This is a genomic window from Microbacterium sp. 1.5R (assembly GCF_007667425.1).
In the GTDB taxonomy this organism is placed as follows: domain Bacteria; phylum Actinomycetota; class Actinomycetes; order Actinomycetales; family Microbacteriaceae; genus Microbacterium.
Genome location: NZ_VDRC01000002.1, coordinates 1 through 56,652 on the forward strand (window position 1 = coordinate 1; position 56,652 = coordinate 56,652).

A 56,652-nucleotide genomic window follows, 5' to 3' on the forward strand; every position below is an offset into this window, starting at 1 on the left:
GTCGGCGGTGTCGGGTCTGGGTGTGTCGGTGGACGGGTCGGGGTCGACGGACTCGGATGGGTCCATCGCGTCGTATGACTGGAACTGGGGAGACGGCAGCGGCCACGGCTCCGGGGCCACGGCGACGCACACCTATGGCGCGGCGGGCACCTACACCGTGACCCTCACCGTCACCGACGACCGCGGCGGCAGCAACTCCACGACGCGGAACGTCACGGTGACGGCCCCGACGCCACCCGACCCGACCCAGCCGCAGCCGATCGCCGCGGACGAGTTCGACCGCACCGCGGCGAACGGCTGGGGCTCGGCGGCCACGGGCGGCGCGTGGAGCTACTCCACCACCTCCCTCTCCGGGTACTCCGTCGACGGGGCTGCGGCCAAGATCGCCGTCGGGGCAGGGTCGACCCGTGCGGCCTACCTCGCATCGGTGAGCTCGACCTCGGCCGACCTCACGGCGACCACGTCGCTGTCGGCATTGCCGGTGGCCGGCTCGGTCTACAACTCCTTCATCGCACGGCGGGTGGGTGCGGAGGATTACCGTGCCCGTGTGGTCGTGGCGGCGAACGGGTCGGTGCAGCTGCAGTTGCAGCGCACGTCGACGACGCTCGCGGCGGTGAACGTCGCCGGGCTCACGCTCGCGGCCGGTGAGGAGCTGCAGGTGCGGGTGCAGGCGTTCGGTGCGAACCCGACCACGATCCGCGCGAAGGTGTGGAAGACGGGCGCGGCGGAGCCGACCGACTGGCAGGTCACGACGACCGATGCCACGGCCGCCCTGCAGACCGCCGGACACGTCGGAGTCGCCGCCTACCTCGGCAGCGGCACCACCAACGTCCCCTACACGGTCACGTTCGGCAGCATCAAGGTCGTCGCCATCCCGTAGGCCGCACGCCGCCGAGTGCGGCGAGGCGGTGGATCACAGCATCCGATCCGCAGGGAACGTCAGCGACGCTCCCTGCGGATCCTCTGTGCGCGGAGGTAGGCGTCGGCGTGCTGGTGGGCGGTGACCGGCCATTCACGGGCGCTCAGATCCGGCCGCCCAGCGGGGATGCCCTGCGCGAGAGCGACACGGATGGCCCCGATGAGCTCGACGTCGTCACGCAGCAGATGCACCCACTCCGCTCCGACCTCCGCCTGGAGATCGCGCGTCACGGCGTTGTCGGGCACGAGCACGGGCCGGTCGAGGGAGAGCGCGAGCAGGGCGACACCGGAGTTGTGCAGGTTCCGGTACGGCAGCACGACGAGCGCCGACGAGGAGATCACCTCGACGATCCGAGCGTCGTCGATGAAGTCGAGCTCGAGGTCGATGCGCGACGAGCCGCCGGCACTGTGCAGCAGAAGCGCCCGCAGGGAGGGATCGGCCGGTTTGCCGGCCACATGCAGCCGGAAGCCGTCGGGGTGCGGGTCGTCGGCCACCGCAGCCACCAGGTCCTCCACTCCCTTGTACGGGCGGATGTGGCCGACGACGCTCACGAGATCAGCGGTCGGGTCGTGGTGGTCGAACGACGCGAAATGGTCGCGGTAGTGCCCGTGCGGAATGAATGCGGTCGGCGCGGGAGATGCCGTGGTCGTCCGCTCATTGAGCACGATCCACAGCGTCGTCAGGCGGTCCCACCGACGCAGGATCCTCCCGTCCACCGACGTGGTCGACTCATGGGGGCGCTCATTGTGCGCCGTGCGCACGAGAGCGGTCCTGGTGAGAGCGAGGCGGCACTGCAGTGCGGCGACGAGCAGGCGTCGCGCCCAGCGCTTCGGGGTGCTCGACGCCGACGTGAAGATCTCGGGCCAGTGGACGTGGAGCACGTCGTAGCGACCGATGATCGCCCGTCGCCACGAGAACAGGCTGACGTCGACCTCACGACCGACGGAGTGCACGAGCTGAACGATGTAGGGATTGGTGGTCGCCCGCAGGGCAGGCGTCGACATCATCACCCGCAGTCGTCTCGAGCTCATCGTCGGAATACGGCCTCTCGCCAGGTGGACTCTTCCGACCGCAGATGCGGCCCGGCCAGCGCGAGCCCAAGGGCCAGGCCGAAGAACGGGGCCGAACTGTAGATCGGGTTGAAGAACAGGTTCCAGGCGGTGATGATCACCGCGAACAGGAGGAGGGCGGTTGCCGTGCCGCGGGCGAGCTCGACGGCGACCCGGCGGATCATCACGACCACGGCGATGGCCAGGAAGATCACGGCCGGCCAGCCGAAGTACGCCCAGAGGTCGCCGGTCATCGAGTGCAGCTCGAACTTGGTCGGTCCGAACATGAAGTTCTCGACGTAGCCGTTGTTCGGGTCGTAGTTGATGACCTGCATGCCGGACTTGGCGACGAGGATGTCGGACGGCGAGGCGATGGTTCCCGCACCGAATCCCAAAGGTCGGTGCAGGAACAGCGCAGCCGTGGCCGCCAGCTCCGGCCGACCGCCCACCAGGACCGAGCCCGCTCGTTCCTGCTGCTCCACCGAGCGCGCCTGCGCCTCCTGACCGAGATAGCCCTCGACGAGCAGACTCGTGCCGATGACGTAGACCGTCACCCCGATGGCCGCCGCCCAGACGAGGACCTTGGCCGCCGACATCCGCTTGTTCGAGATCCTCGGCATCGCCTGCCACACGAGCAGCAGCAGCACGATCGTGAAGACGCCGAAGAAGGCGCGCGAGTCCATGATGACCGAGACCAGGGCGAGCGCCGCGAGCGCCAGCATGTCGGGCAGGCGTTTGTGCGGACGCATGGTGATCGACAGCGCGATGACGGCGATCGGGAGGCCGACGGCGAACTTCCACGGATTCTCCGCGAACGTCGAGGGCCGCATCACCGCGGCGGCCACCATGCCGAGTCCGAACGTGACTCCGATCACCCACAGCGGTACGAAGCGCTGCGCCCAGACCACGATGCCCGCAATCATCGGCACGCTGAGGAAGAGCAGGGTCGTGGCGATCAGCGTGCTCGTGGAGGAGTCATGATCCTGTGACGCGACCGCGGTCAACCAGATTCCCGAGATCGTCGCGAAAGCGGCGCTGATCGCGAGCCACAGCCCGGTCCAGCTGGAGACGAGGCGGGGCAGCCAGAGGGGGAGCAGGGCGAGTGCGAGGATCTGGCCGATGCTCACGCCCGAGCCCAGGAAGATCCGGGCCCCGATGAGGAACAGCGTCAGCAGTGCGAGCGCTGCTTCGGCGTCGCTGAAGAACGTCCGTTCGCGGCGCGCCGATCGAGGCGTCGTCGTCGTCATCCGCGACCCCCCTCGTCGACCCCTCGACTGTAGTATTGACCCCTACGAGTCTACGGGCTCATCGGGGAGAAATCTGGGGGTGGGGGAGTGGGCTCTCAGCGCGCGACTCTGGGGGATGCCGCCGCGCGCGGCGCGAGCGTGACGCTCGCCGGACAGCTGTACCGGACCGTCCTCCAGTTCGTGTCCATCTTCGTCCTCGCGCGGCTGCTCAGCCCCGACGACTTCGGCCTGATCGCCATGGTCGCCGCGGTGATCGGGATCTCGGAGCTGTTCCGCGATTTCGGCCTCTCCAGCGCCGCGATCCAGGCTGCGCACGTGTCGAAGGACGAGCGGACCAACCTGTTCTGGGTGAACACGGCTCTGGGCACCGCATGCGCCGCGATCGTCGCCCTCGCCGCACCGCTGGTGGGACTCATCTACTCGCGCGACGAGGTGCCGGCCATCGTCGTGGTGATGGCCATCGGCTTCGTGCTGAGCGGCATGGTGACGCAGTACCGGGCCGACCTGACCAGACGGATGCGGTTCCTCGGTCTGTCCGTCACCGAGGCCGTCGCTCCGACCGTCGGCTTCGGCGTCGGCATCCTGCTGGCTCTGCAGGGCTTCGGCTACTGGGCGCTCGTCGTGCAGCAGCTGTCGTCCTCCCTCGTCCTGCTGGTGCTGTCGGTCGCGATCGCGCGATGGATCCCCGGGTGGCCGAAGCGACGTACGTCGATCCGGCGGTTCATGCGCTTCGGCGCCGCGCTCTTCGTGACGCAGCTCATCTCCTACGGCACGAAGAACGTCGACAACATCGCGATCGGCGTCGTGTGGGGCGCCGGCCCGCTCGGATTCTACGATCGCGCCTATCAGCTGCTCATGGCGCCGCTGAACCAGATCAACGCGCCCATGACACGGGTCGCCCTGCCCGTCCTGTCGCGCGTGCACGAGCAGAAGGAGCGCTTCGCGTCCTATCTCCTCAAGGCGCAGATCGTCGGGGGGTACGCGACCGCGACGCTGTTCGCACTGGCGAGCGGCATGGCGCCGGCGATCGTCGACGTGCTGTTCGGCCCGAAGTGGGCGCCGATGGCGCCGATCTTCGCCGTCCTCGCGATCGGGGGCGTGCTGCGAGCGACCGCGCAGATCTCGTACTGGATGTTCTTGGCCACCGCGAACACCGGGGCGCAGTTGCGGATGTTCCTCGTCGTGCGTCCGATCATGATCGCGATCATCCTCGCGGGGCTCCCGTGGGGGGCCTTCGGCGTCGCGGTGGGCAGCACGGTCGCCTACGCCCTGCACTGGATCGTCTCCCTGATCTGGGCCTCGCGCGTCACGGACGTCCCGGCGCGGCCGCTCATCGCCAACATCCTCCGCATCCTGCTCACCGTCTCGGTGCCGTGCGGTGTCATCGCCTTCCTCATCAGCCTTCTCGGGTGGACCTCGCTCGCGACGGTGCTAGCCGCGGTCCTCGCGAGCATGGTGTACCTCGTGCTCATCGCATTGATCTCACGACGGGCGCGCGCCGATCTCATGACGGTGGTCTCGTTCATCCGCCGCGCGCTCGGCCGGGCCTCGCGATGAGCGGCGGGGTGGCGCGGGAGCGCGCGGGTAAGGAAGCGCTGGCCCGGTCCCTCGTCGAACACAGCGCGGCATTGGCGCCCGGAACGTGGCGTCTCCTCGACACCCGCACGGCTGCCCTCACGACCGAGGGACTGCTCGTCTCGGCGCTTCGACGCCTCGATCCGCGCCGCGGCATCAAGCGCTCGGTGCTCGACGTGCGCAGACTCGTCGTGCCTCCGCGTGTGACGACGATCGCCCCGACGGTCGACGACCTTGCCGACGATCGCCCCGTCCGCATACTCCTGACGAAAGACGGCGGCCTCGTCGGTTTCGACCGCCGGCACACGACCGTCACGCACCTGCGACGCTCGCCCCTCCCGGCGGAGTACCGTGAGCGGCGGGTCGCGCTGGACGACGTCTACCGGTCCGTCCGGTGGCGACTGAGCGACGACGGCCTCACGCTCGTCGAGCAGCACGTCGCGGGGAGCCCCGCCTCGGCATGGTCGGCTGCGGCGCGCATCGAGCTGCTGCGGCGGATGCTGCGGGCGACAGCCGAGCGCCTGCCTGAGGTCGAGCATCGACGGTCGTTCGTCGACGCTCCGGACCGCCTCGCGGCGATGACGTCGGCAGCCCGCTGGCACGAGGTCCGCGACGCCGATGCGACGCTCGGACCGGTGCCGTGGGTGATCTCGCACGGAGACCTGACCCCCGAGAACGCGATCGGAGAGGGGCCCGACGCGTGGGCGCCCATCGACTTCGAGGATGCTCGCGAGGCGCCGTTCTTCTTCGACGCGCTGTCTCTGGCCGTGCGGGACGCCGAGCTGCGGGCGGCACTGCTCTCGGGTCGCCTCGGCGAGGAGTGGGAGCTCCTCGCCGCCGCCGCGGAGGTCGACGGTCGAGTGCTCACCCCGCGGGTTGCATTGGATGCCGTCGCTCTGATGGCCGCGGACCACCATCACCGCATGCACGGGGGCGACTTCGACTACACGCTCCGATCGCTGACGGAGTGACGATACGGGCCTGCGCCCCCGGGAGGCGCAGGCCCGTATCGGTCGACTGCCTGGTCTTACGGGGCGTCGGGCCGGCGCGGCTTTCGCGGGGGCTTCTTCGACGACTTCTTCGGTGTCTGCCCGTGCCGCTGCGTAGGCTTCTCCGCTTCGACCTCCGGCTGAACAGCGCCGGTCTGCGTTTCTTCGGTGCTGGAGCCGGTGCTGGAGCCGGAGCCGGAGCTGGTGCCGGAGCTGGTGCCGGAGCCGGCGCTGGTGCCGGAGCCGGAGCTGGTGCTGGAGCTGGAGCTGGAGCTGGTGCTTGGGCTGGTGCTGGAGTCGCTGGGTGCTGCCGGCTCGATGACCTCGGCGTCTTCGTAGTAGCTCGACGAGGAGTGCTCGGGCGGCACGGCGTTGAGCACGAATCCGATGACGCGGGCACCGGCACCGGTCAGGGTGTCGACCGCTCGGCGCAGCGACTGACGACGCGTGACCTTGTAGCGGCCGACCAGCAGGCTCGCCCCGCTGGCCCTGGCCAGGGTGAGGGTGTCGCTGACGGGGAGGACGGGGGCGGAGTCGACGACCACGAAGTCGTAGTGGTCGCGGACCTCGCGCAGGAGGTCCTGCATCGCCGCCGAGCTCACGACCTCGGTCGGGTTCGGCGGGCGCAGGCCGCTGGTCAGGACATCGATGTTGCGCGTGCCCCAGGTCTGGATCGAGTCGGCGAGCGACGCCTGATGGGTGAGAGCCGTCGTCAGGCCGACAGAGCCGTCGAGACCGCACGCCTCGGCCACTCGGGGCCGTCGCAGGTCGGCATCGATGAGCAGCACGCGGGGGCGGCGCTCGGCCAGGGCGAGAGTCAGGTTGACGGCGGTCGTCGTCTTTCCCTCGCCGGCGAAGGCCGAGGAGACCACCACCATTCGCAGGTCGCCGTCGATGTCGGCGAAGTCGAGGCTCGCGGCGAGGCGTCGGTACGCCTCACGCGTCGAACCGGAGGCATCCCACTGGGCGCTGATGGACGTCCGCAGAGTCTTCCGCGCCCCGCCCGGGCGAGGAACGCGGCCGAGGAACGGGATGCGGGCCGATCGCTCGGCATCCTCCTCCGTGCGGATCCTGGTGTCGAGCAGCTGCTTGAGGATGGCGTAGACGACGGCGAGCACGAGCCCGAGCATGGCGCCGGTGACGGCGATCAGCCGGGTGTTCGGCGCGAAGGGGGAGTCCGGCTGGCTCGGCGGCGTCACCGTGGTGAGCTCGATCGAAGGATTCTGATCGGCATCCTTCGGAGAGAGGCCGCTCACGACCTCCGTGAGCGAATCCATCACGGCCTTCGCCGTCGTCTGAGCGTCGGCGGGGTCTTCGCTGACGACGGTCAGCGTGACGATGACGGTGTTCAACTCGACCTCGGCCGAGATCTTCTTCGCGAGGTCGTCGACGGTCGTGTCGAGGCGAAGGTCGTCGATGACTGGCTGCAGCACGGCGGGCGTGGTCGCGAGGTTGGCATACGACTGCATCAGGCCCTGCGTGTACTGGGACCCCTGCACCAGCTCGCTGACCGTGTCTCCGCGCTGGGACGAGACGTAGGCGCTCGTGGTCGCCTCGTACTGGTCGGGCTGCACGGTCGCGTAGGCGACCCCGGCGACGGCGCCGATCACGGTGGCGGCGACGAGCAGATACCACCTGTCGCGCAACGCCGTCAGATAGTCCTTCAGATCCATCGTTCTCCCCCGAACCGTATCCAGTCGCCGGTCTCGCGCAGTGATCCGCCTCCCACAGCGGCCCACGACGTGAAGCGGGCACGCAGGTGCCCTGTATAGCCTAGAGCCACAGGGGTGTGAGGAGAGTGTATGCGGCACGAGTCGGTGCTCGCCGTCTGTGCGGCGAACGTGTGCCGTTCGCCCGTCATCGCGTACCTCGCGTCCCGGCAGCTGCAGTCCGCGGGATTCGTCGTGCCGCCCGTGCTCGCGTCGGCCGGCGTCAGCGCTCGGGGCAACGTGGCCGTCTGCCACACGATGCGTGCACGCCTGGCCGGTGAGCCCGGGTGGGACGACCTCGCCTCCGCGCACCGCTCATCGCGCATGACCGCCGACGACGTGGAGCAGGCGGAGCTCATCCTCGCCGCGACCGCGGCTGAGCGCGGCGCGGTCGCGCTGATGCGCCCGGACGCACGCGCCCGCAGCTTCACGCTCCTCGAGGCGGCAGCGTTGGCGGAGCACGCTGTCGCGCGAGGGATCAGAGGAGTCGCGCTCGAGGTCGGCGCGCTCGCCGAGACGATGAACGCGCAGCGGGGGCGGGTGGAACCGCCGGAGCCGGGGCGCTGGTGGAACCTGCGCTCCGGCGGGATCGGGTTCGACATCCCCGACGCCCACACGAGCCGCGCGCGGCACGGACGGGTCTTCGACACGATCGATGACGCGGCCCGGCGCTGGGGCGCGTCGATCGCGAGGCTGACCGCCTCGGCCTGACGCGTCGCGCAGGAGCTCACCGGGTCTCGAGCACGTGCCGGCTCACGGTCGCCCGATAGGACTCCGGGGCATGCCTGCTCTCGCCGATCAGACGCGAGTCGTCGACCAGGGAGCGCACGTCGGACCAGTTGTCGACGATGTCGTCGAGAGCGTCGGCGAGTGCGTCGGGGTCGTTCGCGGTGACCAGCCGCGCGGTCGGATATCCGCCGGCGGCCTCGCGAAGACCGCTGCTGTCGCTGGCGATGACCGGTCGCCTGGCGAGGATCCCCTCGACGGCGGTGTTGCCGAACGGTTCATCCACCCGCGACGGGACGGCCAGGACGTCGGCGTCGGCGAGGAAGGGCCAGACGCTCTGATGGAAGCCGGCGAAGGAGACGTCGATGCCCGAGTCTGCGGCTCGGCGACGCAGTTCGTCTTCGAACCACTCGTAGCCAGGGAACACCGCCCCCAGGAGAGTCACCGCCACGGGGCGTCCTCGACGGGCGAGCGCCCCGGCGGCGTCGATCACCACGTCCGGCCCCTTCCGTGGCGACAGGCGGCCGATGAAGAGCACGCGCACGGGGCCCTCCAGTTCCTCGCGGGGCGGGGGAGGGGAGTCGGGGGATGCGACGCCGTTGTACACCACGGTCGCTCGCTGTGCGAGCGCGGGCAGGGATGCGCGGATCGTGTCCAGAGCGAACGCGCTGTTCACGAGGGTGTGGTGCGAGACCAGGTGCGGGGAGTACAGGGCCGCGTTGACTGCCCGGTTGCCGGATGCCTCGGCCTCGTGCACGTGGCTCACGACCCGGGCACCGCGGAGCCTCGCGAGCAGTGGCCACTGCGGAATGATGATGGTGGAGACGTAGACGGCCTCCGGCCGGAGGCGGGAGAGCAGACGCCACGCCGCCACTGCCCCGCGGACGGTGTCGCGAAGCAGTCGAGGCAGACCCCGCGGAGTGAGCAGCACCTTGCGCAGCACGAGCATGGGGATGACGACGACCTCGGCGCCCGCCCGGCGCAGCTCGACGTCGAGCGCTCCGCGGCTCGGGAGCGCCACCACGACGCGCGCACCGCTCTGCACGAGACCGATCACGCTCTCCAGCAGCATCCGGTCGGAGCCGAACATCTCGGCGCCGGGGTGGACGACGAGCACGACGCGCGGGTCGGTCACCACTCCTCCGACCGACGCCGTGCGCGGCGCGCTGCGCGATGCACGGTGTAGCCCGAGGCGATCCGGCGAGCGAGGTCCTCATAGGCGTCGGCGACGTCGTCCCACCGGAAGGATTCGCGTGCGCGCTCGCGGTGACGGCGGCCCCGCTCGGCGGTGCCGCCTCGGTCGGCCTCGGCGGCCAGGATGCGGTCGGCGACGTCGGACGGCGTGGTGAACAGCCAGCCCTCGTCGTCGAGCACCTCGCGGTTGAACGGCACGTCGTAGCCGATGACGGCGGTGGCGGCCCCCATCGCGCGCAGCAGAGACGGGTTCGTGCCGCCGACGGAATGGCCGTGGACGTAGGTGAGCGCATTGGCGTAGAGGGCGTCGAGAAGCTCCTGGTCGAACACCCCGCCGACGAGACGGATGCGGTCGTCGGCGTCCGCGATCCTCTCGATCTCCTGCGTGTACTCGGCGCTGTAGGGCGCTGAGCCGACGACGACGAGGGGCAGGGTCGCGGCGCTGTCGCTGTAACCCCGCACGATCTCGCGGACGTGGTTCTCGGGTTCGAACCTCGCGACGACGAGATGATAGCCGTCGGGTTCGAGGTCGAGCTCCCGCACCCCGCGCGCGGGCAGGCCATCGAGGATCGGCGCGCCGTAGCGGATGAGCTCGGTCGGAACACCGAACTGGTGGCTGTAGTAGTCGGCGATGCCGGGTGCGTCCGCGATCAGGGCGTCGGCGGTGCGCACCCCGAACTCCTCTGCGCGGCGGTAGTACGCGCGTCCGCGGGGTCCCCACTTCGACCGCCGCCATTCGAGGCCGTCCATGTGCAGGGCCACCTTCGCACCTCGGGCTCTGAGGATCGGCAGGAAGGGAGAGTTCGCGGCATTGAAGACGAAGGTCGCGTGCGGTCGCCGACGGGTCATCAGGTGCAGTACTGAGAGGCCGGTATGGCTGAGGGTCTCGATCTGCTTGACGGGGATGGCGGGCAGGTGGACGACGCGCATGCCGAGATACGACTTCTCGCGTCGCGCGGATCCGCGGGTGTACACGACGACGTCGTGGCCCCGATCGGCGAGACGTCGGCCGACCTCTTCGATGGCCGTCTCGAACCCGCCGTACGCAGCGGGCACCCCCCTCGTCCCCACCATCGCGATGGTGAGGGCTTTCCCCTTGCTCATGAGATCAGTATGCCCCGCTGGGCTGCACCATGACCTTGGCCGTGCGCCACATGATCCGCAGGTCGTCCATGACCGACCAGTTCTCGACATAGCGCAGATCGAGGCGCACGCTCTCGTCCCACGAGAGGTCGCTCCGGCCGGAGACCTGCCAGAGACCGGTGATTCCCGGCTTGATGTACAGGCGGCGGTAGACCGTGCCGTCGTAGGCGGTGACCTCGCTCGGCAGCGGCGGACGCGGACCCACCACGCTCATGTCCCCGACGAGGACGTTCCAGAATTGGGGCAGCTCATCGAGCGAGAGCTTGCGGAGGATGCGGCCGACACGCGTCACGCGGGGGTCGTCCTTCATCTTGAAGAGGAGTCCGGAGCCCTCGTTCTGCTCCTTCAGGGCGGCGAGCTGCTGCTCGGCATCGGTCTTCATCGAGCGGAACTTGACCATCTTGAACGTGCGGCCGTCGCGCCCGACGCGCTCCTGGAAGAAGAAGAGCGAGCCGGGGGAGTCGATCAGGATCAGCAGCGCGAGCACGGGCGTGATCAGGGCGATCGGGATCAGCGCGACGGAGGCTACGAGGATGTCGAGGGCGCGCTTGAGCACGTGGACACCTCCCTCGTAGGTCGGGATCTTCACCTGGATCAGCGGCAGGCCGTCGACCTGGCGGAGCGAGACCCGCGGGCCCGCGACGTCGGCGAGGCGACTCGAGAGCACGAGCTCGGCGGCAGTGCCTTCGAGCTGCCAGCCGAGACGCTTGACGAAGTCGGCCTCACCCTCGGGGCGGCTCGCCACGATGATGGTGTCCGCCCCGAGTTCCACCGCCGCCCCAGCGACGGTGTGGAGGTTGCCCACGTTCGGGTAGGTGCTCTCCCCGAGCGTGAGGGAGTCGATGCTGCGATCGAACAACGTCGTCCCCACGACGTGGTAACCGTTCTCTCCGCCCTTCCGGAGGGAATGGATCACATACTCGACATCTTCGGTCGCGCCCACCACGAGGGTGCGTGATGCGTAGCTGCCGCTCAGTCGCTGGCGCACCAGCCACCGACGCCATCCCCAGCGTGCGAACAGCAGCCCGAGGGCTCCGACCGGGAGTGCGATGTAGAACAGCGGTTGCAGTCCTTCCCACTCCAGCAGGACGCCGATGATCGCTGTGATGCCGAAGGCGAAGCCTGCGGCGTGTGCGACACGGCGGTACTCGGTCGCACCCGATCCGAAGATCGCGGCGGCACGAGTGTTGAGCGCGGACAGCGAGAGGTACCACGCGAGCACGAGCAGCGCGCCGTTGCGCAGGGCCTCTTCCCCTGCGACCCCGGCGACGTACTGCACCGCTGCGGTGACACCGACCGCGAACAGGATGACCCCGGCATCCGTGATCCGCAGGCGCATCCGATAACGCCGCTCCCACAGGCGGCGTCGCTCCAACGTCGCGGACACGCGCGGTGTGACCACCGTGTGCGTGACCGACTTGGTGGCCCGAGGGGCGGCGATCGGCGCGAAGACCGAACCCGTGCGAGTGATGCTCAGCGCATCCTCGACGGAAGTCATGCCGAGGCCTCGTGAGCCGTGTATGTACGCAGAATTCCCCAGTGCGACATGTCTTCCCCAGTGTTCCCCAGACCAGGGACCCCACGCCCCCAGCATCGTCTGCATGACCCGACCCCTCGGGTCCTGCCGCGAACCGTGATCCCACATCACGGGAGTGCTTGCACCGTCCCACACGGTGCATGCGTACAGCAGGTACTGCAGACTTCGATCACTCTAGCGGATGGGGCGACCGATCGGAAGATATTTCACGCGTGTGGATGAACCGCGGCGACGCGGATCGGGAGTCATAGGTTCTGCATAGCGGCATCAACGCGTTCTGATGGACTCCTCCGCGAGTCTGGTCCGACCGACGACCCGATCCTGAACGAGGAGCACGAGCATGGCCCGCATCCCCGAACCCGTCCAGACGCCCGACGGCCCCGCGTACGAGGGGCGACTCCTCGACCGCGTCGACGAGGAGGTCGTCGATCAGGGCGCCGCCTTCGATCTGCGCACCCTCGTCAGCCGACGAGGCGTGCTCGGTCTCGCCGGCCTCGGCGTCGGCGCAGTCATCCTCGCCGCCTGCGCCCCCGCATCCGGTACTTCCGCCACGCCTTCGCCTTCGCCCTCGGCCACGGCCGGGTCGAGTGGCGTGACGGCCACAGCCGACGGTGAGATCCCCGACGAGACGGCCGGGCCGTATCCGGGCGACGGGTCGAACGGCCCGGACGTCCTCGAGGCGTCGGGCATCGTGAGGCAGGACATCAGGTCGGCGACCGACGGATCGGCGACGGCAGACGGTATCCCGCTGACCGTTCGATTCCAGATCCTCGACCGCGCCAAGGGCGGCGTCCCCTTCGCGGGCGCTGCGGTCTACGCGTGGCACTGCACAGCGCAGGGCGAGTACTCGATGTACTCGTCGGGTCTGGAGGACGTCGACTACCTGCGCGGAGTCCAGGTGACGGATGCCGACGGGTGGGTGTCGTTCTCGTCGATCTTTCCCGGGTGCTACTCGGGCCGCTGGCCGCACATACACTTCGAGGTGTTTCCCGACGTCGGGTCGATCACGGACTCCGCCAACGCCATCGCGACCTCGCAGATGGCGCTGCCGGAGGACGCCTGCGCCACGGTCTACGCGGATGCGCGATACGACGGCTCCGCGCAGAACCTCGCGCGGACGACTCTCGCCAGCGACAACGTCTTCGGCGACGACTCTGCGGCGCTGCAGCTCGGATCCGTCACCGGAGACATGGATGGCGGTTACACCGCCTCACTCGTCGTCTCGATCGACACCACGACGACACCGAGCGGCGGATCAGCGCCGTCGGGAGGGCCCGGCGGCGGCTCCGGGGGACCGAACGGCGGAGGCGAATCCCCGGCGAGGTGATCCCGTCTGCTAGACTGAGGACGCACCGTGTGACATGGCCACCCTCTGGGCCGCCGCGGAGCCACTGATCAGGGCCATCACGGACCACGCACATCGACGCGCGCGCACTCCGCCCTCGATCGCACGACTCGCGGAGCGCCCACGCGCGCCCGCCCCACAGCAATGAGTATCACCATGAGCAGTACCACCATCTCGTCCTCCTCCGATCCGCTGACCTGGAAACAGGCAGACACCGACGTGCACGTCGCCACCCGCGGCGGCGAGTTCGCCGGGTTCGTCGAGTTCGACGGCTCCGCGCACGTCACCCACGATCACCGCGGCCTCGAGCTCGGCGCCTTCGATTCGCTCGACGCGGCCCGACACGCTCTCGAGCGCGTCAATCTGCCTCAGCGGCGGGCGCTGACGTTCCCGTTCGCCCTGCCACGGGTGCTGCGTCGCCGGCCTCGCCGCGCCCGGGCCTGACCGCCTTCTGACGGTGCGCTGAGAGGCGGTCTGGCAGTGACCTGGGAAAGCCCGTCGTATGCCGACCGCCGCATGCGGCCCGGGTTAGCCTGAGGACAGCGATCGGCATCCGCCCTTGGCTTCCTCAGCTCAAGGGCTTCCGATCGTCAGGAGAGCATCATCGCTTTCGTACAGGCAGACACGACCGCCACCCTCGGACCGATCCGTCAGACCTACTCGGGCAACGCCGAGTTCCCGCCGATGGCGCACGCCTACAAGCAGGTGTCGCAGGTCGTCAAGGAGACGGGTCTCCTGCAGCGCACGCCGTGGTTCTACGGGCTCGTGGCGGCCGGAGTCGCGGTCGCCCTCGGCGGGGCGATCACCGGATTCATCCTGCTCGGCGACAGCTGGTTCCAGCTGCTGATCGCCGCCGCGCTCGGCGTCATCCTGACGCAGGTGGCGTTCCTCGCACATGAGGCAGCGCACCGACAGATCCTGTCTTCGGGGCCGGCGAACTTCCGCCTCGCGCGGATCCTCGCTGCGGGTGTCGTCGGCATCAGCTATGCCTGGTGGGACTCGAAGCACACGCGCCACCACGGCAACCCGAACCAGGTGGGCAAGGACCCCGACATCGAGGTCGACACGATCTCGTTCCTCGAGACGGATGCCGCGAAGTCGCGGGGCCTCGTCCGCATGATCACCCGCAAGCAGGGGTGGCTGTTCTTCCCCCTGCTGACCCTCGAGGGCCTGAACCTCCATTACCTCGGCATCAGGCACCTGACGTCGCGCGGCAAGGTCAAGGGCCGCTGGACCGAGCTCGCGCTCATCGCCGTGCGCTTCGCCGTGGTGCTCGTACCGGTGTTCCTGCTGCTGCCGCTCGGCATGGCGTTCGCCTTCATGGGCGTGCAGCTCGCGGTCTTCGGCGTGTACATGGGTGCGTCCTTCGCCCCGAACCACAAGGGCATGCCCATCATCGACCCGAACGCTCGGCTCGACTTCTTCTCGAAGCAGGTCCGCACCTCGCGGAACATCCGCGGTGGTCGCTGGGTGACCTGGCTCATGGGCGGACTCAACCACCAGGTCGAGCACCACCTGTTCCCCAGCATGCCGCGCCCGCACCTCTCGAAGGCGCGCGAGATCGTGCGCGATTACTGCAAGGCGAACGACGTCGACTACACCGAGACCAGCCTCGGACGCTCGTACGCCATCGTGATCGGCTACCTCAACCGGGTGGGTCTCGCTGCTCGCGACCCGTTCGACTGCCCGGCCGCGTCGCAGTTCGGCCGCGCCTAGCGACCTCCGATCCGCTGGGTCAGCCGTTGCGGCGGATCCAGCGGAACGTCGCGCGACTCAGGACGAGTCCGACGACGAGCCAGATGACAAGGGCGAGTGCGACGGCTCCGAGCTGCCATTCGCCGGCCGGCTCGACGGCCTTGAACGAGTCGGGGAGTATGGCGGACCGCATCCCCTGAGCGATCCACTTCAACGGGAATGCCGACGCGACGTTCTGCAGCCACTCCGGCAGCGACGTGAACGCGATGTAGACGCCCGAGATGAACTGCAGCAGCAGCACGACGGGGATCACCACCGCCGCCGCCGTCTTCCCCGAACGCGGGACGGACGAGAGCGCGATGCCCAACAGGGCGCAGGTCAGCAGACCGAGCGCGAACACCCAGGCGAAGCGCGCCCAGTGCTCGGCATCCGTCGGCAGGTCGACGTCGTACAGCACCACCGCGACGATCAGCAGCAGCCCGATCTGCAGGACGGCGGTGACGGTGACCTCGCCCAGCTTGCCGATGAAGTACGTGACGGGTGAGAGGGGGGTGCTGCCGAGTCGCTTCAGCGTGCCGTCGCTCTTCTCGATGGCGATCTCGATCGACAGGCCCTGCACGCCCGACAGGAAGATGCCCCCGGCGATGAGCCCGGGCAGATAATAGGTGGCCATGCTCACCGTGTCGGGCCCCTTCCCGATGTCGCCGGTGAAGATCGTCGCGAAGATGAGGTACATCACGGTGGGGAAGAGGAAGGTGAAGAACACCTGGTCGCTCGCCCGGAAGTACTGCCGGAGCTCGAAGCCGATGCGCCGGATTCCGAGCCGCACGGTGCGTGCGACGCCGAAGCGGGGGGATGCCGTGGCGGTGCTCATGCCTGCTCCGTGACGTCGAGGAGCGATCGGTCGTCTGCGGCGCCGTGCTCTCGGATGAGATCGAGGTAGACGTCCTCGAGTGTGGGTCGCACGACTTCGAGGTCGCGGGGCTCGCCCCCGCGCGCCTGCAGTTCGGTCACGAGGGCTCCCGGTGCGTGCGTGCGCTCCGCCCTGCGCGTTCCCGTGCCGTCGATCCACCGCACGACGGGCACGCGTGCCTCCGCCCCGCCGATCTCGTCGATCGCCCCGATGTCGGCGATGCGTCCGTTCGCGATGACGGCTGCTCTATCGCCCAGCTGCGCGGCTTCATCGAGGTAGTGCGTGGTGAGCAGGATGCTCGTCCCCTCCGCCTTCAGCGAGCGGATGAGGTCCCAGAACTGGCGACGGGCCTCTGGGTCGAAGCCGGTCGTCGGCTCGTCGAGGAACAGGAGCTCCGGGCGTCCGATGATGCCGAGGGCGACGTCGAGTCGACGCTGCTGGCCACCCGAGAGGCGCCCCGCCCGCGCCCGCTGCTTCTGCTCGAGTCCGACGGCGGCGATCACCTCGTCGACCGGCCGCGGATGGGGGTAGTATCCGGCGAACTCGGTCAGCAGCTCGCGTACGGTGAAGTTGCCCGCTTCGCCGGAGGACTGCAGGACGATGCCGAGACGCGCCTTCCACTCGAGTCCGCCGCGTTGTGGGTCGACACCGAGCACGCGCACGTCGCCTGAGGTGCGGTGCCGGTAGCCCTCGAGGATCTCGATGGTGGTGGACTTGCCGGCGCCGTTCGGGCCGAGGAGCGCGAATGTCTCGCCTCGGCGGATGTCGAAGCTGATGCCGTCGACGGCAGTGAAGCCCCCGTAGGACTTCCGGAGGTCCGCGACCTCGATCACGCTCTCTGTCATGGCTCCAGACTGCCTGTGTGCGCGGCTGAGTGGAAGCCGGACGTCCGCCGGGTGTGCGGGAGAGACGACAGGGGGCATGAGCGGCATTGCGCCCACGCCCCCTGTCAGGGTCGGTTCGTCAGCGCGACGGCTTGTCGTCCGCCGAGACGACCTCGATGGTGATCTTGCCGTCGATCGTCGCGTCGTCCTCGTCGAGGTTCTCGTCGTCGAGCGCCTCGTCGCCGCGGAACTCCTCGACCTGCTCCGCATCGTCAGCCTGCTCGGCGTCGGTGGACCCGCCGTCGACGTCGGTATCGACGTCGGCATCGGCATCATCGGACACGACAGCCGACGTCGGGAGCGCCGCCTTCTGCTCCTCGCTGAAGATGCCGTCGGGGCGGATGAGCTCGCGCACCTCGGCCATGAAGCTGGCGAGCTGCTGCTGCTGCCACCGCAGCTGACGGGCGTGGTCCTCGGCGTCGCGCAGCACCGAGGAGGTGTGCTGCGTCACGGAGTCGACGATCTTCTGCGACTTCACACGCGCCCTGTCGAGGGTGTCGCGGGCGCGCACCTGGGCGTCGGCCTCGATGGTCTGCGCCTGCGACCGCATCAGGCGCTCGTAGTCGTCGGCCTTCGCGGAGATGCGCTGGGCGTGCTCGAGCGAGGCCGTGACCTGCTCGTTGGCGTCGGTCGTGATGCGCTCGGCGTGCGAGACGGCCTGGTTGTGCAGCACGAGGAACTCCTGCTGCGCGTCGTCCTGACGACGGGTCAGGGTCTCTTCGAACTCCAGCACCCTGGCGTTCATCTCTCGGACCTCGCGCTCGGCATCCGTTCGCAGCTGGGTGGTCTCGCGCGTCACGAGCGACCGTAGAGCCGCCGCGCCCTTCTCGGCCTCGGTGCGGATGGCGGTCGCCTCCTGCGACGCCTGGTGCACCTTCTCGGCGGCGTGCGCCGCCTCGCGCTCGAGCGTCGCCTGGTGGGCGGTGTACTCGGTGTCGATCTTCAGGCGCACCTGATCGGCGTCGTGCTGGGCCTGCGCGATGATGCGGGCCACGTCTGCGTCGGCGTCGGCCCGCTGCGTGGCGACGTCCTCCCGCGCGGCGGCCATGAGCCGATCCGCCTGCACGGCCGCGTTCTGGATGAGCACGGTGGCCTGCTCCTCGGCGACCCGCAGGATCGCCTCGAACTGCTCGCGCGACGGGGCCTCGACGCCTTCAGCGCGCGGAGCGTCGACCAGCTCGTTCGTGAGCGTGGTGATCTGCTGCTCGGCATCGGCGGCCTGCGCCTTCGTGGCGGCGAGCTCTGCCTCGAGCGCTTCGCGGGCGATGCGCTCCTCGTCCTTCACCGATTCGACGGTGTCTTCGTGGCGGGCCTCGGCGTCGGCGAGATCGGCCTTCGCCTGCTGCAGCTGGTTGCGCAGCGCGCTGAGCGCGGCATCCACCTCCGCCTTGTCGTAGCCGCGGAAGGACGCGGTGAATCCACCGGTCTGCTCGCGGGGGGCGTCTTCGATGAGGCTGTCGAAGAAGTCGGGGGTGCGGTCGTTCTGAGAGGAGTCACTCATGGTCAGCCTTTCTGGCGCATGTCACAGGGTGGCGGCGTGTGAGGTGGCGAGATGTCGGATGCCGAGGGCCGAGCGGGCGCATCGACGACACAGCACAGCCTAGTTGCGTCGGCCCGAATCCGGGCATCCGATTCCCCGGCCTCAGACGTGCAGTCGCCACGTGGGCCGGTGGCCGTCGTCGCGGTCGAACAACGAGGTGGCCGCAGGCGTCTCGTGCGCGATGCCGCGTGCGGACGCCGCCTCGGTCACGGCGGTGCGCAGGTCGGTCCAGAACCCGGCGGTGTTGGGGCGGCCGAGATACTCGCGGAACTCCACGATCTGCAGGCGGGCACCGCGGGCGGTCGGAACGAGTCGCGCGATCGCGTCATCCGCCTCCAGGAAGCGGATGCCGTAGACCCCGTCGCCGAGGATCGTGAATTTGCGGGGCTCCTGCCCCGCGGCTGCGTCGACGAGTCTGCGGGCGGTATCTGGCTCCGTCTGCAGCTCGACGGTCGTGCCGAGCGCGTCGAGGATCGAGCGCAGCTGCTCCTCCTCGAACCTCCGACCCGCCAGGACGCCGCGCGCCTCGGACGACCGGCGGATCCACCGCGGCAGCAGCAGCGCGAGCACGATGATCACCGCGACCGAGGCGAAGAGGAGGATCGGGGAGTCCACGTCACAAACCTACGACGCGGTCGTTCCCGGCGTCGGCGCCGCGGTCACCCGAGCAGTGCCATGACGAGCACGAGCACGGGCAGGCATCCGACCGTCGTCAGGAAGACCGTGTCTCGCGAGATCGACTCGCCGATGTCGTACCGCTGGGAGTAGTTGAAGACGTTCTGTGCGGTCGGCAGCGCAGCAAGGATCACGACGATCAGCACCTCGTGCGCCGAAAGGGCGAAGACGAACTCGGCGACGACCCAGGCGATCACCGGCATGGCGAGAAGCTTCAGCACCGTGGCGAGGATCACGTCGCGGCGGTGGCCTCGTGCGCCCAGCACGCGCTGGCCGTGCAGCGAGATGCCGTAGCTGATGAGCAGCACGGGCACCGCTGCATCGGCGATGAGCTGCGCCGGCTCCATCACGATCGGCGGCAGGGAGACGTCGAACACCGAGACCAGGGTGCCGAGCACCGACCCGATGATGATCGGATTCGTGGCCGTGCGGCGCAGCGTCTTCAGGAACGACACGGAGTCGCTCGTCACCGCATCGAGGATCGAGAGCGACACCGGTGTGAAGACGAGCAGTTGCATGAGCACGACCGGCGCCGGATAGGCGGCGCTGCCGAGCAGATAGAGGGAGAGCGGGATGCCGATGTTGTTCGAGTTGACCTGCCCCGCGGCGAGGGCGCCGATCAAGGTCTCGCCGACCGGTCGTCGCCACCACAGCCGGGCGACGAGGGCATACACACCGAAGATCGCGACCGCGGCGATCGCCGAGACCGGCAGGAGAGACGAGAACAGCATCGTCGCGTCGGCCTGAGCCAGGACGGTGAACAGGAGGAAGGGGGAGAGGACGAAGAAGATGAGTCGACCGAGCACGTGCCGTGCGTGCGGTCCGAGCAGGTCGATGCGCCCGATCACCCATCCGAGGGCGATCGCGACACCCACGACGGCGAATCCGGTGAGTGTGTCGAGCATTCTTCGAGCGTAGCGAGCGGCGGCGCTGCGCCGACGCCTATCAGCCGTGAAGGTCCACGTCAATGGCGGAGGCCGGACGAGCGCCGATCCACCGCCGTCCGTACGCTGGCAGTACAACGAGCCGCAAGCATGCCGCTCTGCGTCGGTCGGCCCATTCGGCGTCCTCGGGTTCTCTCGGTTCCGAGCGCACACGGGGGGTGGGTGCGCTTGCGGACCTTCTCATCGACTGCTCCGGTCCTCCGTAATCGGGTACGGGGGGCCGGAACCCATTCTTCGAGGTCACCTGCGACCCGGGTCTCAGCGGAACGCCCTGGTGATGCCGCTGCCGATCTGGGTGAGCTGCGTGTACAGCAGCACGCGGAACACCGGCCGCAGCAGGAACGACCGCAGCCTGCGCGGATTCTTCCCCGGGCCGCGCTCCCAGGCCACGGTGATGCGAAGCTGCGTGCCTCCGGCCGCCGGTTCGCACCGGAAGGTCACTACCCGGGTGTTCGAGTGCTCGGTGTCGGGGTACGAGAAGCGCCAGCCGACGTCGGCGGCGCAGTCCGACGGCTCGATCAACTGGCGCTCGAAACCCGCCCTGACGTCCACCGGCCTGCCGTCGGGGTGGGCTGACGTCGACCGGCCCTCCCACAGCCCGTTCCGCAGCGCGACGGACTCGATGCTCGGCTCCCATTCCGGGATGCGGTGTGGATCGGAGACCAATGCGTCGACCTCGGTCGGCGGTGCGGGCACGAAGACATCGTGCGCCTTCCGGAGGATCTCGGATGCCGACGGTGCGTCGACATCGGGCAGATTCCCGGCCTGGTCGAGGGTGGCGGTGATCTCGGCCGCCGTGACGCCCAGGCGCCCGAGCAGTGCATCGATCGTCCCGCTGGGTTCGTCCAGCAGCGACCGGAGCACTGCGAGCGAACTTCCGTCTCCACCGCGCGTGTTCGCCCGGTTGAGAATCGCGAGAGCCTGCGATGTCCACTCGTAGCCGGATGTCTCGTGGAACACGATCTCCGAGGGTTCGTGATCGACGCCGACCCCGAGCGAGGCGAGTTGTGCGACGCGCTCGTCGTCGACGGCGGCGCGCACCCGGTCGAGTCCGAGGTCGAGGCTGCGCAGGACCTGGCCGCCGAGGCCGGCGTCGAGGGTGAGGGCGAGCAGCAGGTGCTCGACGTCGGCATCGCGCGTGCCGTACCGCGAAGCCTCCTCCATGCCGGCGAGTGAGAGGGTGTGCGCCGTCGCAGCGGCACGGCTCAGCTTGCTCATTGGTGCCTCCGGGGAACGGGGATGGCGGGGTCGATGCGGCGTGCGTGCTTCTTGTGCACGGCCTGGCGCGTGACGCCGAGGGCATCGGCGACCTCCTGCCACGACATCCCGGTGCGCAGACCGGCCTCGACCTGCGCCAGTTCCCACGTGTCGGTGAGGCGTCGCAGGGCCGCGACGGCGCGCAGGCCGGCACGGGGGTCGTCGGTGCTGGCGGCGAGGGCTGCCACGTCGGTGGATTCCATGCCGTCAACCTACGTTGCTTGCGCGCCCAATGTCAACCTGAGTTGCTCTCGGGTTGGCAGGCAGAGCGCACACTCGACTCAGCCGGCGGTCGCGGCGTTGCGCTCCTCCGCCGAGTTCGGAGTCCAGCCGAACCACCCGTCGTCACTCGGAACGACGCTCCAGTCGCCGCACACGAACACCGTCTTGGCCTTGTACGGGTCGGGTGCGTCGTCGAGAACCCATGAGGGAGCCGAGAAGCGGTCGACCTCGCTGCACTCCTCGGGCAGAGCCGATTCGCTCGTGAGCAGGATCACGGCGTCCGCGGCGTCCTCCAGCGTCGACGTCCGCACGGTGATGTCAGTCGCGTCGGCGGGGACCCAGGTCGCGTCGACCGCGGCATCCTTCGCGAAGGCCTCCGCGTCGTCGAAGGTCGAGGTGGCGTACTTGTGGACGAGGCTGTCGTAGGCGGAGCAACCGGTGAGGGACAGCAGCCCTGCGACGATCAGGGCGGGTGCGGCGAGGGCCGTTCGTGCGTTCATGGTTCCAGCCTCGCGCGCGCGGGCGGCCGCGTCGTCGGGCTGGGGAGGTATCGGCATCCGTCTGGAGGATGACGTGGGGCTGCCGTAGGGCAGGGGCCGGACTGGCGCGCGACCTCTGTGCCTGAGGACATCTCCGGTGCGCGGCTCCCCGTCGAGTGTGTCGCTGGAGACCGGGTCGACGGGGATGCGGTTGCGAGCCGAGATGTGGACATCACGTCGGCATACCAACACTTAGAAGGGTAACTGTGGGTAAGACCTGCACGAGGCAGTGATCTGCTCGCTCGACGGCCGGGAGGGGAGGCGCGTTGCGTCTCGCTCCGCTCAACGACAGCGGATGGAGACCAACCTTCCCCAGGGCAAAGCAAAACCCCCGCCATGTAGAAGCTAGGCGAGGGTTTCTGGGACCACTGTAATGATGGTCCGTGTGGCTCCGACGGGCGTCGATCCCGTGACCTCACGATTTTCAGTCGTGCGCTCTACCAACTGAGCTACAGAGCCGTGCGACCGGCGAACCTGTCGCATCTAGACGAAAGGTCCTCTCCGAGAAAAGGACCAATCGCACAGAGCGACCCTGACGGGACTTGAACCCGCGACCTCCGCCGTGACAGGGCGGCACGCTAACCAACTGCGCTACAGGGCCATACTTGTTTTCAATTGTATCGGATGGAGTGACCCCAACGGGATTCGAACCCGTGCTACCGCCGTGAAAGGGCGGCGTCCTAGGCCGCTAAACGATGGGGCCGAGTCAGTCCCGGGGGACTTCCTTGCCGACGCTCAAGCATAAGGGATCGATCCGGCAAATTGCCAATCGAGGGCGCGCCGCCGTCGTCCCGGGCGTGTTCGGTAGCACGATGGAGGACACCGCGCCTCGTCTTCCTCCGCGTCATGCCTCTGTTGCAGGTGTGACGGTTGTTGTTAGTGTGGCATCTGTGAAACCGGCGGAAGGGGCCGAGTGAACGACGAGCATCTCTCCCAGGATGCGGGCCTTCTGGCGTCCGACGACTGCGGCTGCGCGCCCACGTCGGCCGAAGGGCGTGCCCTCTGGTCGAAGGACGCGATGAGCCGCCGCGGTGCGCTCGGCCTCGGCCTCGGCGCCCTCGGGGTCGTCGCGCTCAGCGCGTTCGGCATCGGCGCGACCACGTCCGCCGCCTACGCCGCGAACTACCCCAGCTGGGACGACGTGCAGCGGGCCATGAGCAACGAGAGCGCGAAGGCGTCCGAAGTCACGCGTATCGAGGGACTCATCCAGTCGCTCACGCAGAAGGTCGCCGAGACGCAGGCTGCGGCAGAGGTCGCCGGTGCCGAGTTCGATGCGGCGCAGCAGGCCTACTTCGACGCGATCGCCGCCGCCGATGCGCTGCAGGCCCAGGCGGACGCCCAGGCCGTCGTCGCGGATGACGCCAACCGCAAGGCCGCGCAGCTCGCCGCGCAGCTGTACCGCAACGGCGGGGACGACACGGCCCTCGAGCTGTTCTTCTCCCAGTCCGCGGACGACGCCGACGACCTGTTGTCCCGACTCGGGTCGATGGACAAGGTCTACCAGTACAACCAGACGATGTACGACAACGCCGTGGCCGCCCGCAACTCCGCGCAGTCGCTCAGCGACCAGGCCGTCGTCGCGCGGAACGAGCGCGATCGTCTGCAGCAGGTCGCCGAGCAGAAGATGATCGCCGCGCAGGAAGCAGCGTCCGCGGCGCAGGCCGCCCTCGACGAGCAGTCCGCGAACCTCGCCACCATGCAGGCGCAGCTCGCCGCACTCAAGGACCAGACCGCGACCACCGTCGCCGGCTACCAGGAGGGCGTGCGCGTCGCCGAGGAGGAGCGCAAGCGGCGCGAGGCCGAGGAGGCAGCGGCCGCGGCAGCCGCAGCCGCAGCCGCAGCGAACTCCGGTGGCGGCGGAGGCGGCGGTGGCGGCACGGGCGGTTCGCCCGGATCGGGCGGATGGGTCCGTCCGCAGGGCGGGCACCGCAGCGCGGGCTTCGGCCCCCGGCCCAAGCCGTGCGCGGCCTGCTCCGGATATCACTACGGCGTCGACCTGGCGAACGGCTGCGGCGCGGCGATCTACGCCGCCCAGTCCGGGACGGTCGATTACGCCGGCCCCAAGGGCAACTACGGCAACTACATCCGCATCCAGCATGGCGGCGGGATCGCCACCGGGTACGCGCACATCCGCAACGGCGGCTTCGCGGTGCGCAGCGGACAGTGGGTGAGCTCCGGCCAGGTCATCGCGTACGCCGGCAACACCGGGGCGTCCGTCGGCTGCCACCTGCACTTCGAGGTGTACATCAACGGCGGGTACACCAACCCGATCAACTTCATGGCAGACCGGGGCATCTCCGTCTGACCGGTCGCACGATCACGCAGAAGACCCCCGGCCGCTGAGCGGAACCGGGGGTCTTCGACGTTCGTGCGCGGCGGCGCTGGTCAGTGACCCTGCTCGCCGAAACGGGCGATCGCCTCGTCGAGGATGCGCTCGGCCTCGGCCTTGTCGCCCCATGCGTCGACCTTGACCCACTTGTTCGGCTCGAGGTCCTTGTAGTGCTCGAAGAAGTGCGCGATCTCCTTCTTCGTGTACTCGGCGATGTCGTCGATGTCCTGGATGTGCGCCCAGCGCGGATCCTTCGACAGCACGGCCACGAGCTTGTCGTCTCCGCCAGCCTCATCGCTCATCTTGAGCACGGCGACCGGACGCACCTCGACGACGACGCCCGGGTAGATGGCGTGGTCGAGCAGCACGAGCACGTCGAGCGGGTCGCCGTCCTCGCCGAGAGTGTTGTCGAAGTAGCCGTAGTCGGCCGGGTACCCGAAGGTCGTGTAGAGCACGCGGTCGAGGTGCACTCGCCCGGTCTCGTGGTCGACCTCGTACTTCACGCGGCTGCCGCGCGGAATCTCGATGACGGCGTCGTGTGCGCCCATGCGTGTGCTCCTCAGAAAAGACGGGTGGATGCCGCGGACCAGCCTACCCGTGAGCAGCATCCCGCCGCCGGACGCCGCGATCGATGAGACGCGTGACGAGTCCGGTGGCGAGCAGCAGGAGCAGGCCGGCATAGGTGTGGTCGGGCAGCAGCAGAGCGATCGCGAGCGCGACCGCGAAGAGGACGATGGCCGACAGGTCGCCGATCACACCAGCGCGCAGCGTCGCCGGCGACGCGGTCGTGAGACCCGGGTTCCTCTGCAGGTAGATCCAGGCGGCGAGCGTCGTGACCTGCGTGAGGATCAGGGTCCCGATGTAGACCACGGTCTGCAGCGCGTCGGTCGACATCTGGCCGATCATCGCCGTCGGCACCGGCAGCCACACGATCGTCACCATCCACGCGACGTTGATCCACAGCAGCGGGCCGGTCATCCATTCGACGTCGCGGTACTGATTGTGATGACCGATCCAGAACGTCGCGATCAGCACGAAGCTCAGTGCGAAGCTCAGCAACTGTCCCGAGTGCTCCGTGAAGAACTCGGCCGTCGTCAGCTTGCCCGACGCCGCCTCCGACACCGCCTCCATGAGCGGCAGGATAAGGAGGGTCATCGCGATCGCGACGACCGCGTCCACGAAGGCCTTGAAGCGCTCTGGTCGGAATCGCGAGGAGTCGTCTGCCACGGCGCCAGACTAGGGCGCGCAGGGCCGGCCGCGCGAGAGGCAGGCGGCGTGATCTACCGTGGGAACGTGCCGTCGCTTCCCCCCGCCATCGCCGAGATCCGCCTGGCCGTGCGCACCGCGCTCGCCGACCTGCCGGAGGGGTCGACCGTGGTCGTCGCGCTCTCCGGCGGCGCCGATTCGCTCGCGCTCGCCGCGGCGACGGCGTTCGAAGCGCCGAAGCTCGGTCTGCGTGCGGGGACGCTCACCGTCGATCACGGCTTGCAGGACGGGTCGGATGCCGTCGCTCGCCGTGCCGCGGAGGGCGCCGCCGCCCTCGGACTCGGCGCGCTCGTCGTGCGGGTCGAGGTGGGCGGCGAGGGCGGACCCGAAGCGGCCGCCCGAGACGCCCGGTACCGCGTCCTCGCCGAGGGAGCTGCGGATGCCGGAGCGGTCGCCGTGCTGCTCGGTCACACGCTCGACGATCAGGCGGAGTCCGTGCTGCTCGGGCTCGCCAGGGGATCGGGAGCGGCCAGTCTGCAGGGGATGGCGCCCCTCCGCATCGACGAGGACGGCCTCCGCTGGATCCGGCCCATGCTGGGCGTGCGCCGCGAGACGACGCGGGCGTTCTGCGCGGCATCCGCTCTCGATGTGTGGGACGACCCGCACAACGCCGATCCCCGCTTCGCGCGGGTGCGGGTGCGCGACCGGGCGCTGCCGGTGCTGGAGGCCGAACTCGGCCCGGGTGTCGCCGAGGCGCTCGCCCGCACGGCCGAGCAGCTGCGCGAAGACGCCGAGGCGTTCGACGAGATGATCCACGAGACGATCGAGGACATCGTCGAACATGCCGAAGCCGGCATCTCGGTGAGCGCGGCCGCCCTCGCCGCCAATCCCGCCGCGCTGCGGAACCGCATCATCCGCCTCGTGGTCGACAGCGAGTTCGGAGCCAGCCTGACCCGGGTGCAGACGCTCGAAGTCGCGCGCCTGGCCACCGAGTGGGCGGGTCAGGGGCCGATCGATCTGCCCGGATGCTCCGCCCGACGCGTCGGCGGCCGGATCGTCTTCACCGCGAGCTGACCCGCTCCGCTTCGCGCGCTACTTCTTGCCGAAGAGCCCGCCCAGCACGCCGCCGAGCAGGTCGCCGATGCCGCCGCCGCCCGACTTCGAGTCGCCGCCGCCGAGCAGCCCGCCGATCACGTCGCCGAGGCCACCGCCGCCCGACTGCTGGCCGCTGGACGAGGTGTCCTTGCTCTTCGTCGCGTTCGCGATGAGTCCCATCACGATCGGGGCGAGGATGGGCAGCAGCTTGCCGAAGTCGATGCCCGCCGTCTCCTTCGACTCGTTGAGCTTCTTCGTGACCTTCGTCTCGTCTGCGCCGAGGATGTGCGAGACGATCTTGCCGCCGTCCTTCTGGTCGATGTCGTCGACCTTCTTCGCGCTCCCCGAGCCCTGGTGGCGCTTCAGGGCGTTCTCGATCGCCGACGACCCCTCCGACGTCGAGGCGTTCTTTGCGAGTCCGCTGAGCAGCACCGCGCCGCCCTGCTCGACCGCGGCCCTGGCCTCGTCGTGCGAGACGCCCAGCTTCGCGGCGACGTCGTCGATCGGGACCTGCTTCAGGATGTCGTCGAGAGCCATGAGGATTCCTTCCATCAGGGGCGGTCGCCCGTGTCACCGCCCAGGGTAGTGCGCACCGACGACACCAGGGGAGGGGCTGGACACGACCGTCGGCCTGAGCATCCGCCGTCGTCGCCTAAAATCGATCCATGCGCGCCGCCGAGATCCAGGACGACCTTGCACAGATCCTCGTCACCGAGGAGGAGATCGTCGCGAAGCTCGACGAGCTCGCCGCTCAGGTGGCTGCCGACTACGACGGCAAGGACCTCATCCTCGTCGGCGTCCTCAAGGGCGCCGTGATGGTGATGGCCGACTTCGCCAGGGCGCTGCCCTTCCACGCCCCGATGGACTGGATGGCCGTGTCGAGCTACGGCGCGAGCACGAAGTCGAGCGGCGTGGTGCAGATCCGCAAGGACCTCGACACCGACCTGAACGGCAAGCACGTGCTGATCGTCGAGGACATCATCGATTCGGGACTCACGCTCAGCTGGCTGCTCGAGAACTTCGGCTCGCGCGGAGCGGCGTCGATCGAGGTGCTCGCGCTGCTCCGCAAGCCCGAGGCGGCCAAGGTGCACATCGACTGCAAGTACGTCGGCTTCGACATCCCCACCGACTTCGTCGTCGGCTACGGGCTCGACTACGACGAGCGCTACCGCAACCTGCGTGACGTCGCGGTGCTCGCGCCCCACGTGTACTCCTGAGAAGCCGTACGCCGTGGGTGAACGCACAGCGGTCACCTAGGGCGTGCGCGATACGCTGATCCGACCATGGATGTCAAGAAGCTCACGCGGAACCCGCTGATCTACATCGCCCTGATCGGACTGCTGCTGTTCGGCGGCTTCCTGCTGATCTCGAACCTCGGCGCCCCCAAGCAGATCACCACCCAGGAGGGGCTGACGCTGCTCGCGGGCGACACGGTGACCGAGGTCGTCACGACCGACGGCGACCAGCGCGTCGACATGACCCTGTCGAAGGCGTTCGAGGGCAGCGAGAACGTCCAGTTCTACTACGTCGAGGCCCGGGCCGACGAGGTCGTCACCGCGATCAACGCGGCCGACCCGAAGGACGGCTTCAACGACAGCGTTCCGCGCGCGACATGGTTCGACGGCATCCTCTCGCTCCTCCTCCCGCTCGTGCTGCTCGGTCTGCTGTTCTGGTGGCTGCTGTCGTCGATGCAGGGCGGCGGCGGCAAGGTCATGCAGTTCGGCAAGTCCAAGGCCAAGCTGGTGAGCAAGGAGACCCCGACGGTGACCTTCGCCGACGTGGCCGGTGCCGACGAGGCGATCGAGGAGCTGCACGAGATCAAGGAGTTCCTCCAGGATCCGGCGAAGTTCCAGGCCATCGGCGCTCGCATCCCGAAGGGCGTGCTGCTGTACGGCCCTCCCGGAACGGGAAAGACGCTGCTCGCACGGGCCGTGGCGGGCGAAGCAGGGGCACCGTTCTACTCGATCTCGGGATCGGACTTCGTCGAGATGTTCGTCGGCGTCGGCGCCTCGCGCGTCCGCGACCTGTTCAACCAGGCCAAGGAGAACTCGCCGGCCATCATCTTCATCGACGAGATCGATGCGGTCGGACGCCACCGCGGCGCGGGCATGGGCGGCGGGAACGACGAGCGAGAGCAGACGCTCAACCAGATGCTCGTCGAGATGGACGGCTTCGACCCGAACGCGAACGTGATCGTCATCGCGGCGACGAACCGCCCCGACATCCTCGACCCCGCTCTGCTCCGGCCCGGACGCTTCGACCGTCAGATCGGCGTCGACGCCCCTGACCTCAAGGGTCGGCAGAAGATCCTCGAGGTGCACAGCAAGGGCAAGCCGCTCGCGAAGAGCGTCGACCTCGAGGTCGTGGCCCGCAAGACCCCCGGGTTCACCGGTGCCGACCTCGCCAACGTGCTCAACGAGGCCGCGCTGCTCACGGCTCGCTCGAATGCTCAGCTCGTCGACAATCGGGCGCTCGACGAGGCGATCGACCGCGTCATCGCCGGTCCGCAGCGTCGCACCCGCGTCATGAAGGATCGCGAGCGGCTGATCACGGCGTACCACGAGGGCGGCCACGCGCTCGCCGCCGCCGCCATGAACTACACCGACCCGGTGACGAAGATCACCATCCTGCCCCGGGGCAAGGCGCTCGGCTACACCATGGTGCTGCCGCTCGACGACAAGTACTCGGTGACCCGCAACGAGCTGCAGGACCAGCTCACGTACGCCATGGGTGGCCGCGTCGCGGAGGAGATCATCTTCCACGACCCGACCACAGGCGCGTCGAACGACATCGAGAAGGCGACCTCCATCGCCCGCAAGATGGTGCTCGAATACGGCATGACGACCGAGCTCGGTCCGGTCAAGCTCGGCGCCGAGGGCGGTGAGCCGTTCGCCGGCCGCGACATGGGCCGCGGACGCGAGTACTCCGAGTCGATCGCCCAGCGCGTCGACACCGAGGTGCGCGCACTCATCGAGCAGGCGCACGACGAGGCCTACCGGGTGATCAGCGACAACCGCGACATCCTCGACCGCCTCGCCCTGGCGCTGCTCGAGGAGGAGACCCTCGATCACAACCAGATCGCGGAGATCTTCACCGAGGTGCGCAAGCTCCCGGAGCGTCCCCTCTGGCTGTCGAGCGACGACCGCCCCGTGTCGGACGTCCCGCCGATCGAGGTGCCGAAGAAGGTCGTGCCGGTCGCGGCATCCGTCGAAGAACCCGCCGTCGCGCCCCGCACGCAGCAGGGACCGTCGACCGCGACCAGTCCGCGCCCAGCGACGGCCTGATCGTGAGCGTCGACAGGACGCGGATCGAGCGGCTCACGCGTGAGCTCCTCGAGGCGATCGGGGAGGACCCTGATCGACCCGGGCTCCGCCAGACGCCGGCGCGCATGGCCGACCTGTACTCGGAGTTCTTCGCCGGTGTCGGAGAGGATGCCGCGGCACCCCTCGCGCGCACCATCAGCGTCTCGCGCGGCCCGGCGCCTGACACCCTCCCCTCGGGAGCGGTGCTGCTCCGCGACATCCGGTTCCGGTCGGTGTGCGAGCATCACCTGCTCCCGTTCGCCGGCCACGCCCACATCGCCTACCTCCCCGGCGAGCAGGTCGTCGGACTCGGCGCCCTCGTGCGGGTCGTGGAGATCCTCGCGACGCGTCCTCAGGTGCAGGAGCGGCTCGGCGAGCAGATCGCCGATGTCATCGCCGACAACCTCGATTCGCGCGGGGTGCTGGTGGTGCTCGACGCGAGCCATGGCTGCGTGACGATGCGCGGCGGCCGCCAGCCCGAGGCCTCGACCCTGACGATCGCGGCCCGCGGCGAGTACACCGACGCCGTCGCCCGCGCCGAGCTCATCGCCCTGATCGGCGCATCGACCGGGTCATCGCGCGGATGACCGGTATCTGGGGCATCGTCAATGTGACGCCTGATTCGTTCAGCGACGGCGGTCGCTACCTCGATGTGGATCGCGCGGTCGAGCACGGCCTGCGGCTCCGAGCCGATGGTGCCGCGGTGCTCGACGTCGGCGGCGAATCGACCAGGCCCGGCGCGGAGCGCGTGGGCGCCGAGGCCGAGCAGCAGCGCGTGATCCCCGTCATCGAACGACTCGTCGCGGCCGGAGCCCCGGTCAGCATCGACACGCTCAACGCCGCGACGGCCGACGCCGCCGTGCGGGCCGGCGCGCGCATCGTCAACGACGTCTCCGGCGGACTCGCCGACCCCGACATGCGCGATGTCGTCGCGGCATCCGGAGCCGACTACGCGATCGGTCACTGGCGCGGATTCTCCGACGACATGTACGCCCGCGCCGAGTATCACCGCGTCGCCCGCGAGGTCGCGGGCGAGCTGCAGGAGCGAATGGGCGAGGCAGCCGCGGCGGGCATCGCGCCGTCACGGATCATCCTGGACCCCGGCATCGGCTTCGCCAAGGCGGGCGCCCAGAACTGGGAGGTACTGCGCGGTCTCGACGAGATCGTCGCGCTCGGTCCGCGTGTGCTCGTCGGCACGTCGCGCAAGAGGTTCCTCGCCGAGTCCCTGCCGGACGACCCGGAGGGGGGCGTGAGCGAAGAACGCCGTGACCTCGCCACTGCCGTGACCAGCGCCCTCGCGATGCACGCCGGGGCCTGGGCCGTCCGCGTCCACCACGTTGCCGCCACCCGCGACGCTCTCGCGATCGCGCGTGCCTGGGAGGGTTGACCGTATGGACATCATCGACGAGATCGCCCTGACCGGGCTCACGGTGTTCGGCCGTCACGGCGTGTACGACCACGAACGGGAGAACGGCCAGGAGTTTACGATCGACGTGCGGCTCTCGATGCCGCTGCGCGACGCTGCGGCATCCGACGACGTCGCCGACACCGTGCACTACGGCGAGCTGGCCGAGAGGATCGCCGACGTCGTCGGCGGAGAGCCGGTGAACCTGATCGAGACCCTCGCCGAGCGCATCGCCGACGTCGCGCTCGACGACCGGCGCGTGCGCGCGGCGACCGTGACGGTGCACAAGCCGCACGCCCCCATCCCGCTGTCCTTCGCCGACGTCTCCGTGACCGTGCGCCGCACGCGGACGCTCTCCGCCGAGGAGGTCTCTCCATGAGCCGCACCCTGACCATGCCGCCGAATCTGCCCGGCCCTCGGCCTTCCCGACCCGAGACCGTCGCGGTCGTCGCGCTCGGAGCGAATCTCGGCGAGCGGGAGGAGACGATCCGTGCGGCCGCCGCGCGCATCGCCCGCCTGCCCCTGGTGTCGGAGGTGCAGCTCTCGCCGTTGCACGAGACCGTCGCGGTGCGGGTCGACGGCCCGGATCCCGAGGCCCCGGCGTATGTGAACGCCGTCGCGCTGGTCACGACGCGCCTCGCTCCGTCGGTGCTGTTGGGCATGCTGCACGCCATCGAGGAGGAGAACGGGCGCGAACGCCACGAGCGATGGGGCGACCGCACCCTCGACCTCGACCTGATCGCCTACGGCGACGAGACATCGGATGCCGAGGCGATGCTGCTCCCGCATCCGCGTGCCGCCGAGCGGCTCTTCGTGCTCGACCCGTGGCTCGACCTCGACCCCGATGCGGTGCTGCCCGGGCGTGGCCGGGTCGCGGACGTCGCTGCCGCTCTGCGCGAGAGGGGCGACGGATGAGGCGCACGTCGATCGGAGTCCTCCTCGTTCTCGCGCTGCTCGCGACCGGGGCGGGCTTCCTGCTCGATCATGTGCTCACGGTGATGGGGCGGGTCACGTTCACCCCGTCGCTCCTCCTTCCGCTGCTCCTCCTCCTCATCGCGGCCGCCGCGCTGTCGGTCGCCTGGCCGGTGCGCGCGAGCGTGCGCAGCGGCGCACGCATCGACCCGTTCCGTGCGACGCGGGCCGTGACCCTCGCGAGGGCCTCCAGCCTGCTCGGCGCGATCATGGCCGGGTTCGGAGCCGGGCTGCTCGTCTTCCTCCTGTCGCGGCCCGTTGATCCCCCGGTAGGGTCGACTGTGGCGATGCTGGCGCTGATCGGGAGTGCGATCGTGCTCGCGATCGCTGCACTCGTCGCCGAACAGTTCTGCACCCTGCCGAAGGATCCTGATGACTCAGAGCCCAGAGACCGAGCCGGGGACCCCGGCCCCGCTGAACTCGGCGGAGGTCACTGACCGCGCGGCCCTCGACGCCGGCACCTATACGCAGCTGCGAACGGTGCGCAGCGAGGCCCGCCTCGAACTCGACGGCGCCTGGCACCAGATCTCGCCGCGCTATGTCGTGTCGCAGATCGTGCAGAACGTGATCTTCATCGCCGTCATCGTCGCCATCGCCGCGGCGCTGGCACTCGTGCTGCACCAGACCTGGGCGTGGATCCCTGCCGGCGTGATCGTCGTGATCACTCTGATCACCCTGATCATCCTCCCGCGTCAGGCGAAGGCGATCGGCTACATGCTGCGCGACGACGACATCGTGTTCCGCAAGGGCATCCTGTGGCAGCGCATGATCGCCGTGCCATACGGTCGCATGCAGCTCGTCGACATCACCCAGGGGCCGCTCGACCGCGCGTTCGGAGTGACGCAGTTGAAGATGGTGACCGCGGCGGCGACCACCGGCGTGCAGATCCCCGGGCTCACGCAGGCCGCCGCTGAAGCGCTGCGCGACACGCTGATCGAGGTCGCCGAGACCCGCCGGACCGGCCTGTGAGCGAGCCGCAGCTGCCGCCGCCCGGAGTCACGACACCGACGCCGCCACGGCGCGGCGATTCGACGACCCTCGCTGACGGCGAGTGGCACCGGATGCATCCGCTCACCCCGCTCTTCAAGGGTGGGCTGGCGCTCATCATCGTCGCCGGAATCGCGGTCGCGAACCTCCGCGACCGTCTCATCGCCTGGTTCGTCGACCTGTTCACGCCTGAAGAGGCGCACTACGACCAGTACGGCGGGGGAGACCCCGTCGAATGGGTGCTCGCCAACAACCTGATCCTCGTGGTGCTGCTGAGCGTGCTCGGACTCGCGGCAGTGCTCGTGGCCGTCTTCTGGCTGGTCTGGCGGTTCCAGCAGTTCCGGATCACCGGCGATCACGTCGAGGTGCGCAAGGGCATCGTCTTCCGCTCGCACCGCCGCGCCCCGCTCGACCGGGTGCAGGGCGTCAACCTCACTCGTCCGTTCCCGGCGCGGATCATCGGTCTCGCGAAGCTCGAGGTGGTCGGTGCCGGCACCGACTCCAACGTCGAGCTCGAGTACCTCGCCACGGCGCGCGCCGAATCGGTGCGCGCCGACATCCTTCGCCTCGCGTCCGGCGCGCGAGCCGCCCGGCAGTCGGCGGTCGCCGGCGCGGCCCGGGTGCCCGGTGCCGACGGCGCGAACGGGGATGCCGCGGGCGCGACGCCGACCGCGCCGGGTTCGGCCCGCGCACAGCTCGTCGGATCGATGAACGACGGCGTCAACGGACTCATCGGCGGTGTCGACCTGGCCGACGTCGAGCCGGAGAGCGTCGTCAAGATCCCGACAGGACGCCTCGTCGGGGCGCAGCTCATCTCGAGCGTGCTGTGGCTGGTGTTCTTCGGCGTCATCTTCCTCGTCGCGATCGGCGGCATCCTCATCGGATCCGTTCTCGACGGCGACCCCCTGGGCGACCTCATCGGTCTCGGTCTCGGTCTCGGCATGGGGATCCCGCTCGTGATCGCCGTGATCGGAATCACCTGGGCGCAGATCTCGAAGTCGCTGCGGTACTCGATCGCACCGACACCCGACGGTGTGCGCATCACCTACGGCCTGCTGACGACGGTGACCGAGACGCTTCCCCCCGGCCGCATCTTCGCGGTCGAGGTGTCGCAGTCGCTGCTGTGGCGCCCGTTCGGGTGGTGGACGATCCGCATCAACCGCATGAGCGGCAAGAGCGCGGCGCAGCAGCAGTCGGGCAGCGCCCAGCAGTTCAACGTCGTCCTGCCGGTGGGCAAGCGCGCCGACGTCGAACGGGTGCTGGCGCTGGTGCTGCCTGACGCTCCGGTCTCCGACATCCCGCTGGTGTGGGAGCACGGCATCCTGGGTCCCGCTGACGGCGACCCGTACCGCACCATGCCCGGCCGCGCCTGGTGGCGGCGCCCGCTGTCGTGGAAGCGGCAGGGCTACTTCCTGTCCGACTTCGGACTGCTGCTGCGCCGCGGTGTTCTCTGGCGCAAGCTCGCGATCTTCCCGCTCGCGCGCCTGCAGGGCGTCTCGCTCTCCCAGGGCCCGATCGACCGTGCGCAGCGGGTCTCAGGTGCCCAGATCCACTCGGTGCAGGGGGTCATCACGGGATACATCTCGGCTCTCGAGATGACCGATGCCCTGTTCCTGCTCGACGGCGTCAGCGCGGCGGCCGCGAGGGCAGCCGCTATGGACCACACCCATCGCTGGGGGGAGTACGACGCTGCGGATGCCGCAGCCGTGGCGGATCTCGACGGAGCGGGTCGTGCGGCGACTGAGCCGCCGGCTCCGCCCGCGGGGCAGCCGCCGGTCGCGCCGCCGCCCGTGGGGCGGCCGCCAGTACCGCCGGTCGCGTCGCCACCCGTGGGGCAGCCGCCGGTGCCGCCGGTCGCGTCGCCACCCGTGGGGCAGCCGCCGGTGCCGCCGGTCGCGCCGCCACCCGTGGGGCAGCCTCCCGCTGCTCCCGCCGCCCCGCCCGCACCGCCGGCGCCTCCGGTGCCGCCCGCACCCCCGGCTCCGACCGGTGAGTGATTCCGCGAACCGCGACGGACGACTCGGCGTCGGAGTGATCGGTGCAGGGCGCGTGGGTCCGGTGATCGGGGCGGCGCTCGCGGGCGCTGGCCACGCCGTCACCGGCATCACCAGCGGATCCGACGACGACCGCGCCTCGGCGGTGCTGCCGGGCGTCCCTGTCCTCGATGCTCTCGAGGTGGTTCGTCGCAGCGAGCTCGTGGTGCTCGCCGTGCCTCACGACGAGCTGCCGTCGCTGGTGGCCGGCATCGCCGAGGTCGGCGGCTGGCAGATCGGTCAGCTCGTGCTGCATACCGACCCCGGTCACGGGATCGAGGTCCTGCGCCCGGCGGCGGAGCGCGGGGCGATCCCGCTGGCGGTGCACCCGGCCATCACGTTCACCGGCACATCGATCGATCTGCGTCAGCTGCAGGCCGGCTACGCGGCGGTGACCGCACCGTCCGCCGTGCTTCCGATCGCGCAGGCGCTCGCCGTCGAGATGGGCTGCGAACCGGTCGTCATCGCCGAGGGCGATCGTGCGGCCTATGCCGATGCGATCCAGACGGCGACCGAGTTCTCCCGATCGATCATCGCGCAGTCGACCGCGCGATTGAGCGAGATCGGCGTCGACAACGCGGGTGGCTTCCTGTCGGCGCTCGTGCAGTCGACGGTCGAGCGTGCCCTGCGCGATGCCTCGGGCACGCCACCGCTGCTCTGACCGATCAACCGTCGTCAGCGACCGCCGGAGAACCCGCCGCCGCCACCGCCGCCCGCGAAGCCTCCGCCGAACGATCCACCTGAGCTCGACGAACTGCTCGCGCTGGGGGCCGAGTAGCTCGCCGCGGCGTGCGAGGTGGCGGTGAAGGCGGCGAGCTGGGCGTGGAAGAAGGGCGAGCCGGGGTCGCCGATCCAGCCGGCCCCGCGCTGCGCAGAGGCGTAGGCGTTCTCGAGCACGGCGCCCCACTCGGCCTCCATGCCGAAGAGCATCGCGTAGGGGAGCAGTCGCTCGTACACGACCACCACATCGGCGCCGCCTTCCTGCCGGCGGTCGGCCCCCGAGTACGACTGCAGCATCTGCAGACGGTCGGCCTCGGCGACGCGGACGAACTCCCTGACGCCCTGGAGGTACTCGTGCTCGCGCGCTCCGGCAGGCGTGAGCACTGCGTGCGTCGAGAAGGCGTAGAAGCTCGAGATCAGGACGAGCACGACGCCGAAGGCTACGGCGACGAACGCGGGGATGGCCGTGATGCGGCCGGAGATGAGGCCGGACAGCCCGATGGCGAAGCCGGCCAGGACCAGCGCGAGCGCGATCGACTGCAGGATGACGGCGCCGCGACTACGCGCCCTCGTCGTCAGCCCCCGCGCGGCGGCTTCGGCCGTGCCGCTCCCGGTGAGAGCGGTCATGCGCGCGGCGAAAGCCTCGCTGGACGACGGCAGGTCGGCCACGCCGTCGGCATCCGCCTCGGCGAAGAGGGCGTCGAGGGCTTCGACATCGAGGTGATCGGGGATTCGCGCTCCGGGGAGGCGACGGAGACGCGGTTGCTCGGCATCCGCACCCTCCTCGATGCGCAGGGTGCCGCGGACGGCGAGGTGGACGATCTCGGCCGGCACGGGGTTTTTCGCGCCGGGGATGATCGCTGCGGCGAGCAGCGGCGGCATCGAATCGGGGACGTCGTACTGGGCGACGATGATGCCCGTCGCTCGCCGCCGCCTGCGGCGGAACGCCGCCACCGCGAACCAGCTGCCGATCGAGAGTCCGATCGCGCCGACTCCCGCGATCGCCGGAGCCACGTCGGTGACGGGATCCGGTTGCCGCGCGGTCGGCTGCGTCACCGTCCCCGAGGCGAAACCGACGGCGACGGTGACTCCTTCGCCGGCGGCGAGGGAGTCCTGCTCGATGCGGAACGATGATGCGTCGGAGCCGGGGAGGAATGCGCACTCGTCGCGCGACCCCGAGGCTCCCAGGTAGCAGCGGGCGTCTCCGGAGAGGCGGTCGGAAAGCGTGCGGTCGAAGACGATCTCGGCACGGAACGACTCGATCGGCTGCGTGCTGTCGAACGGGAGAAGATCCCAATAGAACTCGTCCGCTCCGTTGTCGGCCGCGAGCATGACGTCTTGCATCTCATATTCGATGACGTACGTCGTCAGCCCCCGGACGAAGTCGTCGTCGCCCGTGAGGATGTACAGCACGCCGTCGTCTTCGTCCGTCTCGTACGGAACGGCCGCACCATCCTCGTCGGTGACCGAGACGACTCGCGGATCGATGCGGGCGTTCTCGTAGCTCGTCGGCAGGCCTCGCACGATGCCGCGGTTCTGGTCTGCGTCGGGGAAACGCGCCGTCAATGTCTCGGTGACGTGCATGCGGGAACGCCCCTCCGCGTCCAGCCCGACCTCGTAGCGGGCGTCCCAGGAGGCGTAGGAGAAGTCGTCGACATCGGCGCCGACCGCGGCGGGGACGGATTGCGCGGCGGCTGCCGGAACCGAGGCCGAGGCAGCGGGTGCCGGCGCGAGCGCGACCGTGCCGCTCAGAACGATCGCGGCGAGAGCGGGGGCGTAGCGGGTGGCTGCCATGCTTCGAGGCTACCCACGAGCGCTCCGATCCGCCGAGATCGAGCGGCTCCGAAGCGCTCCGCGCGCCTCGGTAGACTGGATGCGACTTTCCGAGGAGCCCCGAATGACTGACGCGTCCGCCGCGCCCGAGCAGACCACCGACGCCACCGACGAGGACGTGCACGAGCAGAAGGCCGTGCGCCTCGCCAAGCGCGAGCGACTGATCGCCCAGCGCGCGGATGCCGGAGGTGGAGCCTTTCCGGTCGGAGTGCCGGTGACGCACACCATTCCGGCGCTGCGCGCGGAGTACGGCGACCTCGAAGCGGGTGCCGAGACCGGAGTCCTCGCCGGGGTGGCCGGACGTGTGGTGTTCAGCCGCAACACCGGCAAGCTCTGCTTCGCAACGCTGCAGGCGGGCGACGGGTCGCGCATCCAGGCGATGATCTCGCTCGCGAACGTCGGCGAAGAGTCTCTCGCCGACTGGAAGGAGTACGTCGACCTCGGCGACCACGTCTTCGTGCATGGCGAGGTCATCTCCAGCCGCCGCGGAGAGCTGTCGATCATGGCCGACGGGTGGGCGATCGCGTCGAAGGCGATCCTCCCGCTGCCCAACGCCTACGCGGAGCTGAGCGAAGAGGGCCGCGTGCGCAGCCGCTATCTCGACCTCATCGTGCGTGAGCAGGCGCGGACCACCGTGCGTGCACGCGCTGCGGTCAACGCCAGCCTGCGTGCGACTTTCGCCGGGCACGACTACCTCGAGGTCGAGACGCCGATGCTGCAGGTGCAGCACGGCGGCGCGTCGGCTCGTCCGTTCGTGACGCACTCCAACGCGTTCGACACCGAGCTGTACCTGCGCATCGCGCCGGAGCTGTACCTCAAGCGCGCCGTGGTCGGCGGCATCGAGCGGGTCTACGAGATCAACCGGAACTTCCGCAACGAGGGCGCCGATTCCACGCACAGCCCGGAGTTCGCGATGCTCGAGGCCTACCAGGCGTACGGCGACTACCGGCAGATGGCCGAGCTGACGCAGGAGCTCGTCCAGCAGGCGGCCGTCGCCGTCTCCGGCTCGACGACGGTGACGTGGGCCGACGGCACCGAGTACGACCTCGGAGGCGAGTGGGACCGCATCTCGATGTACGAGTCGCTCTCGACGGCGTCCGGCCGCGCAGTCACCCCGCAGGACGCGGTCGAGGACCTGATCGCCTTCGCCGAGCAGAACGGTGTCGACCTCCCGGCGCAGGCCACGCACGGCAAGCTGGTCGAGGAGCTCTGGGAGCACTTCGTGAAGCCCGACCTCGTGCGGCCGACCTTCGTGATGGACTTCCCGGTCGACACATCGCCGCTCGTTCGCGAGCATCGCTCGGTCGAGGGCGTCGTGGAGAAGTGGGACCTCTACATCCGAGGCTTCGAGCTCGCGACGGGCTACTCCGAGCTCGTCGACCCCGTCATCCAGCGCGAGCGCTTCGTGGAGCAGGCGAAGCTGGCTGCGCGCGGCGACGTCGAGGCGATGCCGGTCGACGAGGAGTTCCTGCGTGCGCTCGAGCACGGCATGCCGCCGTCGGGTGGCATGGGCATGGGGATCGACCGCCTCCTCATGGCGATCACCGGTCTCGGCATCCGCGAGACGATCCTCTTCCCGCTGGTCAAGTAGGACGTTCACGACAGCCGGGTCTCAGGCTGTCGTCTCACGACGGAACGCCCACTCCGGGAGGAGTGCGGCGCCGATCATGGTCTCCAAGAGCGCGGCGAGCCCGTACTGCGGATCGATCTCCCTGACCATTTCGAGGTACCTGCCCGCGTGACTGGATCGACCGAGCGCCCACGACAGCCAGGCCGCCGCCGTGAGCGGTCCCGGTCTCGATGCGCGAGGCGCTCGTGCCGCCGCCGCCCGGACGACGGCCAGGGCCTGTTCGAGGCGGTCGAGATCGGGCCGAGGACCGTGGCCGAGGAACACCTCGCCGAGGTCGTCGGGCACGGGCGTCCGTGCGGCGGAGAACTCCAGCTGCGCGTCGAGAGTACGGATCCCGTCGACGATGTCGGTCGCCCACTGGGTGATCGCGACGTCTCTCAGCAGGGGGCGGTCGAGGCACCAGAGCAGGGCGGCGGTGACGAAGGGCGGCAGGCTGCCGCCCGCGGCGAGCACGGACTCGAAGAACACCGGCACATCGTCGAGCAGCAGGATCGCGGCGAGCGCCTGCGGGTCGTTGCTGCCGGAGAGACCGCGGGAGGGGTCTCGGTCGAGCAGAGTCGTGATCTCGTGCAGCGCACGTCCGACGCGCTCGCGCTCCGCGAAGTCCGTGGACGGGAGGTCCGTGCCGGCGGACTGGTCGCCTGAGACATCGCCGATGCCGGGGATCAGAGGGGCCGGCTGGTCCGCGACAGGCTCGAGCGACGGCTCATCGACGAGGAAGCTGCCCCACCCGGAGGGGGTGACGCAGAGGGCGTCGACGATCTGCAGGCCCGCGTCCGCCGCGCGGCCGAGCACCACGTCGACCTCGACCGAGAACGGGAGCACCACGCCGTCCCTCGTGACCTGCGCCGCGTCGTCCGTGTAGACGACGAGGGCCACGGCATCCGTCCTCTCCACCCGCGAGACGAGCGCGATCGCCGTGTCGGCGTACGCGTCGAGGTCGACCTCGTCTCGGGGGAGATCGAGCCTCATCGCGCCCGAAGTGCGGGTGGCCTGGAAGGGCACCACGACCATGCTCTCGCGAGGGGTGAAGCCGGCGAGGGGTGGGACGAGGCGGAGGAATTCGGAGGAGCTGGAGGCGCGGAGCACGGTGGTCATGGGGCGAGTGTGGTCGAGCCTCGGTGCTCCAACGCGCGATTCCACAGCGGGACCGGGGGATCCCTGGGAACCCGCGAATGTGCAGGAGCAGTGGCTCGCGTACCATGGAGGGATGGAGAATTTCTGGCTCGCGGTCGCCTGGTCGATCCTCCCGACCGTCGGGGTGAGCGTGGTGTTCTTCTTCGTGCTCCGCGGAATCCTGCGGTTCGACCGCACCGAGCGCAAGGTTCACGCGCGCATCGAGGCCGAGGAGCGCGCCGCACGTGGGCTGCCCCCGCGCCCGTGAGCGACGTCTGACCGGTCGGCTACTGTGTAGCGGAGACGGCGGGTTCAGCATCCGCCCCCCGCGATCCGCGCCGCGGGCGGAGAGGGAGCGATGACCACGGAGACCTGGGCCTGGTGGATCACCGCCTTCCTCCTGGTGCTGGACCTCGCAATCCGCATCACCGCGATCATCGTCATCCCGCGGAACCGCCGCCCGACCGCAGCCATGGCGTGGCTGCTCGCGGTGTTCTTCATCCCGTTCGTCGGCGTCTTCCTCTTCATCCTCATCGGGAATCCGCGGTTGCCGCGCGCCCGACGGCGCAAACAGGATCAGATCAACGAGTACATCGCCGAGACCAGCGAGCACCTGCACTTCGGCACGCTGCGTCCGGACGCGCCGAGCTGGTTCCCGCCCCTGGTCGAGATGAACCACCGGCTCGGCGCCCTGCCGATCTCGGGCGACAACGGCGCGCATCTGATCAGCGGATATCAGGAGTCGCTCGACGCGATGGCCGAGGCCATCCGCACCGCGCAGGACTACGTGCACGTCGAGTTCTACATCCTGCAGTCCGACGCATCGACCGACAACTTCTTCCGCGCCATGGAGGAGGCGGCCGATCGGGGCGTGCACGTGCGGGTGCTGCTCGACCACTGGGCCAACAGGTGGAAGCCGCGGTACGGGGCCACGATCGCGCGCCTCAACCGCATGGGCGCCGACTGGCACCTCATGCTGCCGGTGCAGCCTTTCAAGGGCCGGATGCAGCGCCCCGACCTCCGCAATCACCGCAAGCTCCTCGTCGTCGACGGCAAGGTCGCCTTCCTCGGGTCGCAGAACGTCACGGACTCCACCTACAACCTGAAGAAGAACATCAAGCGGGGTCTGCACTGGGTCGACCTCATCGTCCGCATCGACGGACCGGTCGTGCTGAGCGTGAATGCGATCTTTCTCAGCGACTGGTACAGCGAGACCGACGAGGTGCTGCAGGAGATCGACATCTCGCATGCGGAGGCCGGTTCCGGCGACCTCGACTGCCAGGTGGTGCCGTCGGGCCCGGGCTTCGAGGTCGAGAACAACCTGCGCCTCTTCCTCGGCCTGCTCTACGCCGCCAAGCAGAAGATCATGATCGTCAGTCCGTACTTCGTGCCGGACGAAGCGCTGCTGCTCGCCGTGACCGCGGCGGTCGACCGCGGCGTCGAGGTCGAGCTGTTCGTGTCGGAAGAAGGCGACCAGGCGATGGTCTACCACGCCCAGCGCAGCTACTACGAGGTGCTGTTGCGGGCGGGCGTGCGCATCTGGATGTATCGCAAGCCGTTCATCCTGCACACCAAGAGCCTCACGATCGACGACCAGGTCGCGGTGATCGGGTCGAGCAACATGGACATGCGCTCGTTCGGTCTCAACCTCGAGGTGTCGATGCTCGTGCGGGGTGAGGAGTTCGTCTCCGAGATGCGCGGGGTCGAAGACGAATACCGCTCCCTCAGCCGCGAGCTCACGCTGGAGGAGTGGCTGCAACAGCCGCTGAGGTCGACGGTGCTCGACAACCTCGCCCGCCTCACCTCCGCACTGCAGTAACGACTGGGCCGCACTTCGTCAACGGGCCTCCGGCGATCATTTCGCAATGGCTAGCCTGGGGACATGTCCTCTCCCCGGCTCGTCACCGCAACGCTGTCCGTCTTCGCCGTCGCGATCCTGCTCGCCGGGTGCACCAGGGGGCCGGGCGCGGGAGCCGGCGACACCACGTCAGACCCCTCCGCGGGCCCGGGGGCCTCGGACGAGTTCGACGACATGGAAGGCACGATCCTCGACGACGGCCGTCTGTTCGCCGTCGTCTCATGGGGCTCGTCCTCTTGCATCCCGCGGGTCGACGAGGTGACGGCCGACGGGCAGAACGTCTCCGTGACGCTCATCGACTCCGATGCCGACGAGGTCTGCACCGCCGACATGGCTCCGCGTGCGAGCGTGGGCGCACTGCCCGAGGGCGTCGACCCGACGAAGGACGTCACGCTGCAGGTGACGTACGGCGACCTCCAGGACGATGTCGACCTGGACGGCGACACCGCCTTCGGCGCGATGCCGGGGTCGTCCACCGAGTACACGCCGTCGGCGGGGTGGTTCGATGACTCGTCGCTCGTGCTGCTCACCTGGGGCTCGTCAGGCTGCCCGCCCGTGGTCGACAGCGTCGAGGGGGCCGGCAACACGGGAACGGTGACCTTCGCCACCGACCCCGAGAAGATGTGCACGATGGACATGGCTCCGCGCGCGACCATCATCGCCTTCGACGACGATGCCATCGAGGACGAGGGCTTCACGCTCACCCTCGTCGGCGACTCGCTCGACGGCACGGTGCCGGTGCGTGGCTGACGGTCGCGTGGCGCGCGTCAGAGCGATGACACGGGGTGGCCGGCCGGCAGCGCCAGCAGCAGTGCCCCCGGGTCGACTCGACAGGTGATGCGGACAGCGGTGCCGAACTCGTCGCCGTCGAGCTCGATCGGCGTGGGTCGGTTGGCGGCCGCTTCAGCGATGGTGCCCCGGAAGTAGTGCACGGAGGCATCCCTGCCTCGACGATCGAGCACGCGTCGCCCGGCGCGGAACCGCCGGAGCACCGAGTTGTCCCACCAGATCTTGCGCCAGACGCCCAGCCACCCCAGCACGCCGGTCGGCTGGATCACCGCGAGGTCGAGCGTGGCATCCGTGATCGATGCGTCGGGGATCAGCGCAATACCGGCCGGCAGCGTGCCGCAGTTCGCGAAGAGGATGCTGTGCACCTTCGTCGTGTGCAGTCGCCCGTCGTCGACCTGGAACACCGCGCGGAACGGCTCGGCCGTCACGAGCGAGCGCGCAGCGCCGTCGACGTAGGCGATCCATCCCACCGAGCGCTTGAGGTCGGGACGGGTGTTCGCGATCATGTCGGCGTCGAGGCCGATGCCGGCGAGCACGACGTACGCGTGCTCCTCCTCGTCGCCGTTCTCACGAGTCAGTCGCGCCCACCCGATGTCGATCGGATGCCGGAAGTCGCCCAGCGCCGCCCTGATCATGTCGTCCGGTCCGGCGAGCGGGAGTCCGAGATTACGAGCGAGGAGATTGCCCGTCCCGCTCGGCAGGATGGCGAGCGGGACGCCAGTGTTCGCGATCGTCTCCGACACGGCGCGCACCGTGCCGTCGCCGCCGGCCACGAGGATGACGTCGACACCGCGCTCGAGCGCCTGAGCGGTCGCCCGCTGACCGGCATCCTGAACCGTCGTGGGGTAGAAGGCGGGGTGCTCCCATCCCGCCTCTCGCGACAGGTCGCGCACGCGAGCGCGGAGATCCTTCTCGGCGACCTTGATGGGGTTGTAGACGAGAGCGGCCTGTCGCCGGGCCGGGGAGCTCATCGTCATGGCGCTACTCTAACGCCGTGGTGAGCGGCCTCCCGCCGCGCTGACGCGCCCGGGACTCGCCATAGACTTGGTGGATGATCGACCTCGCACTCCTCCGCGAAAACCCGGAGATCGTCCGCCGTTCTCAGGCCGCCCGTGGCAACGACCAGGGCACCGTCGACGCCGCACTCGAGGCCGACCGATCGCGTAGGGCGGCGCTCGCCGCCTTCGAGGAGCTCCGGGCCGAGCAGAACGCGTTCGGCAAGCAGGTCGCGAAGGCGCCGAAGGAGGAGAAGGCCGCGCTCGTCGCGCAGGCCAAAGACCTCGCCGACCGCGTCAAGCAGGCGCAACAGGCGTCGAACGAGGCGTCCGAGAAAGCGGCAGAGGCGCTCGCGCGCATCGAGAACGTCGTCATGGACGGTGTGCCCGCCGGCGGAGAGGCGGACTTCGTCGAGCTGCGCCGCGTCGGCGATGTGCCGACGTTCGACTTCGAACCCCGCGACCACCTCGCGATCGGCGAGATCCTCGGTGCGATCGACATGGAGCGCGGCGCCAAGGTCGCAGGGGCCCGGTTCTACTTCCTCCGGGGGATCGGCGCGCGCCTCGAGATCGCGCTCATGAACCTCGCCCTCGACAAGGCTCTGCAGAACGATTTCGTCCCGCTGATCACGCCGACGCTCGTTCGCCCGGAGATCATGCAGGGCACGGGTTTCCTCGGAGAGCACGCCGACGAGGTCTACCACCTCGACAAGGATGACGATCTGTATCTCGTCGGCACCAGCGAGGTCGCGCTCGCCGGCTACCACAAGGACGAGATCGTCGACCTCGGCCACGGCCCTCTCCGCTACGCCGGCTGGTCGACCTGCTACCGGCGTGAGGCCGGGTCGCACGGTAAGGACACGCGCGGCATCATCCGCGTCCACCAGTTCAACAAGCTCGAGATGTTCGTCTACACGACTCCCGAGGAGGCGGAGGCCGAGCACCTGCGACTCGTCGCGCTGCAGGAGGAGATGCTGACCTCGCTGGGTCTCGCGTACCGGGTGATCGACGTCGCCGCCGGAGATCTCGGCTCCAGCGCCGCGCGCAAGTACGACATCGAGGCCTGGGTGCCAACGCAGGGCGTGTTCCGCGAACTCACCTCCACGTCGAACTGCACCACCTACCAGGCTCGCCGCCTCGACGTGAGGCACCGGCCGGCGGCTGAGGACCGTCAGCAGGCGAAGACCCAGCCCGTCGCGACGCTGAACGGCACGCTCGCGACCACCCGGTGGATCGTGGCGCTGCTCGAGACGCACCAGCAGGCCGACGGATCGGTCCGCGTGCCCGAGGTGCTGCGCCCGTACCTCGGGGGCCTCGAGGTGCTGGAGCCCACCGCATGACCTCCTGGCTCGTCGGTCTCGACGTCGACGGCACGATCCTTCTCGAAGACGAGTCGATGAGTCCCGGTGTGCCGGAGGCCGTCACGCGCCTCCGCGACGGTGGGCACGAGGTGACCATCGCGACCGGCCGCAGCTGGAGCGCCACCGAACGATACGTCGACCTGCTCGGGCTCACACCGGCGTACGTCGTGTGCTCGAACGGCGCTGTGACGATGCGCCGTGTCGGCGATGAGTGGGAGCGCTGGCACATCGAGACCTTCGACGCGTCGCCGGTGCTCGCTCTGTTGCGGGAACGCCTCCCCGAAGCGCGGTACATGGTGGAGCTCGCCTCCGGCCAGCGCCTGTACACCGAGCACCTCGACGACTGGACCCTCGACGGCGGCCGGCAGGTCGGGTTCGAGGAGCTCGTCGCCGAACCGGTGTCGCGGGTCGTCGTCGTGTCACCCGGACACGATGAGGAGGATTTCCACCGTCTCGTCGCCGACGCCGGACTGAATGAGGTGTCGTATGCGATCGGGTGGACCGCGTGGCTCGACATCGCCCCGCAGGGCGTCGACAAGGGCACGGCGCTCGAACGCGTGCGCACCGAGCTCGGATTCGAGGGCGACCGCGTGCTCGTCGCCGGTGACGGACGCAACGACATCGGCATGTTCGAGTGGGCTCGCGAGCTCGGCGGACGGGCCGTCGCGATGGGGCAGGCGCCCGCCGAGGTGAAGGCCGCCGCGGGGGAGACCACGGCCGAGGTCGACGCAGGCGGACTCGCCGATGCGTTGAACACGCTTCCAGCAGCCGCCCAGGTCAGCGCAGGAGAATAGAACTCGGCTAGACTCACGGCTTGTCGGCGGATTCGTCTGTCGGGAGGGTTGTCCGAGCGGCCGATGGAGCTGGTCTTGAAAACCAGTGGGCAGAGATGTCTCGTGGGTTCGAATCCCACACCCTCCGCTTCGAAGCACGGTGCCGCGCACCGAGACGCTGAACCGAAAGGCCACGAGTGAGTCCCCACACCCGCCGCCGTCGTACCCTCGCACGACACGGTCAGCAGCGCACTCCCGGTGCGGTCAGCCAACTCCTGAAGTTCATCGCCATCGGTCTCGCCGTCGTCCTGGTGAGCGGGCTCGGGGTCGCCGCATACGTCGTCTACGACCTGTCCAGCACGGTGACGGCGAACGCGGTCGAACTCGAGGGCACCGACCAGCTGCCTCCGGACATCGGTGAGTACGAGGGCGGGTTCAACCTGCTCCTCACCGGTGTCGACACGTGCGAGGAGGCCTACGCGCAGTACTTCGGAGCACGCTGCGAGGGGGCCGACTCCGAGGGCACCCTCAACGACGTGAATCTGCTGGTGCACGTCTCGGAGGAGCCCCGCCGCATCACGGTGGTGAGCTTTCCTCGCGACCTCATGCTCGGCATCCCCGCCTGCGAAGACGACGAGGGCAACACTCACTCGGCGATGAGCAAGCAGCCGCTCAACACGGCGTACACCGACGGCGGCCTGAACTGCGTCGCCAAGACCATCACGCAGCTGACGGGGCAGGAGATCCAGTTCGCCGCGTCCGTGACCTTCGGCGGTGTGATCGAGATCACCAACGCGATCGGCGGCGTCGAGGTCTGTCTCGCGAACCCGATCAAGGACAGGTACACCGGGCTCGACATGACTGCGGGCACCCACACCGTCCAGGGGCTCGAGGCGCTGCAGTTCCTCCGCACCCGCCACGGGGTCGGCGACGGAAGCGACCTCGGACGCATCGGCAACCAGCAGCAGTACATGTCGAGCCTTGTGCGCAAGCTGATCAGCAGCGACACCCTCGGGAACTTCCCGACGATGCTGAAGCTCGCCAACACCGGCCTCAGCAACATGGAGACCAGCACGTCCCTCGCCAACCCGACGATGATCGCCCAGATCGCGCTCGCCGTGAAGTCGGTGCCGTTCGAGGACATCGTCTTCCTCCAGTACCCCACGGGCACCGACGCCGACAACCCGAACAAGGTCGTCGCGAACAAGTCGGCCGCCGAGGCGATGTGGGACGCGATCAACCAGAACGCCCAGCTGGTGGTGACGCACGAGAACACCGCCAATGACGGTGTCGTCGTGACGGACCCGACTCCCGAGACCCCCGCCGTGCCCGATCCGACGGCGACAGCGCCGGCGACCGGAGACCCCGGCGTCGTCGCCCTCCCGGATTCGATCAAGGGCAACTCAGCCGCTCAGCAGACCTGCTCCAACGGCAACGTCCGCTGACCGGTCGCTGAACGAGCGGGCTCCGGAGGTCCGCACGCTTCCGCTTCGTGGCGGATGGGCAGCACACCAGCTTCATCGACCTCGGAGAGCGACCTGATCATAGGTCACGGCCTTTCTCCGACGAAGCGGATCGAGTCGACGCCAGGAACATCCGACAGGATCTCGACGAGGTCGAGCGGGTCCGATCCCCCCTCCGACCGCAGCGTCAACAGCACTTCTCGTCGCGGAGCCTTCGTCGTACCGCGCGCCACCTCGCGGACTTCTGACACGATGGCTTCGAAGCCGGATGCTGCCGAGATCCCGAGGACCGTACGAAGTGCTCCTCTGCCCTCCCGATAACGGACGCGCACTGTCGTCACTGCGGATGTCGTGGACGGTCGGAGCCTGTTTCCGAGCTTGCGCAGAGCCCAGACCGCGAACAGGTGGATGGCGGTGCCCGCGATGGCGAGCGATGGCGAGCCGGCGCCGCAGGCCATCCCTATCGAGGCGGTCATCCAGATCGACGCGGCCGTTGTGAGACCGGCGACGGAGTTCTGCCTGACGAATATCACCCCGGCGCCGAGAAATCCGATCCCCGACACCACCTGGGCGGCGATTCGAGAGGGGTCCACGATTGCGTCGGGTGCTGCCACGCTGCTGAAGCCGTAGGCAGAGACCAGCGTGAAGACGGCTGAACCGACGCCGACCAATGCGTGGGTGCGCAATCCCGCGCTCTTGAGATTTCGATGACGTTCCAGCCCGATCATCGAGGAGAGGACGAAGGCGAGCGCCAAGAGTGTGATCTCTGTCAGCGTGCTGGCTCTCAGCCACTCGATGTCGAGATTCACTGGGCGGTGTCACAGGTGACGGAGGCGTCGACCCCGTCGATCTCGACGAATCGCGCTTCCAGGTCGGGGGTCCGCTCCGCGTGCAGCCGGAAGCCTCTGAGACGCAGAGCATCGCGGTATGTGGCCGACCGCTCGACCGCAGTGAAAGCTCGGTGCGGTGCGCTGCTGACAGGAGACACCTTCTCGAACTCTCCGGTCAGGCGAAGCAGGGACGTCGCCCGGGTGAGATGCGGTTCATCGGAGACCACGATCACGGATCGTGCGTTCTCGTCTGCGGCGAACTGGCGCCCGTACTGGATGTTCTCGAGTGTGTCCCGCGAGTGGCGCTCAATCAGGACCCGCTCTGAGGCCACGCCGAGTTGTCGCAGACGCCTCGCCATGACAGACGCCTCGCTGACAGCGGTCAGACCCACGGCTCCGCCCGAGACGAGTACTTTCGCATCGGGAAGATCCGTCGCGAGCCGCGACGTCACCTCGAGGCGGCGCAGCAGCCTCTGCGAGGCGCGACCGTCGTTCGTCAACCGGAATCCCAGCACCATGATCAGATCCGCGCCGTCGCTTGCGCCTCGCTGCTCGACCGCGTATTCATCCACTGCCTGCACCGTCGAGAGAGCGAGATCGGCGATGCTCTCGGAGGCGGAACGAAGACGCAACCACGCGCCCGCCTCGTCCGCCGAACAAAGTGCCCGCAGCATCGCGGCGCGGAAGGCGAGTGCATCGACGGCTCCCGGCGCCACGGCAGACGCTCGTTCGAACCACTCTGCCGCCTGTTCCAGGTCGCCTTCAGCCACCTCGTGAGCGGCACGCGCGATCGCGATGTTCGCCCATTGCTCCCGATCCCACTCCCGACCTCGTCTGGTCACGTCGCTGCGTACGATGGCACTTCTGGGGTCCGGCGAACGGCTCACTTCGAGAGTGCTGCGTCGGCTTCGTCGGCCGCAGCGTCGAGGGCGGCTTTCGGTGACACCTGCTGCAGCATCGCTTTCTCGATCTGCCGCGCCAGAGCACTGCTCACTGCCGCGTACTCGGGAATCGCCGGGCGCGCGCGAGCGTAGTCGAGCTGGTCCGAGAAGGCCGAGATCCGCGGGTCGCGATCGACGTGCTGCTGCCAGGCGGCGCTCTCCGCAGTACGCGCACTGGTGGGAAGGTAGCCGGTCCCGATCGCCCACTCCGCCTGCTGGTCCGGCTGCAAGGCCCACGAGAGGAATGCCCACGCGGCATCCTTCTCCTCGTCGGAGCTTTCGAGGATGTAGGAGACGTTCGTGCCGGTGTTCATCGCCGGCTGCTTCAGTTCGGGGAAGGCGACGACTTCGGCTACGCCCTCGCCCAGTGCCTCGTCCAAGATGGCGAGGTCTGCGGGGCGACCGATGAACATCTGCACCTGTCCCGCGATGAACCCGGGGATCCCGGTCTGCTGGGTATCGTCATCGAGGCTCGACGGGTACGCGTGGCCGTCCTTGACGAGATCCGTCCAGGTCGTCAGGGCTTCCACCCCTGCGGGGCTGGCGAACTCCGCCGACGTGTTGTCCTCACTGAGGAACTCGCCACCCGCGCTCCACAGCATCGACTGCCACGTGAAGGAGGTCCACTCCCCGGGGCCGATCGGCAGGTAGATGCCGTACTTCCCGTCCGAGGTGAGCGTCGCTGACGCCTCGGCGACCTCGCCCCATGTCCGTGGCGGCTCGATTCCGGCAGCACTGAACGCCTTCGTGTTGTAGATGAGTGCGTAGGCGCCGCCGTCGGTAGGGAGAGAGTAGACGGAGCCGTCGAAGGTACTCGGCTCCAGCATCCCCGGGAAGATGTCCTTCTTCTCCACGGGGTGATCCCCCTCACCGAAGTAGGGCGTGAGATCGACCACCGCCTCGGACTCGAGGAGAGCGCCGATGCGCGAGGCATTGCTGTCGCCGAAGACGATGTTCGGTGTGTCCTTCGTGCGGATCGCGTTCTGGATCTGCGACGCGAATTGATCGGCGGTTCCCGCGATGAACTGGCGCTTCACCACGTACTCCTTCTGCGACCCGTTGAATTCCTCGATCAGATCGTCGAGTACCGCCGATGCATCCCCTCCCTTCTGGTCCCAGAGTGTGATCGTCGTCGATTTTCCGGATTGTGATTCGGCGGCCTGTGTCGAGCAGGCGGTCGTCCCGGCGAGCATGAGGATGGCAGCGGTCGCTGCGGTGCTGCGGAGGAGGGGGCGAGGGAGCATGTGATGTTTCCTTTCGAGGGTGTGGGACATGGCGGCGTGAGGACGGGTCACCGGAGTTGGCCTGACACGGCGTTCAGGATCTGCTTCTGCAGGACGAGATAGACGACGAGCACGGGGACGATCGCCAGCGTCGACGCCGCCATCAGGACGTTGAAGCCGGACGCACTGTCCGCGGTGCGGAACATGGCGAGTCCGAGTTGCACGGTGAACAGCTCGGACTTCGTGACCACGACCAGCTGGAAGAAGAAGTTGTTCCAGTTGTAGGTGAACGAGAGGATCGTGAAGGCGCCGATCATCGGCATCGCCATCGGCGTGACGATCGTCCAGAATCGGCGCCACACTCCGGCGCCGTCCAGCGACGCGGCCTCTTCGATCTCCGTCGACAGATTGACGAAGAACTGTCGGAACAGGAACACCCCGAGTATCGATGGGATGTTCGGGATGATCAGCCCTTCGTAAGTGTTCGTCCAGCCGAGACCGGACAGCAGGTCGACGAGCGGATTGAAGACCAGCTCGAAGGGGACGAGGAGAGCGGTGAGGAGGATGCCGAAGATGATGCGGCTACCCGGGAACTGCAGGCGGGCGAACGCATAACCGGCCATGAGGCTCGTGAGCACCTGGCCCAGTGTCGCCGTGGCCGTGGTCAACAGACTGTTGCCGTAGTAGAGGAGGAACGGTGCACGCTCGAAGACCGTGGCGTAGTTCTCCCATACCCATTCCGACGGCACGAATGTCGGGGGAAACGCGGCGATCTCAGCCGAGGTCTTGACGCTCGAGAGCAGCATCCACAGGAAAGGCGCCGCGGCCAACACCACCGCCAGTGCGAGGATCGATACCCGCGTCAGCCCCGCGGGCGAGACGGGGCCGCGCCGACCGGCGCCCGTCCGGCTCACTGCATCTCCACAGCGTCGCGACGCGTCGAGAGCTTCAACTGCACGGACGCGATCATCAGACCGGCCAGTAGCAGGACCACTGCTCCTGCTGTCGCGGCGCCGCCGTCGAAGCGCACGAATCCCTGTTCGTAGATCCAGTAGAGGACGGTGGTCGACGAGCCTGCAGGACCACCTCGGGTGAGGACGTGGATCTGAGTGAAGGCCTGCAGTGCGCCGAGCGTGCCGGTGACGGTGAGGAAGGTCGTGGTCGGTCCGACCAACGGCCACGAGATCGAGCGGAACTGCCGGAAAGGCCCGGCGCCGTCCAACGTCGCGGCTTCGTAGTACGACTCGGGGATGACGGCGAGCGCTGACGAGTAGATGATCATGGTGAACCCGACCTGACTCCAGACGGTGAAGAGCACGATGGCGACGAGCGACCACGGTGCCGCGTTGAGGAACGGCACCGGAGGGAGCCCGAAGAGCTGTAGGGGCGCATTCGCCAGGCCGCCGAATGGTGTCAGCAGGTAGGTGAAGACGAGAGCGCTGCCGACGGTGGGAGCGATGAAGGGGAGGAAGAGGATCGCTCGTACTGCGGACCGTCCGCGGAAGGGCGATCGCATCATCGCCGCCAGGACCAGTCCCGACGCCAGGGAGAGCGGCACGACCGTCGCCACGAGCACGACGGTGACGAGAACTGCGTTCAGGAATTCCGCGTCGGTGAAGATACGTGCGTAGTTGCTGAGACCGACCGGGTGCGCTGCCGAGAATCCGGCGGGGTTCCAGTCCGTGAAGCTGTAGAGAACCGTGTGAGCGAGAGGCAGGAGATAGAAGATCGACAGGAGGGTCGTGGTCGGCGCGATCAGCGGGTATCCCAGTCGGCCCTCGCGGCGGGCGAGCAGAGACGGAGCCGGTGAGTATCTGATCTTCCGAACCACTGCGGTCCTTTCCTCCGATTGGGCGCAACGCTGCTCGACTGCGAGACTGGGCGACTTCTGCGCTTGTTGTTGACTTTCCGAGAACGTTCTCGGTAACCTCGCCCCGAGTATTCAGGCTCCTAACAAACCTCGTCAACCCCGAGGCGACGCTAAATATCAGGAGAGTCATGAGAGTGGAATTACGCTCCGAGCCCGGAAGCGCCGAGCGCGAGAACGAGGACTGGGTGGGCGCATCGTCCGGCGTCTTCGTCGTGGTCGACGGTGCCGGCAGCCCGCCAGAGCTCGGCACGGGATGCTCCCACGGAGTTGCGTGGTATGCCACTCGACTGGGATCGACCGCCCTCGGTTTCGGCGAAGACCGGGATCGGTCCCTCGTGGACGCGCTCGGCCTTGCGATCGCCGATGTCGCCGCCCTGCACGCGGACACATGTGATCTCACTCATCCCGGCACGCCGTCCGCCGCCATCGCGCTGGCTCGGCGAACGGGTGAGGGCTCGTCGAGTCGACTCGAGTACGCCGTGCTCGCCGACTGTTCGGTGCTGATCGTCGGGCGCAGACACGCGGAGGTCATCACCGATCGACGTGAGGCGAGCGCCGGCGCGGAGTTCCTGACGGCCGGAGCGTGGTCGCCGATCGACGCGCCCGGCCACCTCGACGAGATCGCGAGCTACATGGAGCGCATGCGCGCGCATCGCAACAAGCCCGGCGGTTTCTGGGTGGCAGCGTCAGATCCCTCGGCGGCCTCCGAGGCGATCCACGGTTCGAGGGAGCTCGAGGATGCCGCAGCAGTCGTGCTCCTCTCCGACGGCGCGTCGCGTCCGATCGACCTCTTCCAGAACATGACCCCAGAGGAGCTCGTCACCCGGCTCACTGTGAGCGGCAGTACAGCGTTTCTCGCCGATCTTCGCGACTGGGAACGCAGCGACCCGAACGGCGTGACCTGGCCACGGGCGAAACGGCACGACGACGCGTCGGTGGTCGCATGGTTCCACGATGAACGGCAGGTCCAGCGGTGACCGCCGACCGCCGGCCGGTGACCATCGTGGATATCGCCCGTGAGGCCGGGGTGTCGAAGGCGACAGTCTCACGAGCGCTCCGCGAGGATCCGGACACCTCGGCGTCCACCCGCGAACACGTCATCGAGGTGGCGAGGAGCCTGGGCTACGTCGTGAACGCCCATGCTCGGGCCCTGCGTTCTGCGGCTCCTGTCATCGTCGGGGCGATCCTCCGCGACTCGAGCAACCCCGTCTACGGTGCGCTGCATGTCGCACTGCAGCGCAGGGCGAACGCGCGGGGGCTGTCAATCGTGGCGATGACGGCCGTCGATCCCGACGAGCCGGAGGAGGAGCTCCGTGCGATCGAAGCCCTCCTGTCATTGCGCGTGAGCGGCATCCTCGTTTGCAGTGCCACGGTCGGTGGTGCGGACATCGCTGCGCTGTCGGCTCGGGTGCCTATGGTCTCGCTCGCGAGTCCGATCACCCGGCCGGCGATGCATGGGATCGCGTACGACGAACGAGCTGCCGGCCGCGACCTGGCCGCGGCGATCATAGCCTCTGGCCACCGCCGAGTCGCGGTGCACGACGTGCCCCGCAGCGACTCACCCAGCGTCCACATCCGCACCACCGCCATGATGACTGCTCTCCGCAGAAGCGGAGCCGACGTGACTCGCATCTCGTACACCCGAGAGCACGACGAAGCCGACGGCCTGCGCCGCGCGCAGGAGTACGGAGCGACGGCGATCGCGTGCGCGAACGATGCGGTCATGCTCCGCTACATGGCGCTGGCCGAATCTCGCGGGATTCGCGTCCCCGTGGATATCTCCATGATCGGATGCGATCACGTGGGTCCGTTCGCGGCGCCGGCCCTCGGACTCACCAGCTACCGACTCCCGGTGGAGGAGGTCGCATCAGCCGGCGTCGACCTGATGTGCGACCTGCTCGATGACCCTGGAATCGCGACCCGCCGGCAACGGCTGCGGGGCGAGTTCATCCCTGGGCGCACGCTCGCGCCGATAGCCACCGCGGACGCCGTGGCCGACCGATAGACCTGTGACGCATCTCATCCGGCGCTCCCGACGTCACGGGGGGAAACAACGGAGTGCCGAACTTCGAAAGGAAATGCCATGCGCAAGAAAATTACTGCCGCCGCCCTCGCCACTGTGCTCGCCCTCGGAGGAGTGCTCTCCGTACCGACGGCAGCGTCGGCCGACCTTCGTCCGACGTGCTCGTCTTCTCGTGAGTTCGACGCGGGGCTCGGCTCTGGGAAGACCTACCTCTGCGCGCGTTTCGAGGCGAAGACGCTGTTCTTCTCGGCCGTCATGGCCCACCTTCGGGGATTCCCGGGGAACTGGACGTTCGAAGGCAACATCGTCGTCACCCGTGACGGTGCGACAGTTGCCGCCTACCCGTTCTCTCGGACTCTGAAAGACTTCGCACTGGTCGGCGGCGCAGACAGCGACGAGCTCGCCAACCACTTCTCGCTGCCCATCTTCGTTCCGGGGGACTACGAGATCATCATGGACGGGCACGTCATCGGGAAGCGCCCGTTCGACGGCGCGGAGTGGGGGCAGGCCGTCATCAAGGTGGACACCGTCCGTCTGCCGATCGCGCTGTGACGAACGTGTCGTCGAGGCGGCGCCGCAGGCGCCCTGTCATGTGCGCCGCGACCGTCATCGTCGGGGTGACGATCGTCTCTGGGATCACCGTCCCCGCGGCCAGCGCGGCGGTCGACGTCGCGTACACCGACTCTCTCGCCGCATTCAACACGGCCGCGTTCGAGAGCCAGTCCACCGGCACCACCATCGTGTACCAGGCAGACAGGAGCCACCCGCTCCCGGCGGCGCACGCGTCGGGTGAGAAGGGCGTCGTGGCCACGACCGCCAGCGTCATCATCATCCCCAACGCGTCGGGGATACGGAAGGACCGGCCGCGGCCCCGCCCCGGACTGCTGCCGGACGACCATGAAGGCGAGGAACTCCGCTGTGAGAACAACGCCAACGCGGTCGTCGCCGGGAAGCATCAGAACGCAGAGCTCTATACCCCGGCGGAAGCCTGGGAGCGGATGCATCAGCCCACCGTCCTGCTCAACGCCAACTACTTCGAGGTGCGGCCGCAGGCTGCGGGGACGAAGTGGGGCACCAATAAGTGCTCGTCACCGTACGGGATGTACTACGACAACCATCCCGGCTCGAGTCAGGACCCCGCCGTGCACGGTGGGCCCTACTTCGAGGGCCTCGCCGGGTTCTACCAGGATGAGACGGGCGAGTCGGCACCGCTGGATACCCTGTTCTTCATCGACGAGAATTCGCGGGGGCCACGTCCGACGAGCAGCTTCGAGCTGGTGACGAACTCCGACCCGAGCTCGCTCGAGTCGGTGAATCGTGCGAAGGAGCTGGAATCGCTGGGTGAGCAGTTCACGGCTGTCTCGGGGACGGCTCTGCTTCCCCGCGCCGGGGCGGGCGGCGACCTCCCCAGTCCAGACAGCAGAGCAAGCTCCACCACACGGATCGCCGTCGGGTATGACCGTGGTAATGATCGTCTGCTCATCCTGCAGGGCGGAGGGTATCGAGACGGCTTCACTCGGCAGAGCCTCACCGCGGTCATGAGGGCGCTCAACTCCACGCTCGCGATCGAGCTCGACGGTGGGGGATCAGCATCCGTCGCTGTGAGCCCGGCCGCGGTCCTGTTCCGCGGCACATCGACGCGATCCACCTACCTCAAGTGCGAGGGACAGGTGTGCTACTCGCCTGTCGTGCAGCCGAGCGGAAGTGCTCGCCCGGTCCCGGCCTGGATGACCATTCGTCTCAACTTCTGACCGGGGGACAGCGATCCGGCGGGCGCGAGGCGGCTGGGGTCCGAC

The 56,652-nt window shown here is 68.8% G+C and carries 55 protein-coding genes and 4 tRNA genes; 31 read left to right on the forward strand and 28 right to left on the reverse strand.

The genetic code is table 11. The features are described from left to right. The coding region (locus FSY98_RS10910) for a PKD domain-containing protein (protein WP_144876718.1) at positions 1–880 on the forward strand (880 nt) is incomplete at its 5' end. A 59-nt stretch (positions 881–939) separates the two neighbouring features. Here FSY98_RS10910 and FSY98_RS10915 read toward each other — a convergent pair. After that, the gene (locus tag FSY98_RS10915) at positions 940–1,950 is read right to left on the reverse strand and encodes a glycosyl transferase (protein ID WP_144876719.1); all 1,011 of its coding nucleotides are present in this window, start codon (positions 1,948–1,950) and stop codon (positions 940–942) included. Beyond that, complete coding sequence (locus tag FSY98_RS10920) at positions 1,947–3,215, reverse strand: hypothetical protein (RefSeq protein ID WP_144876720.1); 1,269 nt, start codon at positions 3,213–3,215, stop codon at positions 1,947–1,949. The genes FSY98_RS10915 and FSY98_RS10920 overlap by 4 nt, the downstream gene beginning before the upstream one ends. An 87-nt stretch (positions 3,216–3,302) precedes the next feature. Here FSY98_RS10920 and FSY98_RS10925 point away from each other — a divergent pair, with 87 nt between their 5' ends. Both FSY98_RS10925 and FSY98_RS10930 read left to right on the forward strand, forming a co-directional pair. Continuing rightward, the gene (locus FSY98_RS10925) at positions 3,303–4,772 is read left to right on the forward strand and encodes a lipopolysaccharide biosynthesis protein (protein WP_186307652.1); all 1,470 of its coding nucleotides are present in this window, start codon (positions 3,303–3,305) and stop codon (positions 4,770–4,772) included. Between the two features lie 8 nt (positions 4,773–4,780). Beyond that, positions 4,781–5,761, forward strand: coding sequence for a hypothetical protein (locus FSY98_RS10930; protein WP_144876722.1), 981 nt, complete (start codon positions 4,781–4,783; stop codon positions 5,759–5,761). Between the two features lie 56 nt (positions 5,762–5,817). Here FSY98_RS10930 and FSY98_RS10935 read toward each other — a convergent pair whose 3' ends face one another. Beyond that, entirely contained in the window at positions 5,818–7,452 is a 1,635-nt protein-coding gene (locus tag FSY98_RS10935; RefSeq protein ID WP_144876723.1) for a polysaccharide biosynthesis tyrosine autokinase, read from the reverse strand. A 129-nt stretch (positions 7,453–7,581) separates the two neighbouring features. On the opposite strand from FSY98_RS10935, the gene FSY98_RS10940 reads away from it, so the two are divergent. Continuing rightward, positions 7,582–8,199: a hypothetical protein gene (locus tag FSY98_RS10940; protein WP_144876724.1), complete on the forward strand. Its 618-nt coding sequence runs from the start codon at positions 7,582–7,584 to the stop codon at positions 8,197–8,199. Positions 8,200–8,215: 16 nt separating this feature from the next. Here FSY98_RS10940 and FSY98_RS10945 read toward each other — a convergent pair whose 3' ends face one another. From FSY98_RS10945 to FSY98_RS10955, 3 genes are read right to left on the reverse strand one after another with little or no spacing between them, the layout of a single operon-like run. After that, positions 8,216–9,349, reverse strand: coding sequence for a glycosyltransferase (locus tag FSY98_RS10945; protein ID WP_260857374.1), 1,134 nt, complete (start codon positions 9,347–9,349; stop codon positions 8,216–8,218). Further along, the gene (locus FSY98_RS10950; RefSeq protein ID WP_186307653.1) at positions 9,346–10,512 is read right to left on the reverse strand and encodes a DUF1972 domain-containing protein; all 1,167 of its coding nucleotides are present in this window, start codon (positions 10,510–10,512) and stop codon (positions 9,346–9,348) included. The genes FSY98_RS10945 and FSY98_RS10950 overlap by 4 nt, the downstream gene beginning before the upstream one ends. A gap of 4 nt (positions 10,513–10,516) precedes the next feature. Beyond that, positions 10,517–12,049, reverse strand: coding sequence for a sugar transferase (locus FSY98_RS10955; protein WP_144876726.1), 1,533 nt, complete (start codon positions 12,047–12,049; stop codon positions 10,517–10,519). 379 nt (positions 12,050–12,428) lie between these two features. Here FSY98_RS10955 and FSY98_RS10960 point away from each other — a divergent pair, with 379 nt between their 5' ends. The 3 genes from FSY98_RS10960 to FSY98_RS10970 all read left to right on the forward strand — a co-directional run bounded on the left by FSY98_RS10960 (position 12,429) and on the right by FSY98_RS10970 (position 15,149). Beyond that, entirely contained in the window at positions 12,429–13,415 is a 987-nt protein-coding gene (locus FSY98_RS10960; protein WP_144876727.1) for an intradiol ring-cleavage dioxygenase, read from the forward strand. Between the two features lie 174 nt (positions 13,416–13,589). After that, positions 13,590–13,877, forward strand: coding sequence for a hypothetical protein (locus FSY98_RS10965; protein WP_144876728.1), 288 nt, complete (start codon positions 13,590–13,592; stop codon positions 13,875–13,877). Between the two features lie 240 nt (positions 13,878–14,117). Beyond that, the gene (locus tag FSY98_RS10970) at positions 14,118–15,149 is read left to right on the forward strand and encodes an acyl-CoA desaturase (RefSeq protein ID WP_186307654.1); all 1,032 of its coding nucleotides are present in this window, start codon (positions 14,118–14,120) and stop codon (positions 15,147–15,149) included. Between the two features lie 19 nt (positions 15,150–15,168). Here the strand turns inward: FSY98_RS10970 and FSY98_RS10975 are convergent, their stop codons facing one another. The 11 genes from FSY98_RS10975 to FSY98_RS11025 form a co-directional block, all read right to left on the reverse strand. Beyond that, complete coding sequence (locus FSY98_RS10975; protein ID WP_144876730.1) at positions 15,169–16,002, reverse strand: ABC transporter permease; 834 nt, start codon at positions 16,000–16,002, stop codon at positions 15,169–15,171. Beyond that, entirely contained in the window at positions 15,999–16,886 is an 888-nt protein-coding gene (locus tag FSY98_RS10980) for an ABC transporter ATP-binding protein (protein WP_144876731.1), read from the reverse strand. The genes FSY98_RS10975 and FSY98_RS10980 overlap by 4 nt, the downstream gene beginning before the upstream one ends. Positions 16,887–17,004: 118 nt before the next feature. Next, positions 17,005–18,426: a cell division initiation protein gene (locus FSY98_RS10985; RefSeq protein ID WP_144876732.1), complete on the reverse strand. Its 1,422-nt coding sequence runs from the start codon at positions 18,424–18,426 to the stop codon at positions 17,005–17,007. 141 nt (positions 18,427–18,567) lie between these two features. Next, positions 18,568–19,080, reverse strand: a complete 513-nt coding sequence (locus FSY98_RS10990) for a hypothetical protein (RefSeq protein WP_144876733.1) — start codon at positions 19,078–19,080, stop codon at positions 18,568–18,570. Positions 19,081–19,124: 44 nt separating this feature from the next. Next, positions 19,125–20,045, reverse strand: coding sequence for an AEC family transporter (locus FSY98_RS10995; RefSeq protein ID WP_144876734.1), 921 nt, complete (start codon positions 20,043–20,045; stop codon positions 19,125–19,127). A gap of 297 nt (positions 20,046–20,342) precedes the next feature. Beyond that, entirely contained in the window at positions 20,343–21,302 is a 960-nt protein-coding gene (locus tag FSY98_RS11000; protein WP_144876735.1) for an SRPBCC family protein, read from the reverse strand. After that, complete coding sequence (locus tag FSY98_RS11005) at positions 21,299–21,544, reverse strand: hypothetical protein (protein ID WP_144876736.1); 246 nt, start codon at positions 21,542–21,544, stop codon at positions 21,299–21,301. Before FSY98_RS11005 ends, FSY98_RS11000 begins: the two co-directional genes overlap by 4 nt. A 78-nt stretch (positions 21,545–21,622) precedes the next feature. After that, entirely contained in the window at positions 21,623–22,063 is a 441-nt protein-coding gene (locus FSY98_RS11010) for a hypothetical protein (RefSeq protein ID WP_144876737.1), read from the reverse strand. 425 nt (positions 22,064–22,488) lie between these two features. After that, positions 22,489–22,561: transfer RNA gene (locus tag FSY98_RS11015), tRNA-Phe, on the reverse strand. 68 nt (positions 22,562–22,629) lie between these two features. Then, positions 22,630–22,703 (reverse strand) — tRNA-Asp (locus tag FSY98_RS11020). A gap of 29 nt (positions 22,704–22,732) precedes the next feature. Beyond that, positions 22,733–22,805: transfer RNA gene (locus FSY98_RS11025), tRNA-Glu, on the reverse strand. Positions 22,806–23,015: 210 nt separating this feature from the next. Here FSY98_RS11025 and FSY98_RS11030 point away from each other — a divergent pair. Further along, a complete protein-coding gene (locus FSY98_RS11030) occupies positions 23,016–24,407 on the forward strand; it encodes a M23 family metallopeptidase (RefSeq protein WP_260857375.1) in 1,392 nt (463 codons plus the stop codon). A gap of 80 nt (positions 24,408–24,487) precedes the next feature. Here the strand turns inward: FSY98_RS11030 and ppa are convergent, their stop codons facing one another. Both ppa and FSY98_RS11040 read right to left on the reverse strand, forming a co-directional pair. Then, positions 24,488–24,979 (reverse strand): inorganic diphosphatase, encoded by a 492-nt coding sequence (gene ppa / locus FSY98_RS11035; RefSeq protein ID WP_144876738.1) that lies wholly within the window; start codon positions 24,977–24,979, stop codon positions 24,488–24,490. 43 nt (positions 24,980–25,022) lie between these two features. After that, positions 25,023–25,658 (reverse strand): TMEM175 family protein, encoded by a 636-nt coding sequence (locus FSY98_RS11040; RefSeq protein WP_260857376.1) that lies wholly within the window; start codon positions 25,656–25,658, stop codon positions 25,023–25,025. Between the two features lie 66 nt (positions 25,659–25,724). Between FSY98_RS11040 and tilS the strand changes: the two genes are divergently transcribed. After that, positions 25,725–26,711, forward strand: coding sequence for a tRNA lysidine(34) synthetase TilS (gene tilS / locus FSY98_RS11045; protein ID WP_144876739.1), 987 nt, complete (start codon positions 25,725–25,727; stop codon positions 26,709–26,711). An 18-nt stretch (positions 26,712–26,729) separates the two neighbouring features. On the opposite strand, the gene FSY98_RS11050 is transcribed toward tilS, so the two are convergent. Continuing rightward, positions 26,730–27,269, reverse strand: a complete 540-nt coding sequence (locus FSY98_RS11050; protein ID WP_144876740.1) for a DUF937 domain-containing protein — start codon at positions 27,267–27,269, stop codon at positions 26,730–26,732. A 128-nt stretch (positions 27,270–27,397) separates the two neighbouring features. On the opposite strand from FSY98_RS11050, the gene hpt reads away from it, so the two are divergent. The 10 genes from hpt to FSY98_RS11100 all read left to right on the forward strand — a co-directional run bounded on the left by hpt (position 27,398) and on the right by FSY98_RS11100 (position 36,092). Continuing rightward, on the forward strand, positions 27,398–27,949 hold the full coding sequence (hpt, locus tag FSY98_RS11055) for a hypoxanthine phosphoribosyltransferase (RefSeq protein ID WP_144876741.1): 552 nt from the start codon (positions 27,398–27,400) through the stop codon (positions 27,947–27,949). 66 nt (positions 27,950–28,015) lie between these two features. Next, on the forward strand, positions 28,016–30,016 hold the full coding sequence (ftsH, locus tag FSY98_RS11060; protein ID WP_144876742.1) for an ATP-dependent zinc metalloprotease FtsH: 2,001 nt from the start codon (positions 28,016–28,018) through the stop codon (positions 30,014–30,016). Positions 30,017–30,018: 2 nt separating this feature from the next. After that, positions 30,019–30,621 carry a GTP cyclohydrolase I gene (gene folE / locus FSY98_RS11065; protein ID WP_144876743.1) on the forward strand — a complete coding sequence of 201 codons (603 nt, stop codon included), beginning with the start codon at positions 30,019–30,021 and terminating at the stop codon, positions 30,619–30,621. Continuing rightward, positions 30,618–31,421: a dihydropteroate synthase gene (gene folP, locus FSY98_RS11070; protein WP_144876744.1), complete on the forward strand. Its 804-nt coding sequence runs from the start codon at positions 30,618–30,620 to the stop codon at positions 31,419–31,421. The genes folE and folP overlap by 4 nt, the downstream gene beginning before the upstream one ends. Before the next feature lie 4 nt (positions 31,422–31,425). Next, positions 31,426–31,818, forward strand: coding sequence for a dihydroneopterin aldolase (folB, locus tag FSY98_RS11075; RefSeq protein WP_222119164.1), 393 nt, complete (start codon positions 31,426–31,428; stop codon positions 31,816–31,818). Beyond that, positions 31,815–32,354 (forward strand): 2-amino-4-hydroxy-6-hydroxymethyldihydropteridine diphosphokinase, encoded by a 540-nt coding sequence (gene folK / locus FSY98_RS11080; RefSeq protein ID WP_144876745.1) that lies wholly within the window; start codon positions 31,815–31,817, stop codon positions 32,352–32,354. Before folB ends, folK begins: the two co-directional genes overlap by 4 nt. After that, positions 32,351–32,848 carry a DUF3180 domain-containing protein gene (locus tag FSY98_RS11085; protein WP_144876746.1) on the forward strand — a complete coding sequence of 166 codons (498 nt, stop codon included), beginning with the start codon at positions 32,351–32,353 and terminating at the stop codon, positions 32,846–32,848. The genes folK and FSY98_RS11085 overlap by 4 nt, the downstream gene beginning before the upstream one ends. Continuing rightward, a complete protein-coding gene (locus tag FSY98_RS11090) occupies positions 32,784–33,380 on the forward strand; it encodes a PH domain-containing protein (RefSeq protein ID WP_144876747.1) in 597 nt (198 codons plus the stop codon). Before FSY98_RS11085 ends, FSY98_RS11090 begins: the two co-directional genes overlap by 65 nt. Next, entirely contained in the window at positions 33,377–35,395 is a 2,019-nt protein-coding gene (locus FSY98_RS11095) for a PH domain-containing protein (RefSeq protein ID WP_260857377.1), read from the forward strand. The genes FSY98_RS11090 and FSY98_RS11095 overlap by 4 nt, the downstream gene beginning before the upstream one ends. Then, the gene (locus FSY98_RS11100; protein WP_144876748.1) at positions 35,388–36,092 is read left to right on the forward strand and encodes a DUF2520 domain-containing protein; all 705 of its coding nucleotides are present in this window, start codon (positions 35,388–35,390) and stop codon (positions 36,090–36,092) included. The genes FSY98_RS11095 and FSY98_RS11100 overlap by 8 nt, the downstream gene beginning before the upstream one ends. Before the next feature lie 14 nt (positions 36,093–36,106). Here the strand turns inward: FSY98_RS11100 and FSY98_RS11105 are convergent, their stop codons facing one another. After that, positions 36,107–37,945 (reverse strand): DUF2207 domain-containing protein, encoded by a 1,839-nt coding sequence (locus FSY98_RS11105; protein WP_144876749.1) that lies wholly within the window; start codon positions 37,943–37,945, stop codon positions 36,107–36,109. A 103-nt stretch (positions 37,946–38,048) separates the two neighbouring features. On the opposite strand from FSY98_RS11105, the gene lysS reads away from it, so the two are divergent. Further along, positions 38,049–39,575 (forward strand): lysine--tRNA ligase, encoded by a 1,527-nt coding sequence (gene lysS, locus FSY98_RS11110; protein WP_144876750.1) that lies wholly within the window; start codon positions 38,049–38,051, stop codon positions 39,573–39,575. 21 nt (positions 39,576–39,596) lie between these two features. Here lysS and FSY98_RS11115 read toward each other — a convergent pair whose 3' ends face one another. Then, positions 39,597–40,712, reverse strand: a complete 1,116-nt coding sequence (locus FSY98_RS11115; protein ID WP_144876751.1) for a DUF4192 family protein — start codon at positions 40,710–40,712, stop codon at positions 39,597–39,599. Between the two features lie 112 nt (positions 40,713–40,824). On the opposite strand from FSY98_RS11115, the gene FSY98_RS16730 reads away from it, so the two are divergent. From FSY98_RS16730 to FSY98_RS11125, 3 genes are all read left to right on the forward strand, one after another. Further along, the gene (locus tag FSY98_RS16730) at positions 40,825–40,998 is read left to right on the forward strand and encodes a hypothetical protein (RefSeq protein ID WP_186307655.1); all 174 of its coding nucleotides are present in this window, start codon (positions 40,825–40,827) and stop codon (positions 40,996–40,998) included. Between the two features lie 90 nt (positions 40,999–41,088). Next, a complete protein-coding gene (gene cls, locus FSY98_RS11120; RefSeq protein WP_144876752.1) occupies positions 41,089–42,549 on the forward strand; it encodes a cardiolipin synthase in 1,461 nt (486 codons plus the stop codon). 63 nt (positions 42,550–42,612) lie between these two features. After that, positions 42,613–43,338, forward strand: coding sequence for a hypothetical protein (locus FSY98_RS11125; RefSeq protein ID WP_144876753.1), 726 nt, complete (start codon positions 42,613–42,615; stop codon positions 43,336–43,338). Positions 43,339–43,355: 17 nt separating this feature from the next. Here the strand turns inward: FSY98_RS11125 and FSY98_RS11130 are convergent, their stop codons facing one another. Next, positions 43,356–44,354, reverse strand: coding sequence for a diacylglycerol kinase family protein (locus FSY98_RS11130; RefSeq protein ID WP_144876754.1), 999 nt, complete (start codon positions 44,352–44,354; stop codon positions 43,356–43,358). A gap of 74 nt (positions 44,355–44,428) precedes the next feature. Here FSY98_RS11130 and serS point away from each other — a divergent pair, with 74 nt between their 5' ends. The 4 genes from serS to FSY98_RS11150 all read left to right on the forward strand — a co-directional run bounded on the left by serS (position 44,429) and on the right by FSY98_RS11150 (position 47,951). Beyond that, the gene (serS, locus tag FSY98_RS11135; protein ID WP_144876755.1) at positions 44,429–45,712 is read left to right on the forward strand and encodes a serine--tRNA ligase; all 1,284 of its coding nucleotides are present in this window, start codon (positions 44,429–44,431) and stop codon (positions 45,710–45,712) included. Next, a complete protein-coding gene (locus FSY98_RS11140) occupies positions 45,709–46,527 on the forward strand; it encodes an HAD family hydrolase (RefSeq protein WP_144876756.1) in 819 nt (272 codons plus the stop codon). The genes serS and FSY98_RS11140 overlap by 4 nt, the downstream gene beginning before the upstream one ends. Positions 46,528–46,569: 42 nt before the next feature. Beyond that, positions 46,570–46,654, forward strand: a tRNA-Ser gene (locus tag FSY98_RS11145). 49 nt (positions 46,655–46,703) lie between these two features. After that, positions 46,704–47,951: an LCP family protein gene (locus FSY98_RS11150; protein ID WP_144876757.1), complete on the forward strand. Its 1,248-nt coding sequence runs from the start codon at positions 46,704–46,706 to the stop codon at positions 47,949–47,951. A gap of 104 nt (positions 47,952–48,055) precedes the next feature. On the opposite strand, the gene FSY98_RS11155 is transcribed toward FSY98_RS11150, so the two are convergent. From FSY98_RS11155 to FSY98_RS11175, 5 genes are read right to left on the reverse strand one after another with little or no spacing between them, the layout of a single operon-like run. After that, positions 48,056–48,778 carry an MgtC/SapB family protein gene (locus FSY98_RS11155; RefSeq protein WP_260857378.1) on the reverse strand — a complete coding sequence of 241 codons (723 nt, stop codon included), beginning with the start codon at positions 48,776–48,778 and terminating at the stop codon, positions 48,056–48,058. Further along, positions 48,775–49,641: a YdcF family protein gene (locus tag FSY98_RS11160; RefSeq protein ID WP_144876758.1), complete on the reverse strand. Its 867-nt coding sequence runs from the start codon at positions 49,639–49,641 to the stop codon at positions 48,775–48,777. Before FSY98_RS11160 ends, FSY98_RS11155 begins: the two co-directional genes overlap by 4 nt. Positions 49,642–49,682: 41 nt before the next feature. After that, entirely contained in the window at positions 49,683–50,984 is a 1,302-nt protein-coding gene (locus FSY98_RS11165) for an ABC transporter substrate-binding protein (RefSeq protein WP_186307656.1), read from the reverse strand. 47 nt (positions 50,985–51,031) lie between these two features. Then, positions 51,032–51,877, reverse strand: a complete 846-nt coding sequence (locus tag FSY98_RS11170; protein WP_144876760.1) for a carbohydrate ABC transporter permease — start codon at positions 51,875–51,877, stop codon at positions 51,032–51,034. Then, entirely contained in the window at positions 51,874–52,794 is a 921-nt protein-coding gene (locus tag FSY98_RS11175; protein WP_144876761.1) for a carbohydrate ABC transporter permease, read from the reverse strand. Before FSY98_RS11175 ends, FSY98_RS11170 begins: the two co-directional genes overlap by 4 nt. A gap of 167 nt (positions 52,795–52,961) precedes the next feature. On the opposite strand from FSY98_RS11175, the gene FSY98_RS11180 reads away from it, so the two are divergent. The 4 genes from FSY98_RS11180 to FSY98_RS11195 all read left to right on the forward strand — a co-directional run bounded on the left by FSY98_RS11180 (position 52,962) and on the right by FSY98_RS11195 (position 56,607). Further along, positions 52,962–53,810 (forward strand): protein phosphatase 2C domain-containing protein, encoded by an 849-nt coding sequence (locus FSY98_RS11180; protein WP_144876762.1) that lies wholly within the window; start codon positions 52,962–52,964, stop codon positions 53,808–53,810. Between the two features lie 17 nt (positions 53,811–53,827). Continuing rightward, entirely contained in the window at positions 53,828–54,838 is a 1,011-nt protein-coding gene (locus tag FSY98_RS11185) for a LacI family DNA-binding transcriptional regulator (protein WP_186307657.1), read from the forward strand. Between the two features lie 78 nt (positions 54,839–54,916). Next, on the forward strand, positions 54,917–55,408 hold the full coding sequence (locus FSY98_RS11190) for a hypothetical protein (protein ID WP_144876764.1): 492 nt from the start codon (positions 54,917–54,919) through the stop codon (positions 55,406–55,408). Positions 55,409–55,446: 38 nt separating this feature from the next. Continuing rightward, positions 55,447–56,607, forward strand: a complete 1,161-nt coding sequence (locus tag FSY98_RS11195) for a phosphodiester glycosidase family protein (RefSeq protein WP_144876765.1) — start codon at positions 55,447–55,449, stop codon at positions 56,605–56,607. The last annotated feature ends 45 nt before the right edge of the window (positions 56,608–56,652 follow it).

Coding starts and splice junctions, on each gene's coding strand:
- FSY98_RS10915 (WP_144876719.1), bottom strand. CDS start 1,950: ATGAGCTCGAGACGACTGCGGGTGATGATGTCGACGCCTGCCCTGCGG.
- FSY98_RS10920 (WP_144876720.1), bottom strand. CDS start 3,215: ATGACGACGACGACGCCTCGATCGGCGCGCCGCGAACGGACGTTCTTC.
- FSY98_RS10935 (WP_144876723.1), bottom strand. CDS start 7,452: ATGGATCTGAAGGACTATCTGACGGCGTTGCGCGACAGGTGGTATCTG.
- FSY98_RS10940 (WP_144876724.1), top strand. CDS start 7,582: ATGCGGCACGAGTCGGTGCTCGCCGTCTGTGCGGCGAACGTGTGCCGT.
- FSY98_RS10950 (WP_186307653.1), bottom strand. CDS start 10,512: ATGAGCAAGGGGAAAGCCCTCACCATCGCGATGGTGGGGACGAGGGGG.
- FSY98_RS10955 (WP_144876726.1), bottom strand. CDS start 12,049: ATGACTTCCGTCGAGGATGCGCTGAGCATCACTCGCACGGGTTCGGTC.
- FSY98_RS10960 (WP_144876727.1), top strand. CDS start 12,429: ATGGCCCGCATCCCCGAACCCGTCCAGACGCCCGACGGCCCCGCGTAC.
- FSY98_RS10965 (WP_144876728.1), top strand. CDS start 13,590: ATGAGCAGTACCACCATCTCGTCCTCCTCCGATCCGCTGACCTGGAAA.
- FSY98_RS10970 (WP_186307654.1), top strand. CDS start 14,118: ATGGCGCACGCCTACAAGCAGGTGTCGCAGGTCGTCAAGGAGACGGGT.
- FSY98_RS10975 (WP_144876730.1), bottom strand. CDS start 16,002: ATGAGCACCGCCACGGCATCCCCCCGCTTCGGCGTCGCACGCACCGTG.
- FSY98_RS10980 (WP_144876731.1), bottom strand. CDS start 16,886: ATGACAGAGAGCGTGATCGAGGTCGCGGACCTCCGGAAGTCCTACGGG.
- FSY98_RS10985 (WP_144876732.1), bottom strand. CDS start 18,426: ATGAGTGACTCCTCTCAGAACGACCGCACCCCCGACTTCTTCGACAGC.
- FSY98_RS10995 (WP_144876734.1), bottom strand. CDS start 20,045: ATGCTCGACACACTCACCGGATTCGCCGTCGTGGGTGTCGCGATCGCC.
- FSY98_RS11000 (WP_144876735.1), bottom strand. CDS start 21,302: ATGAGCAAGCTGAGCCGTGCCGCTGCGACGGCGCACACCCTCTCACTC.
- FSY98_RS11005 (WP_144876736.1), bottom strand. CDS start 21,544: ATGGAATCCACCGACGTGGCAGCCCTCGCCGCCAGCACCGACGACCCC.
- FSY98_RS11010 (WP_144876737.1), bottom strand. CDS start 22,063: ATGAACGCACGAACGGCCCTCGCCGCACCCGCCCTGATCGTCGCAGGG.
- ppa (WP_144876738.1), bottom strand. CDS start 24,979: ATGGGCGCACACGACGCCGTCATCGAGATTCCGCGCGGCAGCCGCGTG.
- FSY98_RS11050 (WP_144876740.1), bottom strand. CDS start 27,269: ATGGCTCTCGACGACATCCTGAAGCAGGTCCCGATCGACGACGTCGCC.
- hpt (WP_144876741.1), top strand. CDS start 27,398: ATGCGCGCCGCCGAGATCCAGGACGACCTTGCACAGATCCTCGTCACC.
- ftsH (WP_144876742.1), top strand. CDS start 28,016: ATGGATGTCAAGAAGCTCACGCGGAACCCGCTGATCTACATCGCCCTG.
- folP (WP_144876744.1), top strand. CDS start 30,618: ATGACCGGTATCTGGGGCATCGTCAATGTGACGCCTGATTCGTTCAGC.
- folB (WP_222119164.1), top strand. CDS start 31,426: ATGGACATCATCGACGAGATCGCCCTGACCGGGCTCACGGTGTTCGGC.
- folK (WP_144876745.1), top strand. CDS start 31,815: ATGAGCCGCACCCTGACCATGCCGCCGAATCTGCCCGGCCCTCGGCCT.
- FSY98_RS11085 (WP_144876746.1), top strand. CDS start 32,351: ATGAGGCGCACGTCGATCGGAGTCCTCCTCGTTCTCGCGCTGCTCGCG.
- FSY98_RS11090 (WP_144876747.1), top strand. CDS start 32,784: ATGACTCAGAGCCCAGAGACCGAGCCGGGGACCCCGGCCCCGCTGAAC.
- FSY98_RS11105 (WP_144876749.1), bottom strand. CDS start 37,945: ATGGCAGCCACCCGCTACGCCCCCGCTCTCGCCGCGATCGTTCTGAGC.
- lysS (WP_144876750.1), top strand. CDS start 38,049: ATGACTGACGCGTCCGCCGCGCCCGAGCAGACCACCGACGCCACCGAC.
- FSY98_RS11115 (WP_144876751.1), bottom strand. CDS start 40,712: ATGACCACCGTGCTCCGCGCCTCCAGCTCCTCCGAATTCCTCCGCCTC.
- FSY98_RS16730 (WP_186307655.1), top strand. CDS start 40,825: ATGGAGAATTTCTGGCTCGCGGTCGCCTGGTCGATCCTCCCGACCGTC.
- cls (WP_144876752.1), top strand. CDS start 41,089: ATGACCACGGAGACCTGGGCCTGGTGGATCACCGCCTTCCTCCTGGTG.
- FSY98_RS11125 (WP_144876753.1), top strand. CDS start 42,613: ATGTCCTCTCCCCGGCTCGTCACCGCAACGCTGTCCGTCTTCGCCGTC.
- FSY98_RS11130 (WP_144876754.1), bottom strand. CDS start 44,354: ATGACGATGAGCTCCCCGGCCCGGCGACAGGCCGCTCTCGTCTACAAC.
- serS (WP_144876755.1), top strand. CDS start 44,429: ATGATCGACCTCGCACTCCTCCGCGAAAACCCGGAGATCGTCCGCCGT.
- FSY98_RS11140 (WP_144876756.1), top strand. CDS start 45,709: ATGACCTCCTGGCTCGTCGGTCTCGACGTCGACGGCACGATCCTTCTC.
- FSY98_RS11165 (WP_186307656.1), bottom strand. CDS start 50,984: ATGCTCCCTCGCCCCCTCCTCCGCAGCACCGCAGCGACCGCTGCCATC.
- FSY98_RS11180 (WP_144876762.1), top strand. CDS start 52,962: ATGAGAGTGGAATTACGCTCCGAGCCCGGAAGCGCCGAGCGCGAGAAC.
- FSY98_RS11190 (WP_144876764.1), top strand. CDS start 54,917: ATGCGCAAGAAAATTACTGCCGCCGCCCTCGCCACTGTGCTCGCCCTC.
- FSY98_RS11195 (WP_144876765.1), top strand. CDS start 55,447: ATGTGCGCCGCGACCGTCATCGTCGGGGTGACGATCGTCTCTGGGATC.